Annotated in this window: 53 protein-coding genes and 2 pseudogenes (1 of these 55 cut by a window edge); 31 read left to right on the top strand and 24 right to left on the bottom strand. The window is 63.5% G+C overall.

The window, feature by feature from the left end; genetic code table 11:
- A protein-coding gene (locus tag G3N97_RS03225) for a hypothetical protein (protein WP_241030349.1) crosses the window boundary here: on the top strand, positions 1-318 show its 3' portion. The gene continues 63 nt to the left of window position 1, outside the view; the window shows 318 of its 381 coding nt (coding positions 64-381); its start codon lies beyond the left edge, outside the window; its stop codon occupies positions 316-318.
- A 174-nt stretch (positions 319-492) separates the two neighbouring features.
- On the top strand, positions 493-630 hold the full coding sequence (locus G3N97_RS03220; protein WP_205991872.1) for a hypothetical protein: 138 nt from the start codon (positions 493-495) through the stop codon (positions 628-630).
- Between the two features lie 135 nt (positions 631-765).
- Here the strand turns inward: G3N97_RS03220 and G3N97_RS03215 are convergent, their stop codons facing one another.
- Positions 766-1,689 carry a LysR substrate-binding domain-containing protein gene (locus tag G3N97_RS03215; RefSeq protein ID WP_205991871.1) on the bottom strand — a complete coding sequence of 308 codons (924 nt, stop codon included), beginning with the start codon at positions 1,687-1,689 and terminating at the stop codon, positions 766-768.
- 102 nt (positions 1,690-1,791) lie between these two features.
- Positions 1,792-2,736 (bottom strand): annotated as a pseudogene (locus G3N97_RS03210) (fatty acid desaturase); the annotation flags it as partial.
- A 277-nt stretch (positions 2,737-3,013) separates the two neighbouring features.
- Here G3N97_RS03210 and G3N97_RS03205 point away from each other — a divergent pair.
- A complete protein-coding gene (locus G3N97_RS03205) occupies positions 3,014-4,039 on the top strand; it encodes a sulfonate ABC transporter substrate-binding protein (protein WP_205991869.1) in 1,026 nt (341 codons plus the stop codon).
- Positions 4,040-4,243: 204 nt separating this feature from the next.
- A complete protein-coding gene (locus tag G3N97_RS03200; RefSeq protein ID WP_205991868.1) occupies positions 4,244-4,870 on the top strand; it encodes a LysE family translocator in 627 nt (208 codons plus the stop codon).
- 18 nt (positions 4,871-4,888) lie between these two features.
- Here the strand turns inward: G3N97_RS03200 and G3N97_RS03195 are convergent, their stop codons facing one another.
- On the bottom strand, positions 4,889-6,304 hold the full coding sequence (locus tag G3N97_RS03195; protein WP_205991867.1) for a PLP-dependent aminotransferase family protein: 1,416 nt from the start codon (positions 6,302-6,304) through the stop codon (positions 4,889-4,891).
- 154 nt (positions 6,305-6,458) lie between these two features.
- Between G3N97_RS03195 and G3N97_RS03190 the strand changes: the two genes are divergently transcribed.
- The 3 genes from G3N97_RS03190 (at position 6,459) to G3N97_RS03180 (ending at position 9,373) form a co-directional block, all read left to right on the top strand.
- A complete protein-coding gene (locus G3N97_RS03190) occupies positions 6,459-7,787 on the top strand; it encodes an aspartate aminotransferase family protein (protein WP_065058927.1) in 1,329 nt (442 codons plus the stop codon).
- A gap of 234 nt (positions 7,788-8,021) precedes the next feature.
- The gene (locus G3N97_RS03185; protein WP_065058968.1) at positions 8,022-8,270 is read left to right on the top strand and encodes a hypothetical protein; all 249 of its coding nucleotides are present in this window, start codon (positions 8,022-8,024) and stop codon (positions 8,268-8,270) included.
- Positions 8,271-8,272: 2 nt separating this feature from the next.
- Positions 8,273-9,373 carry an NAD(P)/FAD-dependent oxidoreductase gene (locus G3N97_RS03180; RefSeq protein ID WP_205991866.1) on the top strand — a complete coding sequence of 367 codons (1,101 nt, stop codon included), beginning with the start codon at positions 8,273-8,275 and terminating at the stop codon, positions 9,371-9,373.
- 22 nt (positions 9,374-9,395) lie between these two features.
- On the opposite strand, the gene pcaC is transcribed toward G3N97_RS03180, so the two are convergent.
- The 5 genes from pcaC to G3N97_RS03155 form a co-directional block, all read right to left on the bottom strand.
- Positions 9,396-9,800: a 4-carboxymuconolactone decarboxylase gene (pcaC, locus tag G3N97_RS03175; protein ID WP_205991865.1), complete on the bottom strand. Its 405-nt coding sequence runs from the start codon at positions 9,798-9,800 to the stop codon at positions 9,396-9,398.
- Positions 9,797-10,588 (bottom strand): 3-oxoadipate enol-lactonase, encoded by a 792-nt coding sequence (gene pcaD, locus G3N97_RS03170; protein WP_205991864.1) that lies wholly within the window; start codon positions 10,586-10,588, stop codon positions 9,797-9,799. The genes pcaC and pcaD overlap by 4 nt, the downstream gene beginning before the upstream one ends.
- A 4-nt stretch (positions 10,589-10,592) precedes the next feature.
- On the bottom strand, positions 10,593-11,972 hold the full coding sequence (locus G3N97_RS03165) for a 3-carboxy-cis,cis-muconate cycloisomerase (RefSeq protein WP_205991863.1): 1,380 nt from the start codon (positions 11,970-11,972) through the stop codon (positions 10,593-10,595).
- A 127-nt stretch (positions 11,973-12,099) separates the two neighbouring features.
- A complete protein-coding gene (locus G3N97_RS03160) occupies positions 12,100-12,759 on the bottom strand; it encodes a 3-oxoacid CoA-transferase subunit B (protein ID WP_065058932.1) in 660 nt (219 codons plus the stop codon).
- A gap of 17 nt (positions 12,760-12,776) precedes the next feature.
- On the bottom strand, positions 12,777-13,478 hold the full coding sequence (locus G3N97_RS03155; protein ID WP_074985751.1) for a 3-oxoacid CoA-transferase subunit A: 702 nt from the start codon (positions 13,476-13,478) through the stop codon (positions 12,777-12,779).
- A 358-nt stretch (positions 13,479-13,836) separates the two neighbouring features.
- Between G3N97_RS03155 and G3N97_RS03150 the strand changes: the two genes are divergently transcribed.
- Positions 13,837-14,760, top strand: a complete 924-nt coding sequence (locus G3N97_RS03150) for a LysR family transcriptional regulator (RefSeq protein WP_205991862.1) — start codon at positions 13,837-13,839, stop codon at positions 14,758-14,760.
- Between the two features lie 114 nt (positions 14,761-14,874).
- Positions 14,875-15,537: a GTP cyclohydrolase I FolE gene (folE, locus tag G3N97_RS03145; protein WP_205991861.1), complete on the top strand. Its 663-nt coding sequence runs from the start codon at positions 14,875-14,877 to the stop codon at positions 15,535-15,537.
- A gap of 64 nt (positions 15,538-15,601) precedes the next feature.
- Here the strand turns inward: folE and epsC are convergent, their stop codons facing one another.
- Together epsC and G3N97_RS03135 are read right to left on the bottom strand one after the other, a co-directional pair.
- Positions 15,602-16,534: a serine O-acetyltransferase EpsC gene (gene epsC, locus G3N97_RS03140; RefSeq protein WP_205991860.1), complete on the bottom strand. Its 933-nt coding sequence runs from the start codon at positions 16,532-16,534 to the stop codon at positions 15,602-15,604.
- 149 nt (positions 16,535-16,683) lie between these two features.
- Entirely contained in the window at positions 16,684-16,917 is a 234-nt protein-coding gene (locus G3N97_RS03135) for a hypothetical protein (RefSeq protein ID WP_065058936.1), read from the bottom strand.
- A gap of 314 nt (positions 16,918-17,231) precedes the next feature.
- On the opposite strand from G3N97_RS03135, the gene G3N97_RS03130 reads away from it, so the two are divergent.
- Entirely contained in the window at positions 17,232-17,669 is a 438-nt protein-coding gene (locus tag G3N97_RS03130) for a DUF3005 domain-containing protein (RefSeq protein WP_205991859.1), read from the top strand.
- Positions 17,670-18,208: 539 nt separating this feature from the next.
- On the top strand, positions 18,209-18,913 hold the full coding sequence (locus G3N97_RS03125) for a LuxR family transcriptional regulator (RefSeq protein ID WP_205991896.1): 705 nt from the start codon (positions 18,209-18,211) through the stop codon (positions 18,911-18,913).
- Here G3N97_RS03125 and G3N97_RS03120 read toward each other — a convergent pair.
- Entirely contained in the window at positions 18,897-19,217 is a 321-nt protein-coding gene (locus G3N97_RS03120; protein WP_065058939.1) for a helix-turn-helix transcriptional regulator, read from the bottom strand. The two genes, G3N97_RS03125 and G3N97_RS03120, sit on opposite strands and share 17 nt — an antisense overlap.
- Positions 19,218-19,384: 167 nt before the next feature.
- Between G3N97_RS03120 and G3N97_RS03115 the strand changes: the two genes are divergently transcribed.
- Positions 19,385-19,975, top strand: a complete 591-nt coding sequence (locus G3N97_RS03115; protein WP_065058940.1) for an acyl-homoserine-lactone synthase — start codon at positions 19,385-19,387, stop codon at positions 19,973-19,975.
- A 212-nt stretch (positions 19,976-20,187) separates the two neighbouring features.
- Here the strand turns inward: G3N97_RS03115 and G3N97_RS03110 are convergent, their stop codons facing one another.
- Entirely contained in the window at positions 20,188-21,738 is a 1,551-nt protein-coding gene (locus G3N97_RS03110; RefSeq protein WP_205991895.1) for an MFS transporter, read from the bottom strand.
- Between the two features lie 357 nt (positions 21,739-22,095).
- On the opposite strand from G3N97_RS03110, the gene G3N97_RS03105 reads away from it, so the two are divergent.
- The 16 genes from G3N97_RS03105 (at position 22,096) to G3N97_RS03030 (ending at position 41,203) form a co-directional block, all read left to right on the top strand.
- Positions 22,096-22,563, top strand: a complete 468-nt coding sequence (locus tag G3N97_RS03105) for a universal stress protein (protein WP_205991858.1) — start codon at positions 22,096-22,098, stop codon at positions 22,561-22,563.
- 281 nt (positions 22,564-22,844) lie between these two features.
- Entirely contained in the window at positions 22,845-23,501 is a 657-nt protein-coding gene (locus G3N97_RS03100) for a helix-turn-helix domain-containing protein (protein ID WP_241030348.1), read from the top strand.
- A 162-nt stretch (positions 23,502-23,663) separates the two neighbouring features.
- Positions 23,664-24,941, top strand: coding sequence for an SUMF1/EgtB/PvdO family nonheme iron enzyme (locus tag G3N97_RS03095; protein WP_205991856.1), 1,278 nt, complete (start codon positions 23,664-23,666; stop codon positions 24,939-24,941).
- A 313-nt stretch (positions 24,942-25,254) separates the two neighbouring features.
- The gene (locus G3N97_RS03090; RefSeq protein WP_205991855.1) at positions 25,255-26,835 is read left to right on the top strand and encodes an isocitrate lyase; all 1,581 of its coding nucleotides are present in this window, start codon (positions 25,255-25,257) and stop codon (positions 26,833-26,835) included.
- A 206-nt stretch (positions 26,836-27,041) separates the two neighbouring features.
- Positions 27,042-28,106, top strand: a complete 1,065-nt coding sequence (locus G3N97_RS03085) for a fumarylacetoacetate hydrolase family protein (RefSeq protein ID WP_205991854.1) — start codon at positions 27,042-27,044, stop codon at positions 28,104-28,106.
- Between the two features lie 787 nt (positions 28,107-28,893).
- Entirely contained in the window at positions 28,894-29,802 is a 909-nt protein-coding gene (locus tag G3N97_RS03080; protein ID WP_205991853.1) for an alpha/beta hydrolase, read from the top strand.
- A gap of 52 nt (positions 29,803-29,854) precedes the next feature.
- Positions 29,855-30,424, top strand: coding sequence for an isoprenylcysteine carboxylmethyltransferase family protein (locus G3N97_RS03075; protein ID WP_205991852.1), 570 nt, complete (start codon positions 29,855-29,857; stop codon positions 30,422-30,424).
- Positions 30,425-30,467: 43 nt separating this feature from the next.
- A complete protein-coding gene (locus tag G3N97_RS03070) occupies positions 30,468-31,790 on the top strand; it encodes a nucleotide disphospho-sugar-binding domain-containing protein (RefSeq protein WP_205991851.1) in 1,323 nt (440 codons plus the stop codon).
- Positions 31,787-33,349 (top strand): DHA2 family efflux MFS transporter permease subunit, encoded by a 1,563-nt coding sequence (locus tag G3N97_RS03065; RefSeq protein WP_205991850.1) that lies wholly within the window; start codon positions 31,787-31,789, stop codon positions 33,347-33,349. The genes G3N97_RS03070 and G3N97_RS03065 overlap by 4 nt, the downstream gene beginning before the upstream one ends.
- A gap of 30 nt (positions 33,350-33,379) precedes the next feature.
- A complete protein-coding gene (locus G3N97_RS03060; RefSeq protein WP_205991849.1) occupies positions 33,380-34,345 on the top strand; it encodes a glycosyltransferase family 2 protein in 966 nt (321 codons plus the stop codon).
- A complete protein-coding gene (locus tag G3N97_RS03055) occupies positions 34,342-35,916 on the top strand; it encodes an efflux transporter outer membrane subunit (protein WP_205991848.1) in 1,575 nt (524 codons plus the stop codon). Before G3N97_RS03060 ends, G3N97_RS03055 begins: the two co-directional genes overlap by 4 nt.
- A complete protein-coding gene (locus G3N97_RS03050; RefSeq protein WP_205991847.1) occupies positions 35,916-37,112 on the top strand; it encodes an efflux RND transporter periplasmic adaptor subunit in 1,197 nt (398 codons plus the stop codon). The genes G3N97_RS03055 and G3N97_RS03050 overlap by 1 nt, the downstream gene beginning before the upstream one ends.
- A gap of 202 nt (positions 37,113-37,314) precedes the next feature.
- Positions 37,315-37,548 (top strand): tautomerase family protein, encoded by a 234-nt coding sequence (locus G3N97_RS03045; protein ID WP_205991846.1) that lies wholly within the window; start codon positions 37,315-37,317, stop codon positions 37,546-37,548.
- Positions 37,549-37,665: 117 nt separating this feature from the next.
- A complete protein-coding gene (locus G3N97_RS03040; RefSeq protein WP_205991894.1) occupies positions 37,666-39,240 on the top strand; it encodes a methyl-accepting chemotaxis protein in 1,575 nt (524 codons plus the stop codon).
- 200 nt (positions 39,241-39,440) lie between these two features.
- The gene (locus tag G3N97_RS03035) at positions 39,441-40,565 is read left to right on the top strand and encodes an acyl-CoA dehydrogenase (protein ID WP_346778010.1); all 1,125 of its coding nucleotides are present in this window, start codon (positions 39,441-39,443) and stop codon (positions 40,563-40,565) included.
- Positions 40,566-40,582: 17 nt separating this feature from the next.
- A complete protein-coding gene (locus G3N97_RS03030; RefSeq protein WP_205991845.1) occupies positions 40,583-41,203 on the top strand; it encodes an SAM-dependent methyltransferase in 621 nt (206 codons plus the stop codon).
- Here G3N97_RS03030 and G3N97_RS03025 read toward each other — a convergent pair.
- From G3N97_RS03025 to G3N97_RS03010, 4 genes are all read right to left on the bottom strand, one after another.
- Positions 41,167-41,925: a PIG-L family deacetylase gene (locus G3N97_RS03025; protein WP_205991844.1), complete on the bottom strand. Its 759-nt coding sequence runs from the start codon at positions 41,923-41,925 to the stop codon at positions 41,167-41,169. The genes G3N97_RS03030 and G3N97_RS03025 overlap by 37 nt on opposite strands.
- Entirely contained in the window at positions 41,918-42,631 is a 714-nt protein-coding gene (locus G3N97_RS03020; protein ID WP_205991843.1) for a glycosyltransferase family A protein, read from the bottom strand. The genes G3N97_RS03025 and G3N97_RS03020 overlap by 8 nt, the downstream gene beginning before the upstream one ends.
- A gap of 234 nt (positions 42,632-42,865) precedes the next feature.
- Positions 42,866-45,127, bottom strand: a complete 2,262-nt coding sequence (locus tag G3N97_RS03015; protein ID WP_205991842.1) for a TonB-dependent receptor — start codon at positions 45,125-45,127, stop codon at positions 42,866-42,868.
- A 72-nt stretch (positions 45,128-45,199) separates the two neighbouring features.
- A complete protein-coding gene (locus G3N97_RS03010) occupies positions 45,200-45,706 on the bottom strand; it encodes a DUF2946 family protein (RefSeq protein WP_205991841.1) in 507 nt (168 codons plus the stop codon).
- A gap of 192 nt (positions 45,707-45,898) precedes the next feature.
- On the opposite strand from G3N97_RS03010, the gene G3N97_RS03005 reads away from it, so the two are divergent.
- The 3 genes from G3N97_RS03005 to G3N97_RS02995 all read left to right on the top strand — a co-directional run bounded on the left by G3N97_RS03005 (position 45,899) and on the right by G3N97_RS02995 (position 47,603).
- Positions 45,899-46,324: a DUF2946 domain-containing protein gene (locus G3N97_RS03005; RefSeq protein ID WP_346778009.1), complete on the top strand. Its 426-nt coding sequence runs from the start codon at positions 45,899-45,901 to the stop codon at positions 46,322-46,324.
- 127 nt (positions 46,325-46,451) lie between these two features.
- A complete protein-coding gene (locus G3N97_RS03000; protein WP_205991840.1) occupies positions 46,452-47,099 on the top strand; it encodes an SCO family protein in 648 nt (215 codons plus the stop codon).
- A gap of 48 nt (positions 47,100-47,147) precedes the next feature.
- Positions 47,148-47,603 carry a copper chaperone PCu(A)C gene (locus G3N97_RS02995; RefSeq protein WP_205991839.1) on the top strand — a complete coding sequence of 152 codons (456 nt, stop codon included), beginning with the start codon at positions 47,148-47,150 and terminating at the stop codon, positions 47,601-47,603.
- Between the two features lie 97 nt (positions 47,604-47,700).
- Here the strand turns inward: G3N97_RS02995 and yicI are convergent, their stop codons facing one another.
- From yicI to G3N97_RS02955, 8 genes and pseudogenes are all read right to left on the bottom strand, one after another.
- A complete protein-coding gene (yicI, locus tag G3N97_RS02990) occupies positions 47,701-50,034 on the bottom strand; it encodes an alpha-xylosidase (RefSeq protein WP_205991838.1) in 2,334 nt (777 codons plus the stop codon).
- Positions 50,035-50,088: 54 nt separating this feature from the next.
- Positions 50,089-51,153, bottom strand: a complete 1,065-nt coding sequence (ugpC, locus tag G3N97_RS02985) for a sn-glycerol-3-phosphate ABC transporter ATP-binding protein UgpC (RefSeq protein WP_205991837.1) — start codon at positions 51,151-51,153, stop codon at positions 50,089-50,091.
- Between the two features lie 18 nt (positions 51,154-51,171).
- Entirely contained in the window at positions 51,172-51,984 is an 813-nt protein-coding gene (locus tag G3N97_RS02980; protein ID WP_205991836.1) for a carbohydrate ABC transporter permease, read from the bottom strand.
- A 1-nt stretch (position 51,985) separates the two neighbouring features.
- Entirely contained in the window at positions 51,986-52,924 is a 939-nt protein-coding gene (locus G3N97_RS02975) for a sugar ABC transporter permease (protein WP_205991835.1), read from the bottom strand.
- 86 nt (positions 52,925-53,010) lie between these two features.
- The gene (locus tag G3N97_RS02970; protein ID WP_205991834.1) at positions 53,011-54,222 is read right to left on the bottom strand and encodes a sugar ABC transporter substrate-binding protein; all 1,212 of its coding nucleotides are present in this window, start codon (positions 54,220-54,222) and stop codon (positions 53,011-53,013) included.
- Between the two features lie 289 nt (positions 54,223-54,511).
- Positions 54,512-55,558 (bottom strand): substrate-binding domain-containing protein, encoded by a 1,047-nt coding sequence (locus G3N97_RS02965; RefSeq protein WP_205991833.1) that lies wholly within the window; start codon positions 55,556-55,558, stop codon positions 54,512-54,514.
- Positions 55,559-55,638: 80 nt separating this feature from the next.
- Positions 55,639-56,031 (bottom strand): hypothetical protein, encoded by a 393-nt coding sequence (locus tag G3N97_RS02960; RefSeq protein WP_205991832.1) that lies wholly within the window; start codon positions 56,029-56,031, stop codon positions 55,639-55,641.
- A gap of 878 nt (positions 56,032-56,909) precedes the next feature.
- A pseudogene (locus tag G3N97_RS02955) lies at positions 56,910-57,211 on the bottom strand (EmrA/EmrK family multidrug efflux transporter periplasmic adaptor subunit); the annotation flags it as partial.

Below are 57,211 nucleotides of genomic sequence, written 5' to 3'. Positions count from 1 at the left end.
CTCGTCGTCCTGATTCTGCTGATCAATCCGATCCTCACCTGCGCGTTCGCCTTTGTCGCGCGCGGCAGCCATCCCGATCTCGCGCTCGGCCTCACCACCCTGTTCTGCTTCATGACCTGCGCGGCGTTGAGCGTCTGGATCCGCTCCGACGCGCACCACGCCTGGCGCGACGCGCGCGCGAGCGGTTTCGTCGAGCCGCGCGCGATCGCGAACGGCCGCACAGTGCGCGTCAGCAGCGACTGTCCGCGCCGCTGGCTCGTGGAGCTGCATATTGGATTGCAGGGCGGGATCGCGGCGCGCGGGTCGTGGCAGCCGTGATCGTTGCGCCAATCGGCACAGTCGACGATTGTTTTGCCCCCGATTTTTGGTCGACTTTTGGTCAACTCACGCCGAATGTTGCAAATCGACACACTCGCGCCGTTGCATTCCCGAAGGAAGAGCGTATGATTAGGGATAACCCTTAGGTACATACCCCAGCCAAACGAGGACATCATGGGCGCAGTGATTATTGCAATTTCGTCGAATGTGGCTCGATTTCTTGAAGCAGCACGCCGTCTCGGCACCGTGGCGCTGAATCGCCACCTCGAATACTGCGAACTGCTCGCCGAAGCGCAGCGTCGCAGCTTCTAAGAAGCGCGAGCTTCAGGCAGACCATCGTCTGCCAGGTATTGGCGCGGTCGCCGCTTCCAGCGCGACCGCGTTGGCCGTTGATACGCCCGTGCGTGGCGTCCGTGCGCGCTCATCGCGCAAGACGCGGCGCGCACGCTAGCCGGCGGTCTTCGCCACGCGGCTCTTGCCGACGATCGCCAGAAACCGGCTCAGCGCGGGCGTTTCGCGCGCCTCGTGCCAGACCAGCCAGAGTTCGGCGCGCGCGCCGCGACCTGCGAGCGGACGCGCCACGATCTCGGCGCCCGCGAGCCGCGCGATCTCCAGCGGCACGATCCCGAAGCCCAGCCCGGCCGCCACCAGGCCGATGATGCTGCCGACGTCCGAGACCTTCCACTTCGGCTGCAGCTTTACGCCCGCCTTCGCCGCGAGGTCCGTGACGACGCGCATCGTGCCGACGTCGTCGGGATCGGGAAAGCCCACCATCGGCTCCGTCGCGAGCTTCGCCAGCGGAATCTTTTCCAGCGCGGCGAGCGCATGCCACTTCGGCAAAATCACCACCAGCTCCTGACTCGAATGGACGCGATGGCGCAACGGCGCCTCGGCGGCCACGGGCGCGCGCACCAGCGCGACATCGAGTTCGCCCGCCTCCAGCGCCGCGAACAGCGTACGCAGATTCTCGTCGCGCAACTCCAGTTCCACATTCGGATGCGTTTCGCGCATGGCCCGCAATTGCGCGGGAAAACTGCGCTCGAACATCGCCGACGCCACATAGCCGATCGCCAGCGTGCCCAGTTCGCCGCGCGCGGTGCGCCTGACCGCGTCGATCGCGTGACCGTGCAGCGCGAGCAGTTTTTGCGCTTCGGCGCGGAAGGCCTCGCCCGCCGCCGTGAGGTCGATGCCCCGCTTGCGGCGATGAAAGAGGCGCACGCCGAGCGCCTCTTCAAGTCCCTTGATCTGTTGACTGAGCGCGGGCTGGGCCACGCCGAGCTGTTCGGCGGCGCGCGCCATATGGAGCGTTTCGCAGACCGCGAGAAACACCTGCAGGCGCCGCAGCGATGCGGAAGTGAGTAAAGAATCCATACGCCGCAGCCTATCAATCCCGCGCGTCGATGTATATCGATCTTTTGTCTAATTCGGTATGGGCGAATCGGGCTCGCGAACGGATCAGACCGCGCCGTTCCCGAACGGATGAACCGGTGCGTCGGTGGCTTTCCAGGCGTAGCGGCGCAGCAACTCGCCATAGCCGCCGCGAATCACGAAATCCGCGCATTTGTCGGCGTAATCCGCGCGACGCAGATGGTACGCGCGCGGCAGGTTGTACCAGGCGAGCGACGGCAGGTCGTGATGAACGAGGTGATAGTTGTTGTTCAGAAACAGCAGCCGCATGGCCGCGCCCGCTTCGTTGATGGCGATGCGCGCTTTCGGGTCCGGCGCGGCGCGATGTTCGTATAGCGAGCGGATGGTCGCGAGCGACAGCGCGGGCCACGTCACGGCGAGCAGATAAAACCACCACGGCACGCCTGCCCAGTGCTGCAGCGCGAACAGCAACGCCGCGACGCACGCGCCGTGCATGATCCACATCGGCGCATAGCGGCGGTCGCGCGTGCGCAGCGCGTCGAACGCGGCGGCCAGCACCGCGGCGGCGCTCATCGGCGGGCTCACCACCATTCTGCCCACGAAACTCTTGCGCGCGTGCCAGAGCGCACGACGCCACGCAGGCCAGCGCTGCCACTCGCCGGCGGGCACGTAATTCGTTTCGGGATCGAGGCCCGGCAAGGTGAGCGCTTCGTCGCGATGATGTTCGAGATGCGTGTCGCGATAGAGCGTGTAAGGAAACCAGATCGTGAGCGGCGCGAATCCCAGCAATTTATTCAGGAATACGTATCGTGTCGGATGACCGTGCAGCAATTCGTGCTGCATCGACATATGCCAGGCGCACAACACGGCGAGCAACGGCGCGGCGGCGTGCAGCGAGAGCGCGTGATGGCGCACCATCAGCAGCGTGGCGAACCAGCCGCCGTACACGCCCGCGATCAGCAGCCACGTCGGCCATTCCGTGCGCGCCGCAAAGCGCGCTTCGAGCGCGGCAACAGCCTGCGCGTGTTCCGCGTCGAAATATTCCGCCATGTTTGCCGCCTGCCACTTCGCCCACAATGAGGCCGCAGTATAAGGACGCGCCGCTCGGCGCTCCAATAATGGATTTGCACATCGTTATGACGTTCGCGCATGCAACGCGATATGCGGGTCGGCAGATAAGCATCTGACGATATCTTGGTTAGGCCGACGCTTGAACGGATTTAAGGTGACACATCTCGCGCGAACGATCGGCTTTCAAGCGGCATTCAAGCGGCGTTCAACGCGCGCAGCCATTCACAAATAGCGTCATTCAAAGGCAGACCACACGATGTCGAACGATCAACACGACGACCACCGCGCAAACGGCGCGCGTCGACAGCTTCTGAAAGCCGCTGCGGGCGCGGCCACGCTGGCCACGATCCGTAGCGCCGCTGGCGTCGGCGCTGCCGCCGCATTCGCGCTGCAAAGCGGCGCGGCGCGCGCGCAAGGCAACAAGGTTTTGCGCGTCGGTTTTCAGAAGTACGGGAATTTCGTCGTATTGAAAGCGCGCGGCACGCTCGAAAAACGCCTCGCGCCGCTCGGTTTTTCGGTGCAATGGCTGGAATTCCCCGGCGGTCCGCAATTGCTCGAAGGCCTGAACGCGGGCGCGGTCGATGTCGGCACGGTCGGCGAGACGCCGCCGATTTTCGCGCAGGCCGGCGGCGTGGATTTCGTCTATATCGCCAGCGAACCGCCCGCGCCGAAGGGCGAAGCCATCGTGGTTCCGCAGGACTCGCCGATTCGCACGGTCGCCGATCTGCGCGGCAAGCGCGTGGCCCTGAATAAAGGCTCGAACGTGCACTATCTGCTCGTGAAGGCGCTGCAAAAAGCGAATCTCAAGTACGAGGATATTCAGCCCGTTTATCTCGCTCCCGCCGATGCGCGCGCCGCGTTCACGAGCCGCAGCGTCGACGCGTGGGTGATCTGGGATCCGTACCTCGCCGCGATCGAGCGTCAAGCCAACGCGCGCACGATCGCCAACGGCGAACATCTCGTCGACAACGTGCAGTATTACCTCGCGACCCGCAAGTTCGCCGATGCACAGCCGCAGGTCGTGCACGCGCTGGTCGAAGAACTCATCGCCGTAGACAATTTCGCGCGCGACAACATTCCGGCGGTCGCCGCGCAACTGTCGCCGCTGGTCGGCCTCGACGCGGCCACACTCGAAGTGGCACTCAAGCGCGCCGGTTACGGCGTGCGCCCCATCGACGCCGCCACGCTCGCGTATCAGCAGCAGATCGCGGACACGTTCACCGAGCTCAAGCTCATCCCGCGCAAGCTCGTGGTCGCCGACGCGCGCTGGCAGACCACCTGAGCGACTTCGCACCCAGACGCCCGCCGCGCACAGGACAGCGCGGCGGGCCCGTCACCGCCTGCACCGGACAGTTTCCGTCCACCCGCCACCACGCCGTACCGGCAGACACTCTGTCATCTGTACCGGTACTGTACCGAAACACGCAGCTAGACTGGCTCCACTTGATCGATACGATCGCCATCGCTTTACCGGAGCCCTCGCCTCATGCTGCCCGACATGCTCAGCGCCCTGCCCGCCGGCATGCTGTTCGTCATCGTCACGACCATCACGCCCGGCCCCAATAACACCATGCTGCTCGCCTCGGGCGTCAATTTCGGCTTCCGGCGCACCGTGCCGCATATTCTCGGCATCAGCGCGGGCGTCGTGGTGTTGATGCTGTCCGTGGGTTTCGGTCTGGGTCAGGCGTTCCGCCACGTGCCCATGCTCTACACGGCGCTCGAAGCCGCGAGCGTGGCGTATCTGCTGTGGCTTGCGTGGAAGATCGGCACCTCGGGCGATCTCAAGATGAAGAGCGGCGAGCGTCGTCCCATGCGTTTTCACGAGGCCATCGCGTTCCAGTGGATCAACCCCAAGGCGTGGATGATGGTGCTCACCGCGGCGACGACGATCCGGCTGTCGACGGATTTCGGCATGAATACCGTCGTGATGGCCGCGTTGTTCTACGTGATCGGCTTGCCCTGCATCTGCGTGTGGGCCGCGTTCGGCACCAGCATGCGCCGCTTTCTCGCCGATCCGCGCCGCCTGCGCGCGTTCAACATCGCCATGGCGCTGTCGCTGGTCGCCTCGATGTATCCGCTGCTTGCGCATCTCGCGCAGCTTGCGCAAAGCTGATCGCTTCGTCAGGATCCCTTAGAAGTTTCCGCTGCTCACGCGCTCGATGAAACGCCAGAGCGCGTCGTCGAGCGAGTACGGCGCGTTGAAACGGAACCAGGAACTTGCCGCGTCGTCGGGACGGAAATACGAGCCCGGCGCGAGCCAGATGCCGTCGCGCAGCGCGGCCGTCGCCAGCTCGCCCGCCCGCGCGGCCTCCACCGGCAGACGCACCCAGACGAACAGTCCCGCGCGCGGCCGGCAGAACGGTTCGAGCCCGAGCGCGTCGATACGCTCTTCGAACGTCGCGTGCGCGGCCTTCAACTGCTCATTGACGATTTCGACGTGGCGCGTGTAGCGCCCTTCGAGCAGCACCTTGTCGACGATGCGCTCGATCGTCTGCGAAGACGTGAGCCCCACCGCCATCTTCGCGCGTGCGAGTTCGCGCAGCACGTCGCGCTCCGCGACGACATAGCCGCAACGCAGCGACGGCGTGACCGTCTTCGAAAAGCCGCCCACATACAGCACGCGCTGCAGGCCTTCCATCGCCGCGAGCAGCGGCGCGCCCGGCGGCGCGAGTTCGCGGCTGACATCGTCTTCGACCACCCACATGCGCTCGCGCTCGGCGATCTGCAGCAGGCGGAACGCGTTCGCCATCGTGAAACTCGCGCCGGTGGGATTTTGCAGCGTCGTGTTCACGAAGATCGCCTTGGGCCGATGCGCGGCGACCTGCTGCTCGAGCGCGTCGAGATCGAGCCCGGCGGGCGTGCGCGGTACGCCCTGCACCGTCAGGCCCGCGAGCTTGAGAATCTGCAGCAGATTGCAGTAGCCCGGGTCTTCGACCAGTACAGTGTCGCCGGGCCGCAGCAGCGTGCGCACGATCAGATCGAGCCCCTGCGTCGCGCCCTGCGTGAGCAGCACGTTGCCGACCTCGACCGGCAACCCCTGGCGATCCAGTTGCGCCGCCACGCGCTCGCGCAGCGGCGCGAAACCGTACGGATGGCCATAGTCGCCCAGACGCACCGCCGGCACGCGACTCGTCGCGCGCAGCGCATGGTGCAGCCCCGTTTCGTTGATCCACTCGCCGGGCATCCAGCCGCAGCCGGCCTTGATCGGCACCGAGTGATCGGCGAACACATCGGACAGCAGCCAGGTCGCGGCGAGCGCGGGCGGCTGCCAGCCCGCCGCGCTGGCGCGAGGCGCTTCGGCGCGCTGCGCCACGCGATAGCCGGAACCGCGCCGGGCCACCACGAGTCCCATCGACACGAGCCGGTTATACGCTTCGGTCACCGTATAGGTGGACAACTCGTGCGATTGCGCGAGCTGACGCACCGAGGGCAAAAGCGCGCCCGTGCGCAGCGTGTGCGCCTCGATCGCCCGCGCAAACGCGCGCACGATCTGTTCGACGAGCGTCGTAGCGGCCTGGCGGCCGCGTTCCAGTTCGATTTCGATCATAAGGTGGCGTGGACTGTACCCTGCCGTGCCGAGTACAGACCAATACAGTTGGGACAAATTGTCCAGCACAGTTATCAGCGCAGTATAGAGACTGTATCTGCCGCGCTTCAAGCCCCGGCGATAGAGTCTGTCAAACCACCTCAGGAGAACACCCATGACTTCGCGCCCCGTCATCGACGATCTGTCGTCGTTCTGGATGCCGTTCACGGCCAACCGACAGTTCAAGGCCGCGCCGCGCCTGCTCGAATCGGCCAAGGGCATGTATTACCGCACGACCGACGGCCGCGAGGTGCTCGACGGCAGCGCGGGTCTGTGGTGCGTGAACGCGGGCCACGCGCGCGAGGAAATCGTCGCGGCCATCGCCCAGCAGGCCGGCACGCTCGATTTCGCGCCGACGTTCCAGATGGGCCACCCGCTCGCTTTCGAAGCGGCCAGCAAGGTCGCCGAGATCATGCCCGAAGGGCTCGACCGCATTTTCTTCACGAACTCGGGTTCGGAGTCGGTCGATACCGCGCTGAAGATCGCGCTCGCCTACCACCGTTCGCGCGGCGAAGGCCAGCGCACCAAGCTGATCGGTCGCGAGCGCGGCTATCACGGCGTGGGCTTCGGCGGCATTTCGGTTGGCGGCATCGGCCCGAACCGCAAGGCGTATTCGGGCCAGTTGCTGCCCGCCATCGATCATCTGCCGCACACGCACAACCTGGAACACAACGCGTTCTCAAAGGGCCAGCCGGCGTGGGGCGCGCATCTCGCCGAGGACCTCGAACGCATCGTCGCGCTGCATGATGCGTCGACCATCGCGGCCGTGATCGTGGAGCCGGTTGCCGGTTCGACGGGCGTGCTGATTCCGCCGCAAGGCTATCTGCAACGCCTGCGCGAGATCTGCACGAAGCACGGCATCGTGCTGATTTTCGACGAAGTGATCACGGGTTTCGGCCGTCTCGGCAAAGCCACAGCAAGCGAATATTTCGGCGTGACGCCCGACATCATCACGATGGCGAAGGCGATCAACAACGCCGCCGTGCCGATGGGCGGCGTGGCCGTGAGCCGCACGATCCACGACACGGTCGTGAACAGCGGCGCGCCGGGCGCGATCGAACTCTTCCACGGCTACACCTATTCGGCGCACCCGCTCGCGTGCGCCGCCGCGATCGCCACGCAGGATCTGTATCGCCGCGAAGGGCTGTTCGAGCGCGCAAATTCGCTCGCGCCGAAATTCGAAGCCGCGGCGCACGCGCTGCGCGACGCGAAGCACGTGAAGGACGTCCGCAATCTCGGCCTCGTCGCGGGCATCGAACTGGATTCGCGCGACGGCGCACCGGGCGCGCGCGCCTATGAAGTGTTCGTGAAGTGCTTCGAAGCGGGCGTGCTGATCCGCTTTACCGGCGACATTCTGGCGTTCTCGCCGCCGCTGGTCGTCACGGAAGAAGAGATCGAGCGTCTCTTCGGCACCGTGCGCGACGTGCTCGCGACGGTGCAATAACGCAGTTTCGTCGCCGCGCTCCGGCGCGGCGCGCAACGCCATCGGGCGGCCCGTTTCGGGCCGCTTTTTTTTCGCCGCCCGCGCGGCGATTGCGCGGCTTCGGCACGCTCAGACCGGGTTCGCGCACGGTTTGGGCAAGGTTCAGGCAAGACCCGCGCCATCGGCGTATCGTGAGGTTATCGACACATCATTGCGCTGCCGGGCCGCACGCGGGCAGCGGCCGGAGGCATCGCGATGAAGACACCGATCCGCGTGGGAACGCATATCGAAGGCGTGCACTGGGTGGCCGAATATCTCGCGTCGACACTGGAAATCCGCGTGTTCCGCGAAGGCCGCGAAATCGAAACCATCGCGGCGCCGGCCTCGCTGTTCGGCGACGAAGCCGAAGCCGGTTCCGCGAGCGACGAAGCGAGCCGCGCCGAAGACGCCGCCGTGCTCGCCGTCCTCAAACATTACGTGGCCGAGCGCAATCCCGAGGAGTGACCATGACCGACGGCGCCGAACGTCCGCCCGAGACCGCCCTTTCCCGGCCCGCCGCCGCGCACGATCAGCCCATCGAAACGGATGCGCTGATCGTGGGCGCCGGTCCCGTGGGCCTCTTCCAGGTCTTCGAACTCGGGCTGCTCGACATACGCGCTCACGTGGTCGACTCGCTGCCCGTGGTCGGCGGTCAATGCGCCGAACTCTATCCCGACAAACCCATTTACGACATACCGGCGATTCCGGTTTGCACGGGCCGGCAACTCGTCGATTCGCTGATGAAGCAGATCGAGCCGTTCGGCGCGACGTTTCATCTGGGCGAAGAAGTGCAGATCGTCGAGCGGCGCGGCGACGGACGCTTTTTCGTGCAGACCTCGAAAGGCACGACATTCCTCACGAAGACCGTGTTCATCGCGGCGGGCGTGGGATCGTTTCAGCCGCGCACGCTGAAAGTGAGCGGCATCGAACGCTATCGGGACCGGCAACTGTTCTATCGCGTGCGCGACCCCGAACAGTTCCGCGACAAGGACATCGTGATTTGCGGCGGCGGCGATTCGGCGCTCGACTGGGCGCTGCGTCTCGTCGACGTCGCGCAGAGCGTGATTCTGCTGCACCGGCGCGAGCAATTTCGCGCCATGCCGGCGTCGGTCGCGCAGATGCGCACGCTATGCGAAGCGTGGCGCATGCAGGCGATCGTCGGCCAGATCACCGGTTTCGACGACGATGACGGCGTGCTCAAACGCATCAAGGTCACGGGCGGCGACGGCGTCACGCGCTCGCTCGAACTTGAATATTTGCTCGTGTTTTACGGCCTTTCGCCGCAACTCGGGCCGATCGCGCAATGGGGCGTCGAACTGGACCGCAAGCAATTGCCCGTCGATACGGCGCGCTTCGAAACGAGCGTGCCGGGCATCTTCGCCGTGGGCGATATCAACACGTATCCGGGCAAGAAGAAGTTGATTCTCTCGGGCTTTCACGAAACCGCACTCGCCGCGTTTGGCGCGGCGCGCCACGTTTTTCCCGAGAAGAAAATCCATCTGCAATACACCACGACGAGCACACACCTGCACGAAGTGCTGGGCGTGAACTCGCCGTCGATGGACTAAACCTGCGCCGATTGCCGGGCAATCAGCCTTGCGAACCCTCGGCCGGAGCCGCGTCTTCCTCGCGGAAAATGCGATCGGCGAGATGGAACGCCGAATTGGCCGCGGGCACGCCGCAATAGATCGCCGTTTGCAGCAGCACTTCCTTGATTTCGTCGCGCGTCACGCCGTTGTTCTTCGCGGCGCGCAGATGCAGCGCGAGTTCCTCGTTGCGGTTGAGCGCCACCATCATCGAAATCGTGAGCAGGCTGCGCGTGTGACGCGGCAGACCTTCGCGCGTCCAGATCTCGCCCCACGCGTAGCGCGAAATGAGCTTCTGGAATTCTTCAGTCAGATCGGTGCGGTTCGCGATGGAGCGGTCGACGTGTGCGTCGCCGAGCACCGCACGGCGCACTTTCAGGCCGGCTTCGTAACGATCGTCTTCGTTCATTTCGACTCCTGCAGGAAGGCCAGCACGACCTTGTTCCATTCGTCGGCGAGTTCGACGTTCGAAATGTGCGCGGCATTCAGTTCGACATAGCGCGCGCCCGGCACCGATTCCGCCAGTTCGCGGCCCTGAGCGGGCGTCGCGGCCAGATCGTGCGTGCCCGAGATCACGAGCGTCGGCGCCTTGATCGACGGCGCTTCGCCACGCAGGTCGGCGGCGTTGAGGGCTTCGCAGTTCGACGCGTAGCCGTCCTTGTCGGTGTGAACGAATACGTCGCGCACCTGCGACATCACCAGCGCGTTGCGCGCGATGAATTCCGGCGTGTACCAGCGCGGCAGCACGGCGTCGGCGAGCGCGAGCATGCCTTCGGCGCGCGCTTTCGCGGCGCGCGGCACCCACACTTCCGGCGTGCCGATCTTCGCGGCGGTGTTGCACAGCACGAGACGGTCGATGCGATCCGCGAAACGCGCGCCGAGGCCCACACCCGTGAGACCGCCCATCGAAACGCCCGCGAAATGCGCGCGCGCGATGCCGAGATGATCGAACAGGCCGATCACGTCGCCGGTCAGTTGCTCGATGGTGTACGGACCTTGCGGCGCGGCCGAATGACCGTGTCCGCGCGTGTCGTAACGCAGAACGCGGAAATGCTTCGAGAATTCGACGAGCTGAGGCGTCCACATCGATACGTCGCTACCGAGCGAGTTCGACAGAACCAGCCACGGCGCCGTGCTGTCCTGCGCACCGTCGATGCGGTAGAACAGCTGCGTGTCGTTGACGGCTGCATAAGGCATGCGGTTACTCCTGATGAGTCTGCGATGAAGAATGGGGCGAACGCTGGGCGTACGACGCGAGCACCGCGTCGACGAACGCGTGCGCTTCGCCCACGTAATTGGCGGGGTCGAGCAGCGCTTCAAGACGATTTTCGTCTAGATGCTGCGTGACGGCGGGATCGGCCGCGAGCACGTCGTAAAGCGTGCGTTGCGATTGCACCGCCTGTTTCGAGGCCTTTTCGACGAGGTGATGCGCGTCGAGGCGGCCGATGCGGTCGCCGAGCGCGAGCATCACGGCCTCACCGAGAATCAGCCCGTGCGTGACGTCGAGATTGGCCGCGAGACGTTCGGTGCGCACTTCGAGACCGCCTGAAATCTGTTCGATCTGCGCGAGCGCGCCGCCCGCGAGACGCGCGAGTTCGGGCAGCGCGTCCCATTCGGCTTGCCAGCCGCCGAGCGCGCGCTCGTGCTCCTGCACCATGCCCGCGAACACGGTGGCGACGAGTCCCGGCGCACGCGTGGCCGCCGTGAGCACCGCCGCGCAACCGACCGGATTGCGCTTGTGCGGCATGGTGGACGAACCGCCCTTGCCTGCCGCCGCCGGTTCGCCAAGCTCGCCGATCTCGGTCTGCATATGCAGCGAGATATCGCGCGCGATCTTGCCGAGCGTGCCGATCAGCATGCCGAAGAACGCCGCCGCTTCGGCGATGCGATCGCGTTGCGTATGCCACGGCAGCGTGGGCTGCGCGAGGCCGAGTTCCTTCGCGAGATCGGCGCTCACCTTCGCGCCCGCGTCGCGCAAGCTCGCGAGCGTGCCCGCCGCGCCGCCGAATTGCAGCACGAGCGCACGTTCGCGCAAGGCCGCAAGGCGCTCGCGATGACGCAGCAGCGTATCGAGCCACTGCGCGAATTTGAGGCCGAGCGTGATCGGCAGCGCCTGCTGCAGCCAGGTGCGCCCGACCGCGGGCGTCGCGCGATGTGCGCGGGCGAGTTCGGCCAGATTGGCGCAGGTGGCGTCGAGACTCGTGTCAATCAGCGCGAGCGCGTCGCGCAGTTGCAGCACGGTCGCCGTGTCGATGATGTCCTGGCTCGTCGCGCCCCAATGCACGTATTTCGCGGCCTCGGGATCGGCCTCTTTCACGCGCGCGGTCAATTGCTTGACGAGCGGGATCGCCAGATTGCCGCCGAGCGCGGCGTCACGTGCGAGCGCGTCGGCATCGAGACGATCCGCGCGGCACGTCGCGACGATCGCCGCCACGGCCGTTTGCGGAATCACGCCGTGCAGCGCCGACGCGCGCGCGAGCGCCGCTTCTACGTCGAGCATGCGCTGGAGCGTGGCCTCGGTCGACCACGCGGCGTTCATCGGCTCGGTGCCGCAAATGAGGCTCGTCAGGCGTTCAATCATGGATCGATATGAAAAAAGTATAGATGCGATGCGCGCAAACGCAGATGGCGCGGCGCCCGGCGACTATTGCCGCCGGACCCGCGCCACGCTGGTGTTCATCTGCGAGAAGTGCGCGCGTTGCCGCAGTTTACGCCGCGCGGCGATTCTGCGTCGCGTCGATCAGCGGCACGCCGGCAAGCTTCTGCAGCGCGTCGAAGTCGATATCCGAATAGATCTCGCGCACGGCGAGACCGTCCGGCGTCACGTCGAACGCGGCGAGGTCCGTGTAGATGCGGCCCACGCAGCCCACGCCCGTGACCGGGTACGAGCATTCGCTCACGAGCTTGCTTTCGCCCTGCTTCGTGAGCAGTTCCATCATCACGAACACCTGCTTCGCGCCGAGCGCGAGATCCATCGCGCCGCCCACGGCGGGGATGGCGTCCGGTGCGCCGGTGTGCCAGTTCGCGAGGTCGCCCTTCACCGACACCTGGAACGCGCCGAGCACGCAGTAGTCGAGGTGGCCGCCGCGCATCATCGCGAACGAATCCGCGTGATGGAAGAAGGCGCCGCCGGTCAGCAGCGTGACGTGCTGCTTGCCTGCGTTGATGAGTTCGTCGTCTTCCAGACCGGGCGCGGGCGCCGGGCCCATGCCGAGCAGACCGTTCTCGCTGTGCAGGAAGATTTCCTTGCTCGGATCGAGGTGGTTGGCCACCAGCGTCGGCACGCCGATGCCGAGATTCACATAAGCGCCCTCAGGAATGTCCTGAGCCACGCGTTGAGCCATTTCGTCGCGATTCAACCGTTTCATTGCATAACTCCGTAGCTTCAGGCGGCCTGAGCGGCTTGCAGCGCGGCTTGCGCGGGCTGCGGCACTTCAACGACGCGCTGCACGAAAATGCCCGGCGTCACGATGTTTTCGGGGTCCAGCGCGCCGAGTTCGACGACTTCCGACACCTGCGCGATCGCAACCTTCGCCGCGCTCGCCATGATCGGGCCGAAATTGCGCGCCGTCTTGCGATAGACCAGATTGCCCCAGCGATCGCCCTTGTACGCCTTGATGAGCGCGAAGTCGGCGTGCAGCGGCGCTTCGAGCACGTAATGGCGACCGTCGATCAGGCGCGTTTCCTTGCCTTCGGCCAGCTTCGTGCCGTAGCCCGTGGGCGTGAAGAAACCGCCGATGCCGGCGCCCGCCGCGCGGATGCGCTCGGCCAGGTTGCCTTGCGGCACGAGTTCCAGCTCGACTTCGCCGGCGCGATAGAGGCCGTCGAACACATACGAGTCGGTCTGGCGCGGGAACGAGCAGATGATCTTGCGCACGCGCTTGGCCTTGAGCAGCGCGGCGAGGCCCGTGTCGCCGTTGCCGGCGTTGTTGTTCACGATCGTGAGCTCACGCGAGCCTTGCGCGATCAGCGCGTCGATCAGTTCCGCCGGCATGCCGGCCGTGCCGAAGCCGCCGATCATCACCGTGGCGCCGTCCTGAATGTCGGCGACGGCGGCTTGAAGCGAGTCGAAAATCTTGTTGATCATGCCTGTTCCTGAAAGCGATGCGCATCGCGGAAAGTCCACGCCACTCGATCGCGAAAAGTTCTATATACGAACACTGATTCGTTTAGCGAACGTCCAGCGCATTATCGGAGTGCCCAGGCGCGATTGTCAAGGCGGGACTTCCTTAGGTCGAACGCGAAAGCGCGTCGATTCGTCGGCGGAAATATCGCGCATCGGCATCTCACAATGCACCGAAATGCCTGCGCGCGGCGGCAAGGTGGCGTCGATCCGCCCGACCCGCCCACCTCGCCCGGGCACATACCCCAATATCTCGAATCGGCATGTTTGCACTATGGTTTATCCCGTTTAGACATAGTGCGGCGCTGCTCGCGCGCTTCTCATGCAAGACCTCGACCTGAATCTGATCCCCTATCTCGTCGCGATGGAGGACACGCGCAACGTGAGCCGCGCCGCCGAACGGCTCGGCGTGAGCCAGCCGCGCGTGAGCACGGCGCTCGGCAAGCTGCGCGAGTATTTCGGCGATCCGCTGTTCGTGCGCACCTCGCGCGGCATGGAACCGACGCCGCGCGCGCTCGGGCTGATTCCCGCCGCGCGCGACGCGCTCATCCGCATCGAAAAAGGCATGCTCGAAGATCAGGCCTTCGATCCGGCCACCAGCACGCACACGTTTTCGATCGCGTTGTCGGATGTCGGCGAAATCGTGTTTCTGCCGCGGCTGCTGCAAATGCTCGCCAAACGCGCGCCGCATGCGAATCTGCGCTCGGTATCGCTGCCGCCCAGTCAGGTCGAGCGCGGGCTCGAATCGGGCGACATCGACCTCGCCGTGGGCTACTTTCCCGACCTCGGCGGCAATAACTTCTTCCAGCAGCGGCTCTTCACGCATCGCTTCATCTGCCTGATGCGCAGCCAGCACCCGCTCGCGGGCAAGCCGATCACGCTCGAACAATTTCTCGCGCTCGGTCACGCCGTGGTCCGCGCCGAAGGACGCAGCCAGGAAGTGCTCGAGCATTTTCTGGAGAAGAAACGCCTGCGCCGCCGCGCCGTGCTCGAAACGCCCCACTTCATGAGCCTGCCGTTCATTCTCACGCGCACCGACCTGATCGCGACGGTGCCGCACGCGATCGGCTTCGCGTACGTCTCCGAGCATGCGTCGATCACGCTCGTCGAGCCGCCGCTGACCCTGCCGCGTTTCGATCTCAAGCAGCACTGGCATCGCAAGTATCACAATGCGCCGCGTGGCGCGTGGCTGCGCAGCGTCGTTGCCGAACTCTTCAACGACGCGATGGACGAGTGGCCGAAGTAAGCGCGACCGCCGCGCGTTCGCACATTCGCGCTCGCACGGTCACGCAGGATTCATGAAACAATGCGCGTTCGTGGCGCGCCGAGCGGGCGTCGGCCACATGACCGGAGCCGATGCATGAGCGACACAAAGAACACTGAAAAGAAAGGCAAGAAACGCGCGTCGAAGGACGCCGTCGAGATCGCCGCGCGTCCGTCGCGCAGCGAAGCGGAAGACGCCGTGCGCGTCCTGCTGCGCTGGGCCGGCGACGATCCCACGCGCGAAGGTCTGATCGATACGCCGTCGCGCGTGGTGCGCGCCTATGAGGAATTCTTCGCGGGTTATCAGCTCGATCCGCGCGAGATCCTGTCGCGCACGTTCTCGGAAGTCGACGGTTACGACGAGATGATCGTGCTGAAGGACATCCGCTTCGAGAGCTATTGCGAACACCATATGGTGCCGATCATCGGCCGCGCGCACGTGGCGTATCTGCCCGAGCATCGCGTGGTGGGTATTTCGAAACTCGCGCGTCTCGTCGACGCTTTCGCGAAGCGTCTGCAGATTCAGGAGAAGATGACCGCGCAGATCGCCGACACGCTCAACGACGTGCTGCAGCCCAAGGGCGTGGGCGTGATTCTCGAAGCCGCGCATCAATGCATGTCGACGCGCGGCGTGCACAAGGCGGGCGTGTCGATGGTCACGTCGCGCATGCTCGGCACCTTCCGTACCGATCCGTCCACGCGCCGCGAGTTTCTCGCCATCGTCGGCAATCCCGGCGCGATGAGCGTGGCGAATACCTGATCGAGCGATCAGACGGACGCCGCGCTCGCGGCGTCCTTCGCGTTTTTGCGCACGGCTCTTACGCTTACTGCCCGTCGTTGCCGCGCTCGATTTCGCGGATCTTGCCCTGACGCACGCTGCTGCCCGGCGGCACGCTATGCGTGAGCCACACGTTGCCGCCAATCACCGAACCCTTGCCGATGGTCACGCGGCCGAGAATCGTCGCGCCCGCGTAAATCACCACGTCGTCCTCGACGATCGGATGGCGCGCGTTGCCCTTCACGAGCGTGCCGTCGAGATCGGCCGCAAAACTCTTTGCGCCGAGCGTCACCGCCTGATACACACGCACACGCTCGCCGATGATCGCCGTTTCGCCGATCACGACGCCCGTACCGTGATCGATGAAGAAACTCGGACCGATCTGCGCGCCCGGGTGAATATCGATGCCGGTCGCCGAATGCGCGATCTCGTTGATGAAGCGCGCGAGCAAGGGCACGCCGAGACGATGCAGCGCGTGCGCGAGCCGGTGATGCGTCATCGCCCAGACGCCCGGATAGCAGAGCAGAATTTCGGTGATGTGCTGCGCGGCCGGGTCGCCCGTGAACGCCGCCTGAATGTCGCTCACGAGCAGCGCGCGAATGCCCGGCAACTGATGACCGAACTCGCGCGCCACTTCGAAGGCGCGCTTGCGCAGCACGTTGTCGGCGGCATCGGCGGCGTCGGCGTATTCGGGCAGGAAACGCAGCGCGCGGCGGATCTGTTCGGCGAGCAAACGCAGCGTGCTTTCCAGCGTATGGCCGACGTAGTAATCGACGCTCTCGTCGGTCAGGTCGGGCGCGCCGTAATGCGTCGGGAACAACGCGGCACGCAGACCCTGCACGATATTGCCGACGGCGTCGCGCGACGGCAATTCGCGGATGCCGAGCGGATGGCGCGTGCGATGGCGTTCCTCGCGCGACGCGCGCAGGTCGGCGACGATCTGTTCGAGGCCCCAGTCAGGGCTGGCAGGTGTGGACATGGTGATGCGCAGGCGGCGACTTGGGCCGCACAGAGGAGTGTATCGACCCCAGAGATTACCGCTTTTCGCGAGAGTTCGCCGAGGTCCGCCTTTGGCGCGGAGCGCGTAGTCATCAGCGGCGGGAATCTGCGTAGAACCAGCGGAAAACGTCAGAGCGTGACGCTGCTCGCGTCGATCCAGCGCACGGCCCAGTCGCGTGCGTGCGCGATGGCGGCGCTTTCGTCGTTGAAACGGAGATCGGAAGGGAAAAAACGATTGGCAACGAGTTCGCCGTCGCTCGAACGCGAGATCACGACATAGGGTTGATACGTACCGTCGCCAGCACGTGCCGGCGCACAGTTGAGCAGGTAACCGCGATGCGTGAATGCAGCGTCGAAGTGCATGTGTCTCGTCCGCCCCTGACTGCCTCGTTCGATTATTGTCAGGCGCGTGCAGAATCGATGCGGCAAAGCCACAGCCCAGCCGTGATTTCAGGCCGTTAATCTAAAGCGCGCCAACTCGTTGAAAGAGGATCATACTCCGAGGAAATACGGCGATCCAACGAAAAAAATGCAAAATCGCTGGAGGCGTTCTCCTGGCGGACCGGCTTGATTTTCGGTCCGATTCCAGTGTCCAGAAAGACGTGGAACGCCAGTTGCTGGTTTGACGTATCGCGGCCCGACTATTCAAGGGTCCCGCCTCTTTCACGGAGGACATCATGAACCGCTCCGACCGAACCGACGCCGCGCAATCCGCGCAACCGCGCAGCGCCGAACTGCACAACGACCGCACGCACGACAGCACCGTGGACACCGACGGCAAGAATCGCGAAGCCGCGCGACTTGCGGGCGCAGGCCACATCGGCCCCGACGAAGTCACCACCAGCAACGCCACGCTCGACAACAGCATGCCCGAAGCGAACGACGGTCTCGCGGGCTTCGACAGCCGCAGCGGCGCGCATCGTCATCCGTTCGCGCCGCAGGCCGATTTCGAAGCCGTCGACAAGGGTATGGCGGCGCCGGAATCGCCTTATGACGCCGATGCGGAATTCGCCGATTCACCTGTGCGCGTGACGCGCCGCAGCCCGGGCCGCCTGCATTACGCGATCAATCATCTGCGACCGACGCGCATCGTCGAATTGCATCGCAAAACGTAATGGCGGCATGGCGGTTGCGCGCATGACGGCACGATGTCGTCATGCGGTTTTGTCATGCGCGCATCAACGTCGATTAAACGACGTCGCGTTAAAGCGCTATCGACGCACCCTGAAACGGCATGGAAATGCCGTCGAACTCAAGCATCTCTGTCATTCCTGCCATTCGCACATCGCGACATCGACGGTAAAATCCCGCCGCATTCGCTGCTTTATTACCGAATTTGATTAAGCGAATTACAGAATCGGTAAAGAAAGCGGAAATCGAGTGCCGTTTTTCGCCTCCAGGCGCAGGGCGCGCCGGCCGCGGATCGGCACTTTTGTTCAGTCAGCGGCGAATTACTCGCCAGGGATTTTCCCGAAAGGCGGGCAAACCCCTGGCGCAAAGCCCACAGCGCCGGGGGATAAAGGCGATCATTACGGAATTTAGTGATAAATTGTTACATCATAAGAAGCGAGGCCAGTGCCCGCCCGGGCGCTGGTAGCGGACTGGCCCACCGCAGACGGAGAGTGTTGACGTGCCTCTACATTTCATTGAGCAGATGTCGCCCGTGCTTGACGCGCCCGAAGAGGCCGCGTGGTTCGACGCGGTGTCTCAGCTCGCCGTTTCGTGGGGTTTCGGCCAGGTCATGCTGGCGATCCTGCCGCGCGCCGGCATGCGGCTCGAAGACGCGTTCATCCGGACGAATTACTCGGCCGCGTGGCGTCAGACCTATAACGACCATGGGATGGCGTATTTCGACCCGACGGTGACGCATTGCACCACGCGTTCGTCGCCGCTGATCTGGTCGCCGGAACTGTTTGCCACCGAGCAGCAGCAAACCATGTATGAGGAAGCCCGCTCGCATGGGCTGCGCGCAGGCATTACGCTGCCGATCCATGGCCCGCGCCAGGAAACCGGCATGCTGTGCTTCGTCAACGACGTCAGTCCGACAGACAAGTTCTGGCAGGACGTCAATCGCGCGCTGCCGAACCTGGTCCTGCTGCGGGATCTCGTGCTCGACACGAGCCAGCGCCACCTGAACGATCACGCCCAGTCGCTGGTTCCCAAGCTCACGCCGCGCGAAAAGGAATGCCTCAAGTGGACTGCCCTCGGCAAGTCCACTTGGGAGATTTCGCACATCCTCAATTGTTCCGAGGCCGTCGTGAACTTCCACATGAAAAATATTCGCGGGAAGTTCGGTGTGAACTCACGGCGCGCGGCAGCCGTGATTGCGACGCAGATGGGTCTTATTGACCCGGGCTAAGCATCATCGGCGCCTCGGGACGCCGCAGGACGCGCTCCGCACGGCCCAGATCGCCGTCCGAAATCGTTTTGTTGAAGTACAGACCCAGCAGGATCGACACCGGCGGCGGAATCTCCGCGCCCGATTCAAAACGGCTGCCGCGCGACTGCGTCACGCCGAAACGCGCCCAGAAGCGGCGCTGGCTTTCCTTCTTCTTTTTCCGATACGCGATGATCAGGACACGGTCGATTACCGACGACAGGTCCCCCGCGTTATGAAGGGAATTCGTGCCTGCCTGCCATTGATGATTGTCCAGAAGTTCCATTTTGACCTCGCTGTCAGATATGCCTGATGAGTGACTGCCGCCCAGCCATTCTCCAGAACTGACCCTCCCTGCGCACCTACCTATCTGGATAGGTGTTTTTTTATATTCATAACGCATAGCTTTCGATCCATACCGCTGCCCCTCCACAAGTTCAAGGGAGAGTTGTCATGCAAGCTGCGATCCGGATCGGACTGCGTCAAGAGTTCGCCAACGAAGACATCAACGAGATGTACCGACTGCGGGCGCGGGTTTTCCGCGACCGGATGGGCTGGGATATTCCCACCATCGCCGGCATGGAAATCGACGGGTACGACGCCCTCGGACCGCATTACATGCTGATCCAGGACGACGAGCGGCAGGTGCGCGGCTGCTGGCGCCTGATGCCGACGGACGGCCCCAACATGCTGCGCGACACGTTCCCGCAGCTACTGCACGGCGAGTCGGCGCCCACGGGCCGCCACATCTGGGAATTGAGCCGTTTTGCCATCGAAACGGGCAACGATCAGGCTTTCGGCTTCGCCGAACTGACCATGCACGCGATCCAATCTGCGATCCAGTTCGCCGACCGCATGGGTATTTCGCGCTATGTGACGGTGACCACCACGCCGATCGAACGCATGCTGCGCCGCACCGGCATGGAGATCACCCGCCTCGGCGCACCGATGCGCATCGGCGTGGAAAATGCCGTCGCGCTCGACATCGCCATGAGCGAGCAAACGCATAACGCGATCTTCGGACCGATGGCCGCGGCCGCCTGAAGCGCGCCCGGAAAGTCACCGAAAATACGACAGCCATTCCGGATTTCGCGCCGAGGCTCGTGGCGCAGGCGTCAGGCATCATACGCTTTTGTCAGACGAATTGCGTCGAAGACGGCTGAAAACCGTCGCGGCGGGCGAGCTTTACGCGTGAATCCCGGGATTTCGGCGACTGATTTTTGGTACTCTTGGCGAATTTTCAGGGCTTTTTGCCGTCATTCCGGCTGCGCCGCTGCGCTTTCCGGCGCCGGTTTTGTGGCGGATTTGCCAAACCGGATGTGCGAAATGCGGCGTACGCACAACGCCGCCACCAGCGCGGCGAGCCCGGTCAGGCCGATGCCGAGGTGAATCGCGTCGACCAGCACGTGCCGCACCGCCTCGATGAGCGCCGCGCCATCGAGACCAGCGGCCTTCATCTGGGCGATCAGGCCGTCGCGCAACGCCGGGTCGATCAGCACGCGTGGGTCGGACAGCTGCGGCTGCCAGCGGGCCGCGCCCGGCGCACCGAGCACCGCGAGCGCGTCGCCGATGCCGGCCGCGTAGCGGTGGTTCACGATCGTCGCCACGATGCTCGTGCCGAGCATGCCGCCCACCATGCGCGTCGATTGCAGCAGCGCGGTCGTGATGCCGAAACGCTCGCGCCCGGCGATTTCCTGGCCGAACACATTCAGATTGTTGAGGATGAAGCCGAGACCGATGCCGACCGCGCCCATCGCCAGTTCGAGCCACAGATGCGCCGTCGTGCGCGTCGCGAACGCGAGGCCCACGGAGGCCACCACGAGCAGGCCGAAACCCACCGTCAGGATCGACGTGGGTTTCTTCAGGTGAATCACGATGCGCGTGTTGACGAGGCTGCCGAGCGCGATGCAGGCGGCGATCGGCGTCGCGAGCAGACCCGCGACCTGCGGCGACAGGCCGAAGCCGCCCTGCAGCAGCAGCGGCGCGAAGAAGATCAGCGAGAACATCACGAAGCCCGAGAGGACCGAGAGCGTGAACAGCGTGACGAGCTGCGGATCGCGAAACAGGTCGAGCGGGATGATCGGATGCGTCGCGCGCCGTTCGCAGATCAGCAACGCGACTGCGCCCACCGCCACCAGCGCGATCAGGGCGAGATTGCCGGCCGTGAAACCGTCCTTCGGCACGCCTTCGATTACGGTCTGGAAGCCGCCCAGCACGACCGCGACCAGCGCCGCGCCGGTCCAGTCGATCTTCACCTCGCCGGTGCGTGCGTGGCGATAGTTCGGCAGATGCGCCCAGATGAAATACAGCGCCAGCACGCCGACCGGCAGATTGACCATGAAGGTCGAGCGCCAGCCAAAATGCTCGCTGAGCCAGCCGCCCAGCGACGGCCCCGCCGCGGTGCCGATGCCATAAGCGGCCGCCATCACGACCTGCCAGCGCACGCGGGCGCGCGGATCGGGAAAGAGATCGGGGATCGACGCGAACGCGGTGCCCACCATCATGCCGCCGCCCACGCCCTGCAACGCGCGCGCGGCCGCGAGAAACGGCATGTCGGTCGCCATGCCGCACAGCACGGAGGCCACGGTAAACACGATCACGGCGGCGAGCACGAAGCGCTTGCGGCCAAAATAATCGCCGAGACGGCCAAACACCGGCACCGTCACCACCGAGGCCAGCAGATAGGCACTGGCGATCCACGCGTAGTACTCGAAACCGTGCAGTTCGGCGACGATCGAGGGCAAAGCGGTGCTGACGACGGTTTGATCGAGCGCAACCAGCATGTTGACGAGGCCGATGCCGAGCATGGCCAGTAGCGCGTCGCGAAACGGCAAGGGAGTGTGGGTAGAGGTCACGGCGGGGGATTGCTGCGGCGCGCAAGGACTAAAGAGACGCAACAATAGCGGCCTGACGGTGTGCGCGCAACCAGACCATTAAGCGGAACGGGCAGCATCTGTCAGTTTATCCTGACAGATGCTGCCCGTGGCCGTCTGACGCAGAGGTCTTGATCCGACTACCCTCGCCTTCCATGTTTCATACAGCGACACTGCATCTTTGTCAGTGATCCTTTAAGCTCATCGCAGATCGCGACATGCCGCACCGGCCGCCGACGTCCGGACGCGCGCAGCCGCGCCTGTTTTCGGGCTCATTTACGCGGAGGTTCCATGTACAAACGCATCCTGGTGGCGGTGGACGGCAGCGCAACGTCGCGCCGCGCATTCGAAGCCGCGCTCGAACTCGCCAAGGCGATGGGTTCGGCGCTGCAACCGTTCTATGTCGTTGAAAACACGCCGATGTATTTCGACGCACCCGGTTACGACCCGTCGATCCTGCGCAATCAGATGATCGCCCAGGGCAACGAACTCGCCGAGGAAATGAACAAGCTGATGAGCGAGCGCGGCGTGTCCGGCGAAATGCTGACCGGCGAAGCCTCCTCGCTCGACGACGTGCCGACGCTCGTGCTCGATGCGGCCAAAACGAGCGGCGCCGATCTGATCGTCATGGGCACGCACGGACGTCGCGGTTTTCAGCGTCTGATTCTCGGCAGCGTGGCCGAACGCTGCGTGCGTCAATCGACGTTGCCGGTATTGCTGATTCCGAGCGCCGCGGGCGCGGTTAATATCCCGGAATAATATCGAGATAATCAAATAAATCATGCATTTCAGGTAGCGCTTGCGCCTTGTCATTTGCCGCGAAAGCGCCTTCTGACAAGGCGCAAGCGGTTTCATCTCAAAAGCGCGTCCTTTTGCCGCCATTTTGAGATTCAACCCTGGTGGGAGAATGCTCCGAAACCGATTAAAGGAGCGTGCAAATGCTGACCCCTACCGTCGTTACTCATACCACCACCGTGAGGCGCGGCAGCCGCGCACCAGTGACAAGCCCGCGCACCTCGGCGCGTTGCTCGAGTTGCGCGATGCGTCATCTGTGCATGCCCCAGGGTCTCGCGCTCGACGACCTGCCCAAGCTCGAAGCGCTCATCTGCACCGCGCGCAGCGTGCGCCGCGGCGAATCCCTCTACCGCGCCGGCGACCCGTTCGACAGCCTCTACGCCGTGCGTTCCGGCTCGCTGAAGACCGTCATGGCGCACCGCGACGGCCGCGAGCAGGTCACCGGCCTGCGTCTCGCAGGCGATCCGCTGGGTATCGACGGCATCAGCACCGACGTCCACACGTGCAGCGCCGTGGCGCTCGAAGACAGTTCGGTCTGCATCATCCCCTACCCGGCGCTCAAGCATATGTGCCGTGAAACCAGCGCCATGCAGGACCGCCTGCACCGGCTCATGAGCGAACAGCTGATCCGCGAATCGTCGCAAATGATGGTGCTGGGCTCGCTATCCGCCGACGAACGCGTGGCCGCTTTCCTGCTCGACGTCTCCGAACGTAACGGCCAGCGTGGCTATTCGCACGCCGAATTCAACCTGCGCATGACGCGCGAGGACATGGGCAGCTACCTCGGCATGACGCTCGAAACCGTCAGCCGCACCCTGTCAAGATTTCAAAAGCGCGGCCTGATCGACGCGCAGGGCAAGCTCATCCGCATTATCGATATCGAAGGGCTGCGGCACCTGTAAGCCCTTCGTTCTTTGCGCGCCGCCCTCTATCAGGCGGCGCGCTGCCGTTTACGGCCTCCTGACAGCGTTCAGGCGCGCCGCGCCGTCGTCCGAAGTGCATTGGCACAGCGCGTGCGCAGCGGTAGAGTCTCACTCACCGCCCAAGCCAGGAGACTCGCCGCAATGCAGCTCCCGACCACGCCCACGCTCGCCGCCCGCCTCGCCGACGCACGCGCGGCCAGCGACGCGCTCTTCGCCCTCGTCAAGCCCGAATTCCTCTACGAACGCCCGATTCGCGAGCGCCATCGCATCGTGTTCTATATCGGCCATCTGGAAGCGTTCGACCGTAATCTGTTCGATCAGCGCCTGTTCGATCTGCCGTCCGCCGACGCGAAACTCGACCAGTTGTTCGCCTTCGGCATCGATCCCGTCGATGGCGCGCTGCCGACCGACATTCCCTCGGACTGGCCGGGCCTCGACGCCGTGCGCGACTACGCACGCGACGCCCGCACGCGTATCGACGCACGACTCGCCGGACTCGATCTGGCGCCCGACGCGTCCATGCACGACACGCCGGGGCAATTGCTGAACGTCGCGATCGAGCATCGTCTGATGCATGTGGAGACGCTCTCCTACATGCTCCACCAGTTGCCGTTCGAGCAAAAGCAGGCGCCGGACGCCGCACGCGCGATCGCGGACCACCTCTATGCGGTGACGCCTGAAACGGTGAGCGTGCCGGCCGGCCGCACCGAGCTCGGCATGACGCTCGAACGCGGCCTGTTCGGCTGGGACAACGAATTTGGCGAGGAGCAGGTGGATGTGCCCGCGTTCGAGATCGACCGCTATATGGTCACGAACGGCGCATTTCTCGATTTCGTGAACGATGGCGGATATCGCCGCCGCGAACTGTGGACCGAGGCCGACTGGGCGTGGCGCGAGGCCGAAGGCATCGAGCATCCGGTGTTCTGGCATCGCGGTGCGCAGGGCTGGCGTCTGCGCACGATGTTCGACGACATTCCGCTGCCGCTCGCCTGGCCCGTCTACGTGAGCCACGCGGAAGCGAGCGCCTTCGCACGCTGGCGCGGCGCGCGGCTGCCGACCGAGGCCGAATGGCAGCGCGCGGCGCACGGCGCGTTGCCCGGCGAAACCGACAACTTCGACTTCCGCAGCTGGGACCCGGTCGCCGTCGACTCGACGCCGCACAGCGCCAGCACCTGGGGCGTCGAAGGCCTCTACGGCAACGGCTGGGAATGGACCTCGACGGTTTTCGCCCCGCTGCGCGGCTTCACGCCGTTTCCGTTCTATGAAGGCTATTCGGCCAACTTCTTCGACGGCCAGCACTACGCGATGAAAGGCGGCTCCGCGCGCACCGCGGGCTGCATGCAGCGGCCGACGTTCCGCAACTGGTTCCAGCCGCGCTATCAATACGTGTACGCGGGATTTCGCTGCGCGAAGGTTTGATGAGTTAAGCGAAAAGTGAGCGGATTCTCACTTTTCGCTGACGCTCCCGCCTGCCCCCGCCCCTGCCCCTGCCCGAATCCAGCAGCCGAAAGCGCGTTTCATATCGCGAAATTCGGGCAAATTTTCGACAGCACAGCCATTCCGTCCCTTGAGAGCATGTTTTACATCGCAAAAATCTCCACATAAGCCATTGAAAAACAACAATAAATTATGTCTTATGTCTTATATAAGAGTTGGCGAAGCGGCGTTACTATTTAGTCATGCAGTTCGACGGACTAACCAGTCACTCACGCTTTCCCTTCAGGAGATACTCATGGCCCAATATCAAGACGACATCAAGACCATCGCCGGGTTGAAAGAGCAGCAAGGCAGCGCCTGGAACGCGATCAATCCGGAATACGCCGCACGCATGCGCGCGCAGAACAAGTTCAAGACCGGTCTCGACATCGCCCGCTATACGGCCAAAATCATGCGCGCCGACATGGCTGCCTACGATGCCGACCCGGCGAAATACACCCAGTCGCTGGGCTGCTGGCACGGTTTCATCGGCCAGCAAAAGATGATCTCCATCAAGAAGCACTTCAACAGCACCGAGCGCCGCTACCTGTACCTCTCGGGCTGGATGGTTGCCGCGCTGCGCTCCGAGTTCGGTCCCCTGCCGGACCAGTCGATGCATGAAAAGACCGCCGTCAGCGCGCTGATCCGCGAGCTGTACACCTTCCTGCGTCAGGCCGACGCCCGTGAACTGGGCGGCCTGTTCCGCGAGCTGGACGCCGCCCAGGGCGCAGCCAAGGCCGCCATCCAGGCAAAGATCGACAACCACGTCACGCACATCGTGCCGATCATCGCCGACATCGACGCGGGCTTCGGCAACGCCGAGGCGACCTACCTGCTGGCCAAACAGTTCATCGAAGCGGGCGCATGCTGCATCCAGATCGAAAACCAGGTCTCCGACGAAAAGCAGTGCGGCCACCAGGACGGCAAGGTCACCGTGCCGCACGAGGACTTCCTCGCGAAGATCCGCGCGATCCGCTACGCCTTCCTCGAACTGGGCGTGGACGACGGCATCATCGTGGCGCGCACCGACTCGCTGGGTGCCGGCCTGACCAAGCAGATCGCTGTGACCAGCGCGCCGGGCGATCTGGGCGACCAGTACAACGCGTTCCTCGATTGCGAGGAACTGTCGGCCGACGCGCTCGGCAACGGTGACGTCGTCATCAAGCGCGACGGCAAGCTGCTGCGCCCCAAGCGCCTGCCGAGCAACCTGTTCCAGTTCCGCGCCGGCACGGGCGAAGCACGCTGCGTGCTGGATTGCGTCACCGCGTTGCAAAACGGCGCCGACCTGCTGTGGATCGAAACCGAAAAGCCGCATATCGCGCAGATCGGCGGCATGGTCAGCGAGATCCGCAAGGTGATCCCGAACGCCAAGCTGGTGTACAACAACAGCCCGTCGTTCAACTGGACGCTGAATTTCCGTCAGCAGGCTTATGACGCGATGAAGGCCGCGGGCAAGGACGTGTCGTCCTACGATCGCGCGCAACTGATGAGCGTGGAATACGACCAGACCGAACTCGCGCAGATCGCCGACGAAAAGATCCGCACTTTCCAGGCCGATGCGTCGCGCGAAGCCGGGATCTTCCACCACCTCATCACGCTGCCGACGTATCACACGGCCGCGCTGTCGACCGACAATCTCGCGAAGGAGTATTTCGGCGATCAGGGCATGCTCGGTTACGTGGCCGGCGTGCAGCGTAAGGAAATCCGTCAAGGCATCGCGTGCGTCAAGCACCAGAACATGTCCGGCTCGGATATCGGCGACGATCACAAGGAATACTTCAGCGGCGAAGCCGCACTGAAGGCGGCGGGCAAAGACAACACGATGAACCAGTTCTGATCGCATTAGCGAATCATGCAAAACGCCAACCCGGCCGGGTTGGCGTTTTTTTATCGGCGCATTCTTTCTGTTTAGCTATTTCTTTCAAAAAACTGTCGATTCGATTTCCAATTCCGATCTGCGGCTCGGCAATCAACTCCGTCATAATGGCCCGCGGCGCACTCACAGAATTCCAGAAACAAGTGCTGCCTGATCGGAGATAACCATTGGATAAGAGTCGTCGTAATTTGCTGAAGGCTGGCGCCACCCTCACCGCCACCGCAACGGGTGTTTTTTCCGGCCGCGTTTTTGCCGCGCAGGAACAGCAAGCGGGCACGAAGATCGAATCGATTCCGCCTCTCGCGGGGCAGCTTGGCGTGCGCCTCGTCACGTATAGCGTCGGCGCGGAGCCGACCGTCGGCGTCGTGCTCGACGACGGACGCCTGCTCGATCTCAAGGCCGAAGCGCATGCACGTCATCTCAAGCTGGCGTTCGATCCGACCTCGATGCTCTCGCTGATCAAGATCGGCGATCCCGCACTGGAGCAGGTCAGGACGCTGAGCGAACATCCGCGATCGACGTTACTGCCGCTCGATAAAGTGCGACTGCTTTCGCCGATCCCGCGCCCGGATCGCAACATCTACTGTGTCGGCTGGAACTATCTCGACCATTTCGAGGAAGGACAGGCCGTGCGCACCGACAATAAAACCAACACGTTGCCCGCGCATCCGGTTTTCTTCACCAAGGGAACGCACACGATGAACGGGCCGTTCGACCCGATTCCCTACGACGCGGCGAATTCCACGAGCACGGATTGGGAAGCGGAACTGGCCGTCATTATCGGTCGCACCGGCATCAATATCGCCGAGGCGGACGCGATGAATTACGTGTTCGGTTATTCGGCATTCAACGACACGACCGAACGTGATATTCAGCAGAAGCGTCACGGCGGCCAGTGGTTCAAAGGCAAGAGCCTCGACGGCCACGGCCCGATGGGACCGTGGATCGTCACGGCGGCCGGCGTGAAGCTCGATGATGTGCGTGTCATTTGCCGCGTGAATGGCGTCGAGAAGCAGAATGCCAGCTATCAGCAGATGTACTTCAAGATCCCGCGCATCATCGCCGAACTGTCGCGCGGCATGACGCTGGAGGCCGGCGACATCATCGCGACTGGCACGCCCTCGGGCGTCGGCTTCGCGCGCAAGCCGCCGGAATTTTTGAAACCGGGCGACATGATGGAAACCGACATTGTTGGCGTTGGTGTCATCCGCAACGAAATCAAACCGGTCTAACACCGATAATTGTTGAGACGACGCGCCACGTTGCTGAACGTGGCGCGCGGTGATGAGCACCCCGCGTACTCGAATAAAAACGACAACTCATCGAACGCACGATTCGATACAAGCGCGCACGCACGCCGTTGGTTGCACAGCATTAACACAACATAAACCACGCGCAACCTACCCAATCTGGCAGGTCATAAACGTCCGAACGACGCGACGTTCTCACGCACAAAAATCATAGATAACGCGTTTATGCGAAATCCGCGCTAATCGTTGTGTCCGCCATGTTTCGAATGCTTTAAAAGAATTCGCTTTGAATTCGAATTGCATTACAAAAACCAGCCGCGTTACGCCGTGTTCCGTAACAAGCCGAGTGAGCCATTACGTTACGCCCAATGCCGCTCGCATCGCGCCGTTCGCTGCGCGCACATCGACTTTTGCCGGCCCGCAAAATCTACCTCCGACGATCGCCTGAAGAAGTCCGCCCCACAACGATCCTGGCCCGCCCTCGAAATCCGGCGCGCGAATTTGTCAGTCGAATGGCACACCTGTTGCATTAGAAGCAGTGCAGCAAATCGTGCGAGCGCCGCTACAAGGCGCAAGCGGCGGCCTCACTGCCGCGCCCGACACAAGGCCTGGAGGAGACACCCCAAGCCACGGGTCACCACATAGCAGGCAACGTTGCGCGTCGATGCGCGGCGTGGCCCTGGCGAAATCGAGTGCAGTCAGTCGCGGCCTGGCCATGACGGCTGTGAGTGCGTTCGTCTTTCAGCGCTACATGCGGGGGAAAAGTCTCATGTCAGTCGAGAAGCAGCTATTGCCACTGCCGGGTGGCATGAAAGTCTACGTCGAGCATCATTGCTTCGATCCGTCGTTCGAAACCGTGTTGCTCGTCAACGGTGCGCTGGCGACCACAGCATCGTTTGGCCAGACCATCCGTTATCTGGGCGAACGCGTCAATGCGCTGTGCTTCGATCTGCCGTACGCGGGCCAGTCGCGCCAGCACAACGCGTGCGACTACACGCTCACCAAGGATGACGAGATCGACATCCTCATGCATATCGCCGATCGTTTTCATCCGGCGTATCTGCTGTCGGTTTCATGGGGCGGCGTGGCGTCGCTATTCGCACTGGCGCGCGGCTGCGCGAGCGTACGGCGCGCCGCCATTGCGTCGTTCTCGCCATTCCTCAACGCGGCGATGACCGATTACGTGACGCGCGCACGCGACCACATCGCGGCCGGTCAGAACCTTCAGGCGGCACAACTGCTCAACGACACCGTTGGCCGTCATCTGCCGCGCATCATGAAGCTCTACAACTATCGCTATCTGACGCGTCTGCCGCGCGACGAGCAGGATCAGGCTGCCTTTCACGTCGACCAGATTCTCGCCATGAAGCCGGAGCGATATTTCGACGAATTCCGTCGCATCGATTGCGACGTGAAATTCGTCAACGGCGATCTCGACGAATACACCACCGCCGCCGATGTGCGCCGTCTGGGTGATTTCGTACGGCACGCGGAGTTCGCGACGATTCGCGGCGCAGGGCACTTCCTCGATCTCGAAGGACGCACGCAACAGGAGCAGATGCGTAGCGTGCTCTGCGACTTCTTTTGCGGCGAGCGCGAGACTTACACGTCGCTTGCCACGATGCCGAACTCGAGCACGCCGCAGCGTCTGCCGTTCCAGGTGCCCGCGCTGTCGTGATCCGCGCCGCTTGCGCGCGCTCGCATTCCACCTCCACCGTCGAGATCCGTTCATGAATATCGTTCAAAGCATCGCCATTGTCGTTCCGTGGCTCGTGTGGCTCGCTTACTGGATCGCGACGGCGCAAGCCGTCAAGACCACCGCGCGCCGCGAAGCGCGCAGCGCACGTACCTGGCAGTCGCTGCCGCTGATCGCGGGCGGCGCAATCCTGATCCTGCCCGACCCGACACTAACCACGCTCTCACCCGATCTGGCGCGACTGGGTGCGATGCAGTTCGGCGGATTCGCGGTCCTCGTCGCCGGGCTGCTGTTTTCGGTGTGGGCGCGCGTGCATCTGGGCGCGAACTGGAGCGTGTCGGTGACGCTCAAGGAAGGCCACGAACTCATCCGTACCGGACCTTACGCATTAGTTCGACATCCTATCTATACAGGATGTCTGATCGCATTGGCCGGTTCAGCGTTGATTGGCGGGACCTGGCGCGGCATGGCCGGAGTCGCGCTGATCTTCGCGTCGCTGGCCTTCAAAGTGCGAATCGAAGAAAGCTGGCTCACGGGGCATTTCGGCGACGCTTACGCGCGCTACCGCCGCGAAGTCGCGGCGCTGATTCCCGGCATTTATTAACGCCGCGAACACCATAAAAACGACTGACACGCACGGCGTCCCGATGGCACAAATCATCATCACCGCAATAGGCTCGGCTGGCGATGTGCACCCGCTGCTCGGCGTCGGGCGGGCGCTCGCCGCGCGCGGTCATCGCGTGGTGTTCTGCTCGCATCCGCCATTCGAAACTGCCGCACGTCGCGAAGGTTTTTCCTTCGTTGCGATCGGTCTCGCCGAAGACTATGCGGCTGCGCTCGCGAATCCTGCGCTCTGGCATCCGCGCACATCGTTCAAGACGCTATGGGCCTTGATCGCGCCCGTGTTGCAACCGCATTACGCCGCCCTCCACGCGCTGCGCGGTCCCGACACGGTTCTCGTCGGCACGCTGTGGGCGTTTTCCGCGCGGCTGCTGCAGGAGCGGCACGGCACGCCTTACGTGTCCGTCCAGGTCTCGCCGTCGACGCTGCTCTCCGCGCACGCGCCACCGGCGCACAAGCGTCTCACGATCCCGCGCGGCCTGCCCCTCGCGCTCAAAACCGCGTTGATGACGCTGATCGAGCGCGCCGTGCTCGACGCCGTGTGCGGACCGCATCTGAACGCATTGCGCGCGACGCTCGCGCTGCCGCCCGCGAAGCGCATTCTGGGCCGCTGGCTTCATTCGACCGATGGCGTGCTCTGTCTCTTCCCGAACTGGTTCGCGGCGCCTCAGCCGGACTGGCCGGCGCAGCACCGGCAATGCGGCTTTCCGCTCTTCAACGATCTCGACGGCGGCACGCCCGACGCGGAACTCGACGCGTTCCTGAGCGCGGGCGAACCGCCGGTGGTGTTCACGGCGGGCTCGACGCTCGTCGATAGCCAGCACTATGCGCGCGCCGTGCTGCACGCATTGCGCGCGACCGGCACACGCGGTCTGCTGCTCGGCTCGGACGTCGCGCTCGACGACGCACAACGCGGCCGCGATATGCCGCGCCAGCGCCTGCTGCAACGCCGTTATGTCCCGCTGCGCGCGCTGCTGCCGCGTTGCCGCGCGCTTGTGCATCACGGCGGCATTGGCACCGCGTCGCTGGCGTTCGAAGCCGGTATCGCGCAAGTCGTCACGCCGTTCGCGCACGATCAGTTCGACAACGCGCAACGCGTCGCCGACGCCGGTTGCGGCCTGCGCCTCGATGCACCGATCAAGGAAGCCGCATTGGCCCGCGCGCTCGCCCGCGTCCTGCATGATCCGCGCATCGCCACGCGCTGCGCGCTGATCCGCGACAAGCTCGCGACCTCGCCCGACGGTTGCGTCGAAGCCGCGCGTTTTATCGAGCGCTTCGTGCCGCAAGCCACATCGCAAACCGCGCCGGAGACGGCACGCGCGCCCCTGCTCAAGGTGGCGGGCGCATGAGCACGGCCTCGCCCTTCACGATCCCCGACGCGAGCGCCACGCACGCACCTGGCGGCGTTCGCCTCGCGCTGCTGACGTTCGCGCTGTCGCTCGCGACCTTCATCGAAGTACTCGATTCGACGGTGACCAACGTCGCCGTGCCTGCGATCTCGGGCAGCCTCGGCGTGGCGAACAGCCAGGGCACATGGGTCATCAGTTCGTATTCCGTCGCCGCGGCGATTGCCGTTCCGCTCACGGGCTGGCTCGCGCGTCGGCTCGGCGAAACACGCCTTTTCGTGAGCGCCGTGCTGCTTTTCACGCTCACTTCGCTGATGTGCGCCCTCGCCGCCGATCTGCATGTGCTGGTCGCCTGCCGCGCGCTGCAAGGGCTCTGCTCGGGGCCGATGGTGCCGCTTTCGCAAACGATCCTTCTGCGCACGTTCCCGCCCGCGAAACGCACACTCGCGCTTGCGCTCTGGGGTATGACCGTGTTGCTCGCGCCGATCTTCGGCCCCGTGGTCGGCGGCTACCTGATCGACACGTTGTCGTGGGAATGGATCTTCCTCATCAACCTGCCGATCGGCCTCTTCTCATTCGTTGTTTGCGCAACCATGCTGAGAAAAGACGCGAAACGCGGCGAACGCGTTCCCGTGGATTTAATCGGCATCGCGTTGCTGGTGGTCGGCGTGGGCGCACTGCAGGCGATGCTCGATCTGGGCCACGACGCGGGCTGGTTCGACTCGACCTTGATCGTCACGCTCGCCATCGTCGCCGCACTCGCGCTGGTATCGCTGCTACTCTGGGAAGCGGGCGAAGCGCAACCGGTCATTGACCTGAGCCTGTTCCGCGATCGCACCTTCTCGTTCTGCGTGCTCATCATCTCGCTCGGCATGGCGAGTTTTTCGATTGTCGGCGTGGTGTTCCCGCTCTGGCTTCAGGCAGTGATGGGCTACGACGCCTTTCACGCAGGCCTCGCGACTGCACCGCTCGGCATTCTCGCGCTGGTGTTTTCGATTCTCGTCGGTCTTTATTCACATCGTTTCGACGCACGCGTGCTCACGACCTTCGGCTTTCTCGTGTTCGCCGCCGTGCTGTGGTGGGACACGCATTTCACGCTGACCATGTCGTTCACGCAGATCGTCGCGCCCGGCCTGATTCAGGGCATCGGCCTGCCCTGCTTCTTTATCCCGCTGACGGCAGCGACGCTTTCTCGCGTGCCCGATCATCAGCTTGCCGCCGCATCGAGCCTGTCGAATTTCCTGCGCACGCTCGCCGCCGCATTCGGCACGGCAATGAGCGTGACGCTCTGGGACCACCGCGCGACGTTCCACTACGCGACTCTCGCGCAATCGGTGACGAAGGAATCGGGCGGCACGCAACACTACGTGGCCACGCTGCATGCGATGGGTATCAGCGGCGCACGCGAAGCCGGCGCACTGCATCAGGTGACCCTGCAGCAGGCCTACATGATGGCGACCAGCGACATGTTCTTCATGGCGTCCGCAACCTGCGTCGTGCTCGCCACGATGATGTGGTTCACGCGACCCAAACGGGGCGCCGCCATGACACTCGGGCACTGACACCAGAACGATAAAAAGAGGAACCACGCGATGCGATCAGGCGCACTTGTCATTCTCTACCACCCGAGCGGCGAACAACTCGCGCGCCTCACCGCGTTGCGCGACGCGTGCGAAGCGCTCGTGGTGATCGACAATACGCCTTATGCGGAAGCGGCGCACAACGCCGCTCGCGACGCCGCGCAACGCGACGGCTATACGCTGATTCAAAACGGCAATCGCGGGGGCATTGCAGGCGCGTATAACGTGGGCCTTGCGCATCTGTTCGCGCTCGAAGACAGGATCGATGCCGTCGCGTTGTTCGATCAGGATTCCGTGATCCCCGATGCGTATTTTCCGGCGATGCGCGCATTCGCAAAACGCCTCGCCGGACGGCCATTCATTGCGGGGCCGCGCATCTTCGATGAAAACGACGGCCGCTTTCTGCCCGCGCTCGCGACCAACGGCATCGGCGTGCGGCGACTCGAATTCGACATCAGCGAGGCAGCCACCGCGCAACCGGTGCGCTGTGCGTTTCTGATTTCGTCGGGCAGCCTGGTGTCGCGCGAAGCTTACGCCGCACTGGGCCGTTTCGACGAAGCGCTGTTTATCGACCACGTCGACACGGAATACTGTTTTCGCGCGCTTGCACACAACGTGCCGCTCTATCTCGTGCCCGCGCTCGTGCTGCGTCATCGCATCGGCAAAAAGGCGCGCAGACGCATTGGCCCGCTCAATATCCCGACCATGAATCACCCGTGGACGCGCCGCTATTACAGCGCCCGCAACGCGATGCAGATCGCCATTCAATATGGCCCACGCTTTCCGGTCGCGCTGGTGCCGAATCTGCTCACGCTTTGGCAAATCGTGCAGGTTGTGCTCGGCGAGCAGGACAAGCGCGCCAAGCTCAAGGGCATTCTGTATGGTCTGATCGACGGGTTCACAGGAAAGCTCGGGCCGCTCGACGCCTCGCATCCGCGCTGGACCGCGCGCGCCACCGTGCAGGAGCGTCGCGGATGAATACACCCACGATGAAGCGCCTGCTCGCGTTCTGCAGCGCCACGCTGCTCGCGTGCGCCTGTGTGCCGACGATCACGCCAGGCTTGCAGCCGCACACGCCCGATGCGAACGCGCTCTCGCGCACGCTGTCCGATACGCCGAAATCGAGCAGCGCCGGCGCGTGGCCCGCGCCCGACTGGGTGCGCCAGTTCGGCGATCCACAGCTCGACCAGCTCGTAACCGAAGCCTATGCGCACAATCCCGATCTGCAGATCGCGAAGGCGCGTATCGGCGTAGCGCAATCGCAGTTGCAGCAGTTTTCATCGTTGACGGGACTCACGGCCACCGCGGGCGCAACCGTCAACAAGGCGCGCATGCCGCAATCGAACGGCGTCGCCAATGTCTCCGCGAACGGCTACGACGTACCCGTGCAATTATTTGGTAATCCTGTTCAATCGCCATCTTCTATTTTCGTCGCACTGGATTATCAGCTCGATCTATGGGGACGCAATGCGGCGGCTACGCGCGGTCTGCTGTCACTGCGCGACGCCGCGCGCGTCGACGCGGAACAGGCGCGCCTCACCCTTGCCCTCGCCATCGTCACGCTCTATTGCGATCTTGACCAGGCCTACGCGCTGCGCGACCTCTGGATCGAGAAACGCGACGCGAGCGACCAGATCACCGCGGTGCTGCGCGAGCGCACGGCGCGCGGCATCGATAACGGCTACGACGCCGACGATGCCGCCGTACGCCGCAACAAGCTCATCGCGCAGATCGAACTCGCCGACGAGCGTATCCGTCTCGCGCAACTGCAACTGGGCGTGCTCTCCGGCGGCGGTCCCGAGCGAGGCCTCGCGCTTGCCAGGCCGCGTCCCGCGAGTCTCTCCAGTCTCGCCGATCAACCGTTGCCCGCACGTCTGTCCGCCGATCTGCTCGGGCGTCGACCCGATATCGTCGCGGCCCGTCTGCGCGTCGAAGCCGCCTACGCCGCGATCGACGGCACGCGTGCGGAGTTTTATCCCGACGTGAACCTCGTCGGCTTCGCCGGCCTGCTCGCCCTCACACCGGGCGCAATGTTCTCGCGCCAGGCGCTGGCGGGGTCCGCCGGTCCGGCTGTATCGCTGCCGATTTTCGATCGCGGCCGCCTCAAGGCGAAGCTCTCGGGCGACGCCGCCAACGCCGATGTCGCCATCGGGCTCTACAACAAGACCGTCGATACGGCGCTGGGCGATGTCGCGCGCACGCTCGTCTCGCTCTCGACCGTGGACCGTCTCGTGAGCGGCGAACGCGATGCCGCCGACGCCGCGCAGCGCTACGTCTCGATCGCCGAAGAGCGACACCGGCGCGGTTTGCTGATGCAGAAAGACGTGAATACGGCGAAGCTCACGCTCTACGATGAACGCGCCCAACTGATCGATCTGCAGTCGCAGCAACGCACGCTGCGCGTCGCGCTGATCGGCGCGCTCGGTGGCGGCTTCGACGAACGCACGCTGCCCGGCCCCGCGATCTCGCACTTCGATGTCGTGTTCCCCTCCCACGATCGCCTCACGGATCGATCCAACGAACGACTCACCAGCGCGCGGGTCAACTAATGCACCACGACCACACCAACCTCCATCCCGATCCGGCCACGCTTGCCGCGAACGCCGTCCTGCTCGAACGCAAGCGCGCGACGCGGCGGCGACGCTTCGCGATCTTCGGCGCGGTCGCCGCCGTCACCGCGCTCGCGGCGGCAACGTACTGGTTCACGACCGCGCGCTTTCGCGAAGACACCGACGACGCCTACGTCGCGGGCAATGTCGTGCAGATCGCCGCGCAAACGGCGGGCACGGTAATCGACGTCGCCGCCGCCGATACGCAACGCGTGCGCGCGGGACAGCCGCTCGTGCAACTCGACGACGCGGAAGCTTCGGTCGCGTTCGCGCAAGCGAAGGCGCAACTCGCGCAAGCCGTGCGGCAAACCGCCAACGCGCGCTATTCCGCGACGATGTACGCCGAAGCGGTGAAGGCGCGTCAGGCCGATCTCGATCTCGCACAGCGCGCGCTGGCCGCGCGCGATCACGCGTCCGTCGAAGTTGTCTCGCCCGAGGAACTGGCGCGCGCGCGAGCCGCCGTGACGGGCGCGCAGGCGCAACTCGGCGCGGCGCAGGCACAACTGGACGCAGCGCGCGCGCTCGGCAGCCGCCTCGCCGTCGAAGACAATCCGGGCGTGATTCAGGCAGTCGCGCAATTCAAACTGGCGTGGCGCAATCTCAAACGCACCACCATCGTTGCGCCGATCGATGGCGTGGTGGGACAGCGCACCGTACAGATCGGCCAGCAGGTCGGTCCGGGTCTCACGCTGATGTCGATCGTGCAACTGCACGGCTTGTGGATCGAAGCGAATTTCAAGGAGGGGCAGATTAGCAATATGCGCGTCGGCCAGCCGGTGACGATCAATTCCGATATCTACGGGTCGAAGGTCAATTATCGCGGACGCGTCGAAGGATTTTCTGCGGGAACCGGCAGTGCGTTTTCGATGTTGCCGCCGCAGAACGCAGCGGGAAACTGGATCAAGGTCGTGCAGCGTGTGCCCGTGGTGATTTCGATCGACCCCGGCGATCTGGCCGCGCATCCGCTGCGGATTGGATTGTCGATGCGCGTGCGCGTCGATACGCACGAGCGCGACGGCCATCTGCTCGATTCGGAGACCCCGCTCGCCGCGCTTGCAACGCGCGTTCATGACGGCATGGCAAGCGAAGCGCAAGCGGCTGCGGAGAAGGTGATTCGAGAAAATCGGGGCAGCTAAATGGCGAGGGACCAAGTGGCGAGGATCGGACTTCATTGATTTTTGCCAATAAACCTCAATTTACGAATTATCGCGAATGAATATTGATTTCACGCATCGAATAACGCTCAATGCCAATTTGATATGGATAATTAACTAAAACGGTATTGGACCGTCGATTCAGCATCGCCGCATGATTTCCTCCGTTTAAAAGGAGAAAATCATGCCACTTGTTCAAATCTCTCTTCTCGAAGGCCGCAGTGACGAACTCATCAAATCGTGCATTAAAGCCGTCGCGGAGGCGGTGCATCAAACGCTAGGTTCGCCGTACGCAGCGATCAGTGTTTATGCCGTCGAAGTTCCGCGCGCGCACTGGGCCACCGGTACGCGCACGAAAGACGAGCCGGATACCGCGGTGACCGCTCAGGCATTGAAACCGGGAAACGAACAAGCCTGAGACCAGGGCAAAGTGCGGAGTTGACGGCTACGCTCACTCGTGTCGGTTTGCGTAGCCATCGCTTCGAACTTCGGGGCGCGCAGTCTATTGCGCATCATCACCGCTACAGAATCTGAAATGCGACTGAGAAACATCGGTATTGCCGGCAAATTGAGTATCGGCTTCGGAATCGCCATTTTTTCGTTGTGTCTCATTGGCGGCCTCGCGCTGCTGCAAGTGTCGCGCATTTATCGCGGAACCGATGAGCTGGCAAACAAATGGCTACCCGGCGTGCAGGCACTAGGCGAAATTCGGGCCTATATGAATGACGCCCGGCGCGCGTCGCTGGTGGTGGCGATGGCGTCGGACGCGAGCACGAAAACGACATTCGTGCAGAGGCGAAACGACGCGATTGCATCGCTGAACAGCGCGCTCGGCAATTACCAGCGTGTCGTTTCGTCGCCGGAACAGGAGCAATTGCTTAACGACTTTAAAAGCGCCTGGTCGTCGTATCTGGACGTCGACACCCGGCTCAACACGTTAGCCCAAGGCGACGGAGACCAACTGGAAGCAGCGAGAAAGCTGGCGAGCGGCGATTCGTCGCCCCTCTTCATGGCGGCGGCGGACGTCATCACGCGCGATGTCACGCTCAACAGACAGGGCGCGGACCATGCCGCGGCCGCAGCGGCTTCCCGTTATCGCACGACGCTGGTGCTCACTGCGGTATTGGTCGCCGGCGCGATCGCACTCAGCGTTATCGCGGCCATGCTGATCACACGCTCTATCGTCGTGCCGGTACGCCGTTCGCTCGAAATCGCCAGCACGGTCGCCAAGGGCGATCTCACGTCGGTGATCGTCATTGACGGGGACGACGAAACGGGCCAGTTGCTGCGTGCGCTGAACACGATGAACGAGGGCCTCAACGACCTCGTCGGCCGCGTGCGAAACGGCAGCGAGAGCGTGGCCTCGGCCTCTGCCGAGATTGCGGCGGGCAACACGGACCTCAGCCAGCGCACCGAAGAGCAAGCGGCCTCATTGCAGGAAACGGCGGCCAGCATGGAAGAACTGACGTCCACGGTGAAGCAGAACTCGGAGAACGCACGGCGCGGCAACACGCTTGCGGCCAGTGCGTCGGACGTGGCGGCGCGCGGCGGCGCCGTCGTGAGCCGCGTGGTCGGCACCATGAAGGACATCAGCACGAGCTCCGCAAAAATGGCGGACATCATCGACGTCATCGAAGGGATTGCTTTTCAGACGAATATTCTCGCGCTCAACGCGGCGGTCGAGGCCGCTCGCGCCGGAGAACAAGGGCGAGGCTTCGCCGTGGTCGCGGGCGAAGTGCGCACGCTGGCGCAACGCAGCGCGACGGCTGCGAGGGAAATCAAGGAACTCATCGACGCTTCCGCAGAGAACGTTCGCACCGGCTCGCAACTGGTGGAGGAAGCGGGCCAGACGATGGACGACGTGGTGCATTCGGTCAGGCAGGTCGCGGATCTGATGGCGGAAATCTCGGCGGCATCGTCGGAGCAGCACACCGGCATCGAGCAGGTCAACGTCGCGGTTGCGCAGATGGATCAGGTGACGCAACAGAACGCGGCGCTGGTCGAGGAAGCGAGCGCGGCGGCTCATTCGATGGCGCAGCAGTCGAGCGCGCTGCGAGACCTCGTGTCGTTCTTCAAGCTTCGCGGCGCGGTTGTCGTTGCGGGGCAATGAGCGTTCTCGCCTGGACTCTACGAGAGTAGTGAGCCGGGCATCTGCGAGCGATCGGTGAGCCGAACTGCGCTGCGGCTTCCGGATGCCTTAGCCTCCTCGCCACCGTGGTACGTCCCTATTCCAGGTCGGGAATGAAATTCGCGTAGAGCGTTATCAATGCGAACCGGAGGCGCGTCATCACCGCGCACGCTCCATCCCGTGTGATTGTGCAGATGATTGCACGGAGCGTCACGCCGTCACGCCATTGGTTCGCGACCGCTCTGGAGGCGCGAATGCAGGGAATCCCCGTTTGGCATGCGGCCGACTGCGCCGCAAATCCGGAAATCGGCGCTGCCCTGCACGGCATCGAGTTTCCGCTCGATGCCGTCGGTCTGGCTTCGGCGGCCTATCGACTTGTCGAGGCCTGCCCCGCGTTGCCGCAACCCGGCGGCGGTCAGACGCTGGCGCGCTGGCGCTTTCTCGCGGCGGTTGCCGCGCGTGATCTGCCGCTGGTGAAGATCTTCGAAGCGCACGCCGACGCGATCGCCATCCTGACTGAACTCGACGCACATCGGCCGCGGACGGGAGACGCAGCTCCAGACCTCTGGGCCGTGTGGGCCGCGCGGATGCCGCACAACGATCTGCGCGTCACGTGGAAAGAGGGACAGCGTGTCCGGCTCTCGGGCACCAAACCGTGGTGTTCCGGCGCGGCCTTCGTCACGCACGCACTCGTGACGTGTGTCGATGACGAGCGGAGTGACTGGCTCGCCGCGCTGCGTGTGATGCAACCCAATCTGCGCGTCAGCACGCGCGGGTGGCACGCGGTGGGAATGCTGGCCACGCAAAGTGTCGAGATCGACATGGATGGCGCGGACGCGGTCCTCATCGGGCCGCCCCGCGCTTACCTCGAACGGCCCGGTTTCTGGCACGGCGGCGCAGGTATCGCCGCTTGCTGGTACGGCGCGGCGGCGGCGCTCGCCGTCCGCCTGCGCGAAGTCGCCGCGCGTCGCAAAGATCCGCATCTGCACGCTCATCTCGGCGAAGCCGACGCGGCACTCGCCGCCGCGCGCGCATTACTGCGTGAATCGGCGCGATGTATCGACACAGACCCGCGCGCCTTCGGATCAGCCGATGCATTGAGGGTTCGCGCCGCCGTCGAAGATGCCTGCGATACTGTGTTGCGTGCATGCGCGCGTGGTTTGGGCGCCGGACCGCTCTGCCAGGACGCGTGGTTCGCGCACATGACAGCCGACCTTGCCGTGTTCATGCGCCAGAGCCACGCCGAGCGCGACCTCGCGTCGCTGGGCGGCGCGCTCGCCGGGATGGGCGAGAACTGGCAGCTATAACGGCGACAGGAGGCCGCATGCACACCAGGCGAGCGGACGATGCCGCGCGATTCGACGCAGCGTTCGAATGCGATCCCGATCCGTGGCGCTATCGCACGAGTTGGTACGAGGCGCGCAAGCGGGCGCTGATGATGGCGGCGCTCCCGCGAGAGACGTATCGACGCGCTTTCGAACCCGCCTGTGCGACCGGCGAACTCTCCGTGCTGCTCGCCGATCGCTGCGAAGCATTGCTTTGCGCCGACTTCGCGCCGCGTGCGGTCGCGCTCGCACGTCAGCGACTGGGCGAGCGAGCCGCCGCCAGAGTCGAAACGCGAGCCATGCCACAGGACTGGCCCGCAGGCCGCTTCGATCTGATCGTTATCAGCGAGTTTGCGTACTATCTCGACGAAGCGCGTTGCTGCGCACTCGCGCGACTCGCGTGTTCATCCCTCGACGATGACGGCGCATTGCTGTGCTGTCACTGGCGACACGATGCGGACGACTTCCTCATGACCGGCTACGCGGTTCACAGCCTGTTCGATCGGTATGCCCGCGCCGCTTCGTTACGGCAGGCCGTACACGTCGACGACGCGGACTTCACCCTCGACGTCTGGTGCGCCGATCAACTGAGCGTCGCCGCGAGAGAGTCGCTGGCGTAGCGATCGCGCGGCGAAGGCGGCACGCCCGGATGCCTCGGCGACTCCACGCGCCAGAAGCGTTCCGGTTCGGAAAGATCGGCGGGTACGTCATCGCCAAAAGCCTGAAGCTGACTGCCGTAAGCCCGCACGGCAAGCTGCTTCGAACGCCGTGCGCGTACGCTTTCGCGCTGCGGATACCAGGACGTATCGACTGCGGCGACACGCAGTCCCGCAGCCGCCAGTTCGTCTAGGCGTGCCGCCGTGATGCCTGGCACCGCACGATGGATCGCATCTTCGTAGACGATGCACGACTGCACGGTCCGCGTTCGCAACAGCGCGAGCCATGCATCGGATACACGCAGATGATCGGGGTGCCTCAGCCCGAGCGGAACGACAAGCGTGGATCGATCGCGCGAATCGAAGCGCGCGAGTAAAGCCCTCACCAAAGTGCGAACAGAAGGCAATTCGCCATACTGGCCGTCGAGAAATGGCAGGCGAATCGCGCGTGCGCCCAGGCGTGCGAGCGCGCGTTCGTCCTCTCGCGTGCGGGCGCGCATCGCCTCGGACGAATCGCTGAAACCCGCCGCCTCATCCCACGGTTGAATCTGCGGCGCTCGTGGCGTCCCGGCGAATACGGTGCAAACCGTGGCGCCGGGTTGCGCAGCCAGCAGCGTCGCGCATCCGAACACCGCATCGTCCAGATGAGGCGAGACGACAAAGAGCGATCCGTCGGCGCTATTCATGATGTTCTCCTTGCAGCATCCCGTTCAACGTAATGTCTGCGGGTGCACAGGCGACGCCGGTCGACCACGACGACAAGGTGTCGCCAAAGCCGCCGCGAATGCGGAAATCGGTGCGCGCGCTCGTCGTCACGCGCGGCGCAACGCTCCAGGCAATCGTCGCGCCGTTCGCCGTGAGCCGATCCACGAGCGCCACGTCCTCGCCGCACGCAAGCGGCGGAAATCCGCCCGCCCGTTGATACGCCCTCGCGCACACGCCGAGGTTGGCTCCGTGGACGTGGCGATGTCCATCGACACTTCGATAATGCGTCGACCACGTTTCGCGCACACACGGTGGATGCGCGCCCCAGTCGTCGACCTCGACCGCACCGCAAACCACATCGGCCCGCAGGGCCAGTTGCGCCACGATCCAGTCAGGCGCGACGCATGTATCGGCGTCCGTCGTCGCCAGCCAGCGCGCGCCCAGTGCAATCAGATGGCTCGCACCCGTCGCGCGGGCGATGCCTACGTTGCGCGCCTGCACCGTGAGCGCGGTTGCCCCGAATGCTTGCGTGACGCACGCCGAATCGTCGGTGCAGCTATCGAGCACGACGACGATGCAGACCGATTCGCCCATCAACTCGACGTGCCGCGCGGCCAGCGCGGCGGCGAGCAGGCATCGCCCGAGCCAGCTCGCCTCGTTATGTGCAGGTATCACGACGCCGATCATTTTCCACTCCTTGGCATGATGAGCAGATAACCGATAAAGCTCTGTCGCGACCTCAATGCATTTTCGGTGCCCGGGTTTTAAATCGAGTTGCGACGTTCAAAGCGTCGTCGGCATGGCTTGAGAAAACCGCACGGCACGCGGTTTGCGTCGTATTTTCGTTTGCGTTGCTTCGTCGGATTTCGTCGAAAATAGACCGGACGTAGCGCAAAAAAAGCGCTCCTGACCGGTCGATAGTTAAAAGTCGTACGAAACCGTTACCTGCGCCGATAAAGGCGGGCTTGGCGTCAGCGTGTAATCGAACGTCGCCGCCGAGCCGCCGGTGTAGTACTTTCGATTGAACAGATTGAAGATATTCAACTGCGTCTTCCAATGCCCTTGCCGGTAAGAAGCCATCGCATCGGTACGCACGTAACCCGCGAGTTTGAACGTGTTGGGCAGCGTCGCCTCGCGCGGTCCGACATAATAAACACCCGCGCCAATCCGCAAGCCCGGAACGGACTCCAGATCGTAGACGGTCCAGAGGCTTGCACTGTTGCGCGGAACATTGCTCAGAATGTCGCCGACCGGATACGTCGTATCACTCGTGACCTTCGCGAGCGTATAGGCATAGCTCACGATGGCCTTCCATCGCGGCGTGATATTGTCGGTGATATCCAGCTCCACACCCTGGCTGCGTTGCTTGCCGGTGAGCACTTCAAGCAAGGGATTCGTGGGATCGGTCGTGAGAATGTGATTCCGGTTGATATTGAAAAGCGCCAGATTCGCATTCAGGCGATCTTTAATCAGTTCCTGCTTTACGCCGATTTCGAATTGCTCCGCGACCTCCGCTGCGTACGTGACGTTACTGCCGCTGTGACCGACATTCGGCGCGTAACTGCGGCTCCAGTCGGTGAAAAACGACGTGCTGTTCATGGGCTGCCAGACGAGGCCGACACGCGGCGAGAAAGCCGTCTGCTGCCCTCGCCCGGTCGGCTCACCTGCTTCATCGGCGCTATTGATAAAGCGATCCGCGCGCAATCCGACCTGAAGTTTGAGCTGTCGAGTCAGATCGATCAAATCCTGCACATAAACGCCGTAATCCGCGCCACGCCCTTGATGTCCAGGCAATGCGTCGCCCGCGGTCAGTCCCGATGCGTAGCCGGGATTGAAAAGATCCACGTTCATCGTGGAAACCTGCGAGCCGCCGCTGCCGACTTCCAGATAACCGTAATCCACGCCGGCCAGCAACGAATGCTTCAGGCTGCCGGTAAAGAAATCGCCGACCAGTTCGGCACGGGCCGAATACTGGCGCGAGAATTCATTCGCACCGCTGTAGACGGAGTATTCGAGCAGATTGTCCGTGGCGGTCGTGCTGTCGGGGAACGACTGCGTCGAGTGCTGGCGTGCGTACGCGTACTGACCGGCGAGGCGCAGTTTCCAGTTCTCCGAAAGTGCGTGCTCGAATAACAGCGTTTCGGACCAGGTGTCGTTACGACCGTAATCGCCATCGACGCCCGGATAAACGCCGCTGCGCAGTCCGTAATAGCGGCTGCGCGAAAGCGCCTGATAGTTTTCGACCGCCGGCACGCCGAAGTCGAATCCATCGCGATTCAAATGATTGAATTCACTCAGCAGCGTGACGGACGTGCCGTGATGATTGTCCCAGGTGATGGCCGGCGCAATGGACCACGATTTGTAGCCGCCGTTGTCCTGAAACGTCGAGTTGGTTTCGGCAGATGCATTGAGCCGGATGCTCAAGTCGTCGTTCAACACGCGGTTCACATCCACCGTCGTGCGCGCGAGGCCGTAGCTTCCTGCCGTCGCGCTGACTTCGCCGAAATTCTCCTGCTCCGGTCGCTTCGAGACGGTGTTGATATAGCCGCCGACCGCACCAATGCCGCCATAGAGCGCACCCGCCGGACCTTTGAATATCTCCACGGTGTCGATATTCTGCACATCGCGAAACGCGTAATAGCCGTAGTTGCGGAAACCATCGCGCAAGCCATTGCTCTCGCTGAATCCGCGAATATTGAAGAAGGTCGCGCCATTGCCGCCGTAACTGGCTTCGGCGTGCACACCGCTTACGGTGTCGGCGACCTGATCGATGCTCGTCACGCCTCGGTCCTGCAGGACCTCGGACGGCACGACCTGAATGGATGCTGCGTAATCCTTGACAGGCGTATTGGTTCTCGTCGTGCTGCTTGACGTGGGCGCGATATAAGTCGAACCGCGTGTGCCGACCACCGTTATCGGCGCCATGACCTTGTCCGCAGCGCCCGCGTCGCTCGATGTCGCTGGTGTCGAATCCGGCGACGCACTCGCGACGGGCGATTCCAGTTCTGCCGCTCGCGCCTCGGGTATCGCCGCGAGCGAAGTCATCAGCACGGCCAGCACGGCGCAAACAGGCGCGGCTTCAAAACGTGCTCGCGAGGCAAAAGCCTGCTGTTCGGCGCGGTGCGTTTCGGACGCACGCGTGCCGACGACGCCCGCGCGCGGCGGTCGTTGTTGGGTCTTCATGTTGTCGATTCAGCTAAAAGAAATGGTCGTGCGTGCGCGGCGCCATCGCGACGCGCAGCAGGGAGACGGCATTCAGCTGAAAAGAGGCGGTGCCCGCGAAAGGGGCCGGAAATGAAGCGACAGACGCACCAATGGGCGCGTCGATACTGCGAGCCACGACTGCGTCACGCGGGCGAGCGTGAACAATGCAATCGCGAGTGCGATGCCCACGCACGCGACGACCAGCGCGGCGCTGAACGGACAAAGGCCGTCGTCGCCGGCCATGGCGTCGTGATCGTGTGCGGGCGAGCCCGACATGCCGGACATGTCCATGTCGCCGCGCGTCATGCCCGTCATGTGGGTCATGTCCATGCCGGGCATGGCATCAGACATCTTCGCTGCCGCGCCGGAATCGCCCGCGAACATCGGGCCGTGACCGGAACACATCACGAGTGCAAAATCGCCCTGCGCCACCGATGCCGGATCCAGCATGACCGCGCCCGGCAGCAGCGCGCGTACAAGGAGGACGGCCAACGCGATCAGGAACCATGCCCGACTCGCCATGCCGCCTCGCAGCAGGAATCGGCGAAAGGCACTCATGGCGCGCATTCTATCCGGCTTTCAATTCTTTTAGGGATAAAGCGCGCAGCGTGATCGGGCTTTGCATGCCCCGGCATTGCTGCTGGATTGCCGCCGGTTTGCAGCCGCATCGCGGCTGAATGCGGTGCGTGATGAGCATCGCTGACCGCGCCGTTCGTCGACGCGACATTCCGTCTCACGTGCGGACTCAGCATGAACCGAGTGCACATTCGCTACCGCAATCTGGAGAGAGTGAGCTACCATGCGCCCATGACTGCACGCGCACGCACTCGAAAACAATCAGGCACATGGCTCGCCTTGCTGGCCATGTGCCTGATTGTTTTCGCGCCGCTGGTCAGTCAAATGCTTGCTTCGGCGCGCGCGGCGTCGCCCGACGCGGCGCTCTGCTCCGCCGGTCCGCAGATCCATAGCCACGCCGCTGTAGCGGACGATCCGCTCGCGGCCTGCGGCTATTGCAATCTGCTCGCCACGCCCGCGGCGCCGCCGCCTGTTGCGCCGTCCGCTGCGCCGTGGCTCCCGCTTCTTGCGGCTGTTGTCGTCCTGCCCGCATTGCGAGCGGAATTCCCGACGCTCCCGTATTTCGCGGGTTATCCGCGCGCGCCGCCGTCTGCCCACTGAAGCGCCGCCGCGCGCTTCACGTCCACAGCTTCACGTCCTTTTCGCACGATCGACACGCCAGGCTCATGCCTGCGTCTGCGCTCGCCCGCGCGCGCCTTCGCCGCGCACCCGCTTTCGATAACGCATCATGCAAAAACCGCTTTTACCCGCGGCGTCCGGCCTTTGGCGACGCGCAGTCGCGACGGCTTGCGCCGTCCTGACGCTCTCCGGCGCGCTCGCGCTCGCCGGATGCGATCAGCAACCGACACTGTCCTTCCAGAATCTGGATATCACCGGGAACACGCAGTTTTCAGGCCAGTTTTCTCTGCCGGATACCAACGGACAAACCCGCACGCTCGCGGATTATCACGGCAAGATCGTCGTGATGGTTTTCGGCTACACGCATTGCCCCGATGTTTGCCCGACCACGCTGGCTGAACTCTCCCAGGCGATGCAGCAACTCGGCCCCGAAAAAGCCGCGCGTATTCAGGTGCTGTTCGTGACGCTCGACCCGGAACGCGATACGCCCTCCGTGCTCGCGCAATATGCAGCGGCCTTCAATCCTTCGTTCCGCGCACTGCGGCCCGCAGACGATGCGCAACTCAGGACGCTCGCGGAAGACTTCAAACTCGTCTTCGAAAAAGTCCCCGGCACGAACGCAGACAACTACACCATGAATCACACGGCGGCCAGTTTCGTATTCGACGCCAACGGCAAATTGCGCCTGTATGCGCGCGACGCACAGGGCGCCACGCCGTGGCTTCACGACCTGGGCGAATTGCTGAAGCCCGCTTAATCGCGATGTATTTCCAAAGCCTTATCAACTCAAAACTGGAGATTCACCATGTCCGCTCTTTTCCGTTCGTTCGCAACGACGTTCGTCCTGTTTGCCGCCCCGATCGCCGCTCCGATCGCCGCAATGGCCGCGACTGACTCCGTCATGGTGTCGGATTGCTGGATCCGCTCCATGCCGGGCGACGTGCCTTCGGGCGGCTATTTCAAACTCATGAACATGAGCGACAAGCCGGTCGATCTCGTTGGCATTTCAACCGAGGCATTCGGTATGTCGATGCTGCATCAGACGCAGAGCAGCGGCAGCACTTCGAAAATGGTCATGGTCGACAAGGCAACCGTTCCCGCAAATGGCACGCTCGAATTCGCACCCGGTGGCTATCACGTGATGTTCGAGCACGCGAAACATCCGCTCAAGATCGGCAGCAGCATTCCCGTGACGTTTGATTTCAGCGACGGCGAGAAAGTGTCGGCGCAGTGCGACGTGAAGAACGCTGCGGGGAAATAAATTCCGCGACGCAATGCGTGGAGTTGAAAGTAGCGTCGCTGCTGTTTTATCTGGCTGACAGGCGTCTCCGCTCGTCAGCCAGATCATCGCATCGGCTTTACACGTGCAGCACGGCTTCGCCGTCGCCTGCGGGCAACTGCACGACGACACCGGCCTCGCTCGCCTGCATCGTCAGGCCGCCCGCATCGCGCAACTCGGGCCATTGGCGCAGCGTCAACGGCAACGCACCGTTCACACCCTTCACACCCGCATAGCGCAGCTTGAGCGTCGCTCCGTGCCGCGTCACGCTCACTTGCGTAACGCTCGCGCCGCGCTCGTCGCGCAACGTGACCGCGGCGCTCGCGCCATCGGCGAGTTCGAACAGATGCAGTTCGCTGCGCGATGCGTAGTCGTAATCCGGACGCTGATCCTCGGTGCCGATCGCCAGCAGCGTATTCGGCCGCACGTAGACCGGCAGACTCAGAAAGCCGTGACGCTCGCGCAGCCACCTGCCGCCCTCGACGGTTTTACCCGTGAAGAGATGCGTCCAGCGGCCCTCGGGCAACCAGAAGTCCACGTCGCCGATCGCGTTGAACACCGGCGCGACCAGCAACGCATCGCCGAGCAGATACTGGCGATCCAGTTGATCGCAGGCTGGATCATCGGGAAACTCCAGCAGCATCGCACGCAGCATCGGCGTGCCGTGCTCGACCGCCTGTTGCGCGGCGTCGAACAGATACGGCATCAGGCGCGACTTCCATTCCGTGAAATGGCGCACCACGTCCACGGCTTCATCGTCGAACAGCCATGGAACGCGATACGACTTGCTGCCGTGCAAACGGCTATGGCTCGACAGCAGTCCGAACGCGCACCAGCGTTTGTAGACGTCGGCGGGCGCGGTATGCTCGAATCCGCCAATGTCGTGGCTCCAGAAGCCGAAGCCGCTCAGCCCGAGCGACAGGCCGCCGCGCAGCGTTTCGGCCATCGATTCATAGGTCGCGCTGCAATCGCCGCCCCAATGCACGGGCAATTGCTGGCTGCCGACGGTGCCGGATCGCGCGAACACCACGGCCTCGCCTTCGCCGCGCACTTCGCGCAGCACGTCGAACACCACCTTGTTGTACAGGTAGCTGTAGTAGTTGTGCATCTTTTGCGGATCGGAACCGTCGTGATAAATCACGTCGGTGGGAATACGCTCGCCGAAATCCGTCTTGAAGCAATCGACGCCCATCTCCAGCAAGCGCCGCAAATGCCCCGCATACCACTGCGCCGCCGCGGGATTCGTAAAATCGACGATACCCTGCCCCGGCTGCCATCGATCCCACTGCCACACATCGCCATCAGGTTTGCGCAGTAAATAACCCTTTTCCATGCCTTCGGCAAACAGCGGCGACGGCTGCGCAATATACGGATTGATCCACACGCAGATTTTCAGGCCGCGCGCCTTGAGTCGCGCGAGCATGCCCTGCGGATCCGGAAAGGTCTCGCGGTTCCACTCGAAATCGCACCAGTGGAACGCCTTCATCCAGAAGCAGTCGAAATGAAACACGTGCAGCGGAATGCCACGCTCGGCCATGCCGTCGATAAAGTGATTGACCGTGGCTTCGTCGTAATTCGTCGTGAACGACGTCGTGAGCCACAAACCGAACGACCAGGCAGGCGGCAGCGCGGGCCGCCCGGTCAGTTGCGTGAAGCGTTCGAGCACGGCCTTTGGCGTGGGACCGTCGATCACATAGTATTCGAGCCGCTCTCCCGCCACGCTGAACTGCACCTTCGCGACCTTCTCGCTCGCCACTTCGAACGACACGTTCTCCGGGTGATTCACGAGCACGCCATAGCCGCGATTGGTCAGATAGAACGGCACGTTTTTATAGGCCTGTTCGGTGCCGGTGCCCCCATCGCGATTCCAGCTCTCGACCACCTGCCCGTTCTTCACAAAAGCAGTGAAGCGCTCGCCGAGCCCATAGACGTTCTCGCCCACGCCGAGATCGAGGCGCTCGAACATGAACGCCGCGCCCTGCTGGCTGGCATCGTGTACCTGTCCACTCGCACGAAAGCCGCTGCCCGTGATGCGCTCGCCGTCGCGCAGAAAGTCCACCGACCAATCGCCCGATTTGACGATACGCACTGTGAGCGAACCGCTGGTGAGGCTCGCCGATTCCTCGGTGTTGGACGTAACGATCCCGGTCGCCGAACGCGCCAGCACAAAATGCGGACCACGATCACGCACACCGGCAAAGTGCTCGACACGCACACCGATCACCCCGCTTTGCGGCGAAAAGAATCGCCAGGTGAACAGCCCCGTATCGAGCTGACGCTCGCGGCTCGACACATCGCGCGGCGCGACATGCACGAGCAGCTCGTCGCCGACAATCTCCACGCTATGAGGCGCAGCCGCGTACGTCACGCTGAGCCCTTCGCGGATCAACCAGTTGCCATCGCTGATTTTCATTTAGATGTACCAAAAGACTATTGAACGGCGAATCCCAATCCGGTTGTGTTGCGTCTACAGCGCCCGTTCGGTTTTCCGGTCGAACACGTGAATATGCTCGCCCGCCATATCGAAACCGATCGTCTCGCCGCTGCGCAGCGCGCACGCGCCGGATTGCGCGATCATCAACGGCGCAGCCACGCCCTCGAGTTTCACGGCGATGAAGTTCATCGAGCCGGTACTTTCCACGGTATCGACAACGCCGCGCACGCCATGTGGCTCGCGATGCAGGCGCAGATGCTCAGGCCGCAAGCCGATCCACACTTCAGCGCCCGCAGGGAACACGCGAACAAGATCCAGACGCTGCCCAGCGCCGAATTGCGCGCTGCGTCCGTCCGGGCCAATGACCGCTTCGATGAAATTCATCGACGGCGAGCCGATAAAACCCGCCACGAAGCGGTTCGCCGGTTCGCGATATAAGGTGAGCGGCGCGCCTTGCTGTTCGACTTGCCCGGCCCGCAGCACGACCACATGATCGGCCATCGTCATCGCTTCGATCTGGTCGTGCGTGACGTACACGGACGTCGCGCCCAGACGCTGATGAAGTTTGCGGATTTCGCTGCGCATATGCACGCGCAGCGCCGCATCGAGATTCGACAACGGTTCGTCGAATAAAAATACCTTCGGATTCCGTACGATTGCACGACCCATCGCCACGCGCTGACGCTGGCCGCCGGAAAGCTGTCGCGGCATGCGCGCGAGCAGATGGTCGAGTCCCAGCGTGCGCGCCACGCCGTCGATGCTCTCGCGAATGATTTGCGGCGCAGCGCGCCGAAGCCGCATCGAGTAAGACATGTTGCGCTCGATATTCATGTGCGGATAAAGCGCGTAGCTCTGAAACACCATCGCGACATCGCGTTTGCGCGGTGGCACGTCGTTGACGATCCGTCCGTCGATACGCAACGTGCCGCCCGTGATCGGCTCCAGTCCCGCGATCGTGCGCAGCAAGGTGGATTTCCCGCAGCCCGACGGCCCGACCAGCGCGACGAAACAGCCCTCCGGCACGCTGATATCGATGTCCTTCAAAATCTGCACGGCGCCGTAGCTCTTGCTCAGCCGCTCGATCTGTATGCGATCCACTGCGATTCTCCGTATGCGTTACTTGAGCGCGCCGGCGGTGAGCCCGGCGACGATCCTGCGTTGCAGCAGCATGAAGGCGACGAGGATCGGCGTGACGAAAATGGCCGAATACGTCATGATGCCGATCCAGTCGACCTTGGTCGCGCCGACGAAAGCCGAAAGCCCGACGGTTGCGGTCTGATAGCGGTCATCGAGAATCAGCGAGCGCGCGTACACGTATTCGCCGAACGACTGCAGAAACACGAGGATGGCCGAGACGAGAATGCCGTTCACCGCGAGCGGCAGAATCACGCCGAAGAATGCGCGCGCGGGCGACGCGCCATCCACGAGCGCCGCGTCGCGCAACTCGCGCGGCACCTGCACGAAGCTCGGTCGGCACAGCACGATATAAAACGGCAGCGTCTTGGTGATCTGCGCGAGCACCACGGCAAAACGCGGCGTATCGAGCAGGCCGATACTCTTGAACGCAGTGAAGATCGGCGTGACCATCAAACTGGAAGGCAGCGCCTGCAAGACGAGCACCGCGAAAATCGCAAAGCGGGTCCAGCGGTTTTCCACGAACGCGAGCGCATAGGCCGCGCCGGTCCCGACGAACACCGTGACCGCCACGGTGCCGCATGCCGTCACGAACGAGTTCCAGAGAAAATTTCCCATACCGCTGTCGCTGAACACCTGCCACAAATGCGATTGCCAATGCTGCGGCCAGAACGTGGGCGGATACTGGAACATCTCGCTCGCGTTCTTGAACGCCGTGATGTACATCCAGTACAGCGGAAACAGATAAATCACCGTGACAGACAGCGCGATGAAAAACAGCACGTAGCGCTTCATGTCAGAGCATCCTTTCGTTGCGCGTCGAGCGCACGTAGATCACCGCGACGATCAGCACGAGCACCAGCATCACGGTCGCGACCGCCGATCCCGCCGACACCTCGAAGGTTTGCAGCGACAGCTGCCACGACCAGTACTGCGCGACCAGCGACGAATTGGCGGGACCGCCTTGCGTGAGCGCCGCGATCAGATCGAATTGCTGCATCGTCATGATGGCGCCCAGCGCGATCACGGCGCCGAGCGTGGCCTTCATCATCGGCAAGGTGATGCCGGTGAAGCGTTGCAGCGCGTTCGCGCCATCGAGTTCCGCGGCCTCGTAGAGATCCCTGGGAATGGCCGCGAGGCCGACCGACAGCAGCAGCATGTTGAACGGCACGCCGAGCCACACGTTCGCCGCAATCACAGCGTAAAGCGACCAGTGCGGATCGGAGAGCCAGAAGATCTTTTCGTGCAGCACGTGCAACTGCATCAGCACGTGATTGAGCACGCCGTAATCGCCCGCGAAAATCAGCTTCCAGATCACGCCCACCACGAGGCCGGGCATGATCCAGCCCGCGAGAAACAGACCGCGCATCAGGCTCGCGAACGGAAAATCCTGCGCAAACAGCAGCGCCAGCGCGAAACCGATCAGCACCTGAAACAACAGCGACAGCCCCACGAACAGCACCGTGTTCACGATCACCTGATGCATTTCCGGGCGGCTGAACACATCGCGGTAATTCGCGAGGCCGACGAACGGGCGCAACAGCGTGGCCGGCTCCATCAGATCGACCTGCTGAAACGACAGCACGATGTTGTAGACGAGCGGCAGCCCGGCAAACACCAGCAGATACAGCAGCGCGAACACGGCCAGCGAAATCTCGAAGGCATGGGCGCGCGGAAAGCGGCGCAACAGGCCCGAAGCCGGCTCGCGCGGAGCACGGCGCAACAGTGTGTTCATGGCGTTGATCGCTCAAAGACCGCACGGCGACCGGAAGACGCGCGGCGTCCTTCGGTCGTTGGCCCGCTGAATTTATTTCGGATGACTTATTTAATCGATGCCTGAACGGCTTGCGCGTCGGCGTTCATGGCCTGTTGCGGCGTCGCCTGATGCGTCAGCACGGATTGAACCGCATCGGAAATCGACTTCGAGATTTTCGGCCATTGCGGATTCGGACCGCGCGGACGCGCGTATTGCATCTGCTCGTTGAAGACCTGATACGCCTGAGGCCATTTCGGGTTCGGCGTGTTGGTGTCGCGCGAAGGCGGCAGCATGCCGAAGTCGTTCCAGTTGCGCCCGCGCTGCGCGTACATGTATTCGAGGAACTGGAACGCCGTGGCCGGATCTTTCGCGCCGCGCAGAATCGCGTGATTCTGCTCGCCGAGCGCCGACGCGCGCGGACCGCCCGCCTTTTCGGCCGGCAGGAGCGCCACGCCCCACTTGAATTTCGCGCCCTTGTCGACCGCGCCCAACTCCCACGGTCCGTCGATATCCATCGCCGCGTTGCCGTTGATGAAGGTCGCCGCCGCTTCGGACTGGCTATGCGTGAGCGTGTCCGGCGACGCCACCTTGCTGTCGAGCAGCTTCTGCCAGAACGCCACCGCGCGCACCGCGCCCGGATCGCTCATGCGGTCCCAGTCGGCGCCCGCAGCCTGCACGAACGGCAGGAACTGGAACACACCCTCTTCCGTGTTGATGGCGGAAAACGCGAGACCGTACACGCCTTTCTTCGCGTCGGTCAGCTTCTGCGCGTCGGTATAGAGTTCGTCCCAGCTTTGCGGCGGATGCTCGGGATCGAGCCCGGCCGCCTTGAACATGTCCTTGTTGTAGTAGAGCGCGAGCGTGTTCGTGCCGCGCGGAATCGCGTAGATCTTGCCGTTCCAGGTGGCGTTTTTAAGCGGCCCGGGAAAGATCTGCTTTGCGTCGATGACCTTCGACTTCGCGAGGTACGGACCGAGATCGAGCAGCGCATTCTTCGAAGCGAACATCGCCGTGTTCGGGTTGTCGATCGGCACGACGTCCGGCATGTTGCCCGACATCACGGCGCGCATGGTCTCGTCGTTGAGCGCCGCAAAGCCAACCTTGCGGATCTGCACGTGAACGTCCGGGTGCAGCTTCGCGAACTCCTGCGCCATCTTCGCGGTGTAGTCGTCAGGCTCGTCGACGGCCCAGACCGACAACGACGCCGCGTGCAGCGGCGCGCAGGAAAGCGACAATGCCAAACCGATCGCCGCCGACGCGGCAAGTAGCTTCTTCATGCTGTCTCCGTTTTTCGCGCGTTAGTGTCGCGCTGTGTTCGAGGCTCTTTCCGGTTCTGTGCGGGAGCCGTCTCGTTCGGCCGGCCTGGCCGTGCATGCGTCGTGCTGCCGTCTTCGTGCCGCGTTTTCCGGAAACGTTTCCGGAAAACAGCCAGATAGTTGCTTCTGAGCCTGACGCTGTCAAGCCGGCTGCGAAAATCGCAAACGCGATTCGCGGAAAAAACAATGTCGATGATGCGTGCTGCTTAGGCGCGGAGCCGATCCGCGCGCGGCGCGTCGCTAACGCGCCTCAGCGGCCGGAGGACGTGGGCACGGGCGCGTCGTCGTCGCGATCGCGCAGCGTCAGCGGCCACAATTGCGGCTCCCGCGCGGCGCGATACGTCGACTCGAACTCGGGGATCTGGGCCAGCAGCGCCTGCGCGAGGCGCTCGCCGAGCGCACAGGCGTCGAGCGTGAAGCCGGACAGGCGCGGCGCGAGGTAGTCGGACACCTCGCCGGCCAGCACACCGCCCGAGATCGCCAGATCGCGCCCCGGCGTCATGCCCGTCTCGTGCAGCTTGCGGTAGGCGCCGATCGCCATGCAATCGCTCTGGAACATCAGCGCGTCCGGCGGCGTGGCCAGGCCGAGCAGCGCCGCAGTCGCGAGATAGCCGCCGCGCTCGGACAGCTCGTTGCGCTGGACGTAGCCTTCGGGCACCGCGAGGCCGTGCCGTTTCATCGCCCGCTGCCAGGCGCTCAGGTAGATGTGCGCCTGCATCGCATCGCCGCCGGGAATCGCCAGCGCGATGCGCCGATGCCCGCGCTCGACGAGTTGCGCGACGCAGGCCGCCACGGCCGTTTCGAAATCGAGGTCGATCCAGGCGTGCTCGCCCCCCGACTCGCTGCGGCCGAGCGCGACGAACGGAAAATGGCGGCTCGCGACATAGTCGAGCCGCTCGTCGTGCCGCCGCGTGCCCGCGAGAATCACGCCATCGACGTGACGCCGGTCGACGATGCGCCGCAGCCGCGCGAACTCGTCGTCCCAGGAGGCGCTCGAGTACATCACGAGGTCCATGCCATGCCGCGCCAGCACGGACTGGAGGCCGTCCGCCAGGCGCATGAAGATGCCGTGCGTATAGGTCTCCTCCTCGCGCCGCACCGGCAGCATCAGGCCGACGAGGTCGAGCCGCCCGCGCCGCAAGCTCGCCGCCGACTTGCTCGGCGCGTAGCTGTGCTGGAGCGCGGCGGCGCGCACGCGCTCGCGCGTCTCGTCGCTGACCTCGTCGCTGTCGTTCAAGGCGCGCGACACGGTCGACACCGACAGCTTCAGTTCCTTGGCGAGTTCGCGAATACCCATGCGCTGGTCTGATCGTGGAGGGAGTGAGCCGGAACGCGCGATGCGCCCCCGACGCCGCACAGCATAACGGTAAGCGGCTTTTAAAGCGGCACGTCTTCGATCAGCCGCGCCTTTAGCGCGCGAATACGCTGATCGACGAAATAACCGCCGCCTTCGGTATAACGCAGATAAAGCCGGCCGCACTGCGTACATTTCCACACGCCGCAGCGGTTATACGGAAAGTAGCGCGGAGCAATGGGCGCTTCGTCGGACCAATAACCGTGGTTTCCCGGCAAATATTCGGAAAAAGTCGGTTCTGCCTCGTCTTCCGGAATGAGCGTGCCGATTTGTTCGAGTTGCCGCTCGTCGAGCGAAAGCGGCTGCGATTGCCAGCCGTCGAGCGGTGTTTTTGTGCAGCCGCACACGGGGGCTTCGGCGTGTTCCGCGCGTTGAGCGAGTTCGAGTAAAGCAGCGGCGTCGAGGTATTGGGGCATGGCGCGAGGAAGAGTCTGCGATTGAGCCTGATTGAGCCTGGGAGACATCGGTGTCGAGCGCGCATCTTAACGCCATTAGCGATTGCGCTCATTTTTCCTTTCGCGCGCTTCCGTTTCGCGTTATTTCCAGTGAGGAATTCGGACGTTTTATGCGGCTTCGCACAACGTCCAATACGTGTCTTGGCCCCATCAAATCCCTGCAATTTCGGCAATTCCACGTCGATTTTCAGCGAAATTACCTCAGGGCTTTCACCGAGTTTTCATTGCATTGCCATCGTGCGACTCTATGTCTCAGTGCCACTTCCTATGGAGACAGGCATGCACGCTGAAACGCTCAAGAACGCAAAGGTCGCCGTTTTCCTCAATCGGTCGGCGCTGTGTATGTTGCTGTTGCCAGCTGCCTGCCTTTCATGGGCACTCCCCGCGTACCCTCCTCAAGACGCTTTCTGGTTCTGCTTCGTTCTGGCCACTTTTTCCTGGCCGTTTGCAGGAGTCCTGTTCATTGTCTCGGCCGGATTTCAGTCCGGTAGACGTGCCGAGCGATTCGAACATGACGCTGGTTTCAGGGAAGCGCACGGTCATTGATCCGCGTTTTGCCTGACCAGTCAGCCGGTCACGCTTCGCAATCGCCAGTCGAACAAAAGCCTCCTGTTTTCAGGAGGCTTTTGAGCAATACCTGGTTATCCGAACGATGTTCGCAAACCAGCCGTTTTTAAGCGGCCGGTGCGAATGCGTGCAACCGGTTTGTGTGGCGACACGTGACACGCGCAGCGCCTAAGCTGAACCTCGCGCCCTGCTCGCACTGGAGTGCGCCGTGAAACGGCGTCAGCGGAAAGCTGAGGCTGCTGGCAGTTAGTTGCATCTCCATCCGCACGCCTTCACTCGGCGGGCGCGTCCCGCTTGTCTGCCGATTTTCCGCCCGCGTTCTGCGAAATAATCCGCGCAATTTCCGCATCGGCTTCATCGCCATACTTCTCGAACACGTTCGTCTCGTACACCGTGTTCTGCGCGTTGCCCAGCTGGCTGCCCGCATCATTCTTGATGTCGACATCAACCTGCATCGACAGACCGATACGCAGCGGATGCTTCTGCAGATCTTCCGGATCCAGCGAGATACGCACCGGCAGACGCTGCACCACCTTGATCCAGTTGCCCGTCGCGTTCTGCGCCGGCAGCAGCG

Origin of the sequence: Paraburkholderia sp. Ac-20347, assembly GCF_017104805.1 — a bacterium.
GTDB lineage: Bacteria > Pseudomonadota > Gammaproteobacteria > Burkholderiales > Burkholderiaceae > Paraburkholderia > Paraburkholderia tropica.
The sequence above is the reverse complement of the archived record's forward strand: the minus strand, read 5'-3'. Positions and strand labels throughout refer to the sequence as shown.

Coding starts and splice junctions, on each gene's coding strand:
- G3N97_RS03070 (WP_205991851.1), top strand. CDS start 30,468: ATGGCACAAATCATCATCACCGCAATAGGCTCGGCTGGCGATGTGCAC.
- G3N97_RS02980 (WP_205991836.1), bottom strand. CDS start 51,984: ATGAAGCGCTACGTGCTGTTTTTCATCGCGCTGTCTGTCACGGTGATT.
- G3N97_RS03150 (WP_205991862.1), top strand. CDS start 13,837: ATGCAAGACCTCGACCTGAATCTGATCCCCTATCTCGTCGCGATGGAG.
- G3N97_RS03200 (WP_205991868.1), top strand. CDS start 4,244: ATGCTGCCCGACATGCTCAGCGCCCTGCCCGCCGGCATGCTGTTCGTC.
- G3N97_RS03215 (WP_205991871.1), bottom strand. CDS start 1,689: ATGGATTCTTTACTCACTTCCGCATCGCTGCGGCGCCTGCAGGTGTTT.
- G3N97_RS03040 (WP_205991894.1), top strand. CDS start 37,666: ATGCGACTGAGAAACATCGGTATTGCCGGCAAATTGAGTATCGGCTTC.
- G3N97_RS02960 (WP_205991832.1), bottom strand. CDS start 56,031: ATGCCCCAATACCTCGACGCCGCTGCTTTACTCGAACTCGCTCAACGC.
- G3N97_RS03130 (WP_205991859.1), top strand. CDS start 17,232: ATGAACCGCTCCGACCGAACCGACGCCGCGCAATCCGCGCAACCGCGC.
- G3N97_RS03135 (WP_065058936.1), bottom strand. CDS start 16,917: ATGCACTTCGACGCTGCATTCACGCATCGCGGTTACCTGCTCAACTGT.
- G3N97_RS03155 (WP_074985751.1), bottom strand. CDS start 13,478: ATGATCAACAAGATTTTCGACTCGCTTCAAGCCGCCGTCGCCGACATT.
- G3N97_RS03065 (WP_205991850.1), top strand. CDS start 31,787: ATGAGCACGGCCTCGCCCTTCACGATCCCCGACGCGAGCGCCACGCAC.
- G3N97_RS03050 (WP_205991847.1), top strand. CDS start 35,916: ATGCACCACGACCACACCAACCTCCATCCCGATCCGGCCACGCTTGCC.
- G3N97_RS03020 (WP_205991843.1), bottom strand. CDS start 42,631: ATGATCGGCGTCGTGATACCTGCACATAACGAGGCGAGCTGGCTCGGG.
- G3N97_RS02970 (WP_205991834.1), bottom strand. CDS start 54,222: ATGAAGAAGCTACTTGCCGCGTCGGCGGCGATCGGTTTGGCATTGTCG.
- G3N97_RS03015 (WP_205991842.1), bottom strand. CDS start 45,127: ATGAAGACCCAACAACGACCGCCGCGCGCGGGCGTCGTCGGCACGCGT.
- G3N97_RS03105 (WP_205991858.1), top strand. CDS start 22,096: ATGTACAAACGCATCCTGGTGGCGGTGGACGGCAGCGCAACGTCGCGC.
- G3N97_RS03000 (WP_205991840.1), top strand. CDS start 46,452: ATGCAAAAACCGCTTTTACCCGCGGCGTCCGGCCTTTGGCGACGCGCA.
- G3N97_RS03055 (WP_205991848.1), top strand. CDS start 34,342: ATGAATACACCCACGATGAAGCGCCTGCTCGCGTTCTGCAGCGCCACG.
- G3N97_RS03165 (WP_205991863.1), bottom strand. CDS start 11,972: ATGATTGAACGCCTGACGAGCCTCATTTGCGGCACCGAGCCGATGAAC.
- G3N97_RS02965 (WP_205991833.1), bottom strand. CDS start 55,558: ATGGGTATTCGCGAACTCGCCAAGGAACTGAAGCTGTCGGTGTCGACC.
- G3N97_RS03110 (WP_205991895.1), bottom strand. CDS start 21,738: ATGCTCGGCATCGGCCTCGTCAACATGCTGGTTGCGCTCGATCAAACC.
- G3N97_RS03205 (WP_205991869.1), top strand. CDS start 3,014: ATGTCGAACGATCAACACGACGACCACCGCGCAAACGGCGCGCGTCGA.
- G3N97_RS02975 (WP_205991835.1), bottom strand. CDS start 52,924: ATGAACACACTGTTGCGCCGTGCTCCGCGCGAGCCGGCTTCGGGCCTG.
- G3N97_RS03090 (WP_205991855.1), top strand. CDS start 25,255: ATGGCCCAATATCAAGACGACATCAAGACCATCGCCGGGTTGAAAGAG.
- G3N97_RS03045 (WP_205991846.1), top strand. CDS start 37,315: ATGCCACTTGTTCAAATCTCTCTTCTCGAAGGCCGCAGTGACGAACTC.
- G3N97_RS03185 (WP_065058968.1), top strand. CDS start 8,022: ATGAAGACACCGATCCGCGTGGGAACGCATATCGAAGGCGTGCACTGG.
- G3N97_RS03080 (WP_205991853.1), top strand. CDS start 28,894: ATGTCAGTCGAGAAGCAGCTATTGCCACTGCCGGGTGGCATGAAAGTC.
- G3N97_RS03075 (WP_205991852.1), top strand. CDS start 29,855: ATGAATATCGTTCAAAGCATCGCCATTGTCGTTCCGTGGCTCGTGTGG.
- folE (WP_205991861.1), top strand. CDS start 14,875: ATGAGCGACACAAAGAACACTGAAAAGAAAGGCAAGAAACGCGCGTCG.
- G3N97_RS02995 (WP_205991839.1), top strand. CDS start 47,148: ATGTCCGCTCTTTTCCGTTCGTTCGCAACGACGTTCGTCCTGTTTGCC.
- G3N97_RS03095 (WP_205991856.1), top strand. CDS start 23,664: ATGCAGCTCCCGACCACGCCCACGCTCGCCGCCCGCCTCGCCGACGCA.
- G3N97_RS03180 (WP_205991866.1), top strand. CDS start 8,273: ATGACCGACGGCGCCGAACGTCCGCCCGAGACCGCCCTTTCCCGGCCC.
- G3N97_RS03160 (WP_065058932.1), bottom strand. CDS start 12,759: ATGAAACGGTTGAATCGCGACGAAATGGCTCAACGCGTGGCTCAGGAC.
- G3N97_RS03030 (WP_205991845.1), top strand. CDS start 40,583: ATGCACACCAGGCGAGCGGACGATGCCGCGCGATTCGACGCAGCGTTC.
- epsC (WP_205991860.1), bottom strand. CDS start 16,534: ATGTCCACACCTGCCAGCCCTGACTGGGGCCTCGAACAGATCGTCGCC.
- G3N97_RS03125 (WP_205991896.1), top strand. CDS start 18,209: ATGTCGCCCGTGCTTGACGCGCCCGAAGAGGCCGCGTGGTTCGACGCG.
- G3N97_RS03120 (WP_065058939.1), bottom strand. CDS start 19,217: ATGGAACTTCTGGACAATCATCAATGGCAGGCAGGCACGAATTCCCTT.
- G3N97_RS03100 (WP_241030348.1), top strand. CDS start 22,845: ATGCGTCATCTGTGCATGCCCCAGGGTCTCGCGCTCGACGACCTGCCC.
- G3N97_RS03220 (WP_205991872.1), top strand. CDS start 493: ATGGGCGCAGTGATTATTGCAATTTCGTCGAATGTGGCTCGATTTCTT.
- G3N97_RS03115 (WP_065058940.1), top strand. CDS start 19,385: ATGCAAGCTGCGATCCGGATCGGACTGCGTCAAGAGTTCGCCAACGAA.
- pcaC (WP_205991865.1), bottom strand. CDS start 9,800: ATGAACGAAGACGATCGTTACGAAGCCGGCCTGAAAGTGCGCCGTGCG.
- G3N97_RS03190 (WP_065058927.1), top strand. CDS start 6,459: ATGACTTCGCGCCCCGTCATCGACGATCTGTCGTCGTTCTGGATGCCG.
- pcaD (WP_205991864.1), bottom strand. CDS start 10,588: ATGCCTTATGCAGCCGTCAACGACACGCAGCTGTTCTACCGCATCGAC.
- G3N97_RS03010 (WP_205991841.1), bottom strand. CDS start 45,706: ATGAGTGCCTTTCGCCGATTCCTGCTGCGAGGCGGCATGGCGAGTCGG.
- G3N97_RS03060 (WP_205991849.1), top strand. CDS start 33,380: ATGCGATCAGGCGCACTTGTCATTCTCTACCACCCGAGCGGCGAACAA.
- G3N97_RS03005 (WP_346778009.1), top strand. CDS start 45,899: ATGAACCGAGTGCACATTCGCTACCGCAATCTGGAGAGAGTGAGCTAC.
- G3N97_RS03195 (WP_205991867.1), bottom strand. CDS start 6,304: ATGATCGAAATCGAACTGGAACGCGGCCGCCAGGCCGCTACGACGCTC.
- yicI (WP_205991838.1), bottom strand. CDS start 50,034: ATGAAAATCAGCGATGGCAACTGGTTGATCCGCGAAGGGCTCAGCGTG.
- G3N97_RS03025 (WP_205991844.1), bottom strand. CDS start 41,925: ATGAATAGCGCCGACGGATCGCTCTTTGTCGTCTCGCCTCATCTGGAC.